At 33.6% G+C, this 57671-nt stretch carries 52 protein-coding genes (2 of these 52 cut by a window edge); 22 read left to right on the top strand and 30 right to left on the bottom strand.

Annotated features, from left to right (window positions below; translation table 11 throughout):
* The 8 genes from QYS48_RS02215 to QYS48_RS02180 form a co-directional block, all read right to left on the bottom strand.
* Positions 1 to 698: the 5' portion of a saccharopine dehydrogenase NADP-binding domain-containing protein gene (locus tag QYS48_RS02215; protein WP_308357347.1), read on the bottom strand. The gene continues 358 nt to the left of window position 1, outside the view; only the first 698 of its 1056 coding nucleotides appear in the window; it begins with the start codon at positions 696 to 698; its stop codon lies beyond the left edge, outside the window.
* A complete protein-coding gene (locus tag QYS48_RS02210) occupies positions 688 to 1224 on the bottom strand; it encodes an NUDIX hydrolase (RefSeq protein ID WP_302103920.1) in 537 nt (178 codons plus the stop codon). The genes QYS48_RS02215 and QYS48_RS02210 overlap by 11 nt, the downstream gene beginning before the upstream one ends.
* A gap of 65 nt (positions 1225 to 1289) precedes the next feature.
* Positions 1290 to 1736 carry a hypothetical protein gene (locus QYS48_RS02205; RefSeq protein WP_302103921.1) on the bottom strand — a complete coding sequence of 149 codons (447 nt, stop codon included), beginning with the start codon at positions 1734 to 1736 and terminating at the stop codon, positions 1290 to 1292.
* A gap of 87 nt (positions 1737 to 1823) precedes the next feature.
* Positions 1824 to 2447 carry an ABC transporter ATP-binding protein gene (locus QYS48_RS02200; protein WP_308357346.1) on the bottom strand — a complete coding sequence of 208 codons (624 nt, stop codon included), beginning with the start codon at positions 2445 to 2447 and terminating at the stop codon, positions 1824 to 1826.
* 40 nt (positions 2448 to 2487) lie between these two features.
* Positions 2488 to 3267: an acyl-ACP--UDP-N-acetylglucosamine O-acyltransferase gene (lpxA, locus tag QYS48_RS02195; RefSeq protein ID WP_302127244.1), complete on the bottom strand. Its 780-nt coding sequence runs from the start codon at positions 3265 to 3267 to the stop codon at positions 2488 to 2490.
* Between the two features lie 32 nt (positions 3268 to 3299).
* Positions 3300 to 4694, bottom strand: coding sequence for a bifunctional UDP-3-O-[3-hydroxymyristoyl] N-acetylglucosamine deacetylase/3-hydroxyacyl-ACP dehydratase (locus tag QYS48_RS02190; RefSeq protein WP_308357345.1), 1395 nt, complete (start codon positions 4692 to 4694; stop codon positions 3300 to 3302).
* Positions 4695 to 5744 carry a UDP-3-O-(3-hydroxymyristoyl)glucosamine N-acyltransferase gene (gene lpxD, locus QYS48_RS02185; RefSeq protein WP_308357344.1) on the bottom strand — a complete coding sequence of 350 codons (1050 nt, stop codon included), beginning with the start codon at positions 5742 to 5744 and terminating at the stop codon, positions 4695 to 4697.
* Positions 5745 to 5769: 25 nt separating this feature from the next.
* Entirely contained in the window at positions 5770 to 6990 is a 1221-nt protein-coding gene (locus QYS48_RS02180) for an HD domain-containing protein (RefSeq protein WP_308357343.1), read from the bottom strand.
* A 32-nt stretch (positions 6991 to 7022) separates the two neighbouring features.
* On the opposite strand from QYS48_RS02180, the gene QYS48_RS02175 reads away from it, so the two are divergent.
* The 6 genes from QYS48_RS02175 to QYS48_RS02150 all read left to right on the top strand — a co-directional run bounded on the left by QYS48_RS02175 (position 7023) and on the right by QYS48_RS02150 (position 13462).
* Positions 7023 to 8585: a bifunctional response regulator/alkaline phosphatase family protein gene (locus QYS48_RS02175; protein WP_308357342.1), complete on the top strand. Its 1563-nt coding sequence runs from the start codon at positions 7023 to 7025 to the stop codon at positions 8583 to 8585.
* Positions 8575 to 9024, top strand: a complete 450-nt coding sequence (gene tsaE / locus QYS48_RS02170) for a tRNA (adenosine(37)-N6)-threonylcarbamoyltransferase complex ATPase subunit type 1 TsaE (RefSeq protein ID WP_308357341.1) — start codon at positions 8575 to 8577, stop codon at positions 9022 to 9024. The genes QYS48_RS02175 and tsaE overlap by 11 nt, the downstream gene beginning before the upstream one ends.
* Positions 9017 to 10246 (top strand): alanine dehydrogenase, encoded by a 1230-nt coding sequence (locus QYS48_RS02165; RefSeq protein WP_308357340.1) that lies wholly within the window; start codon positions 9017 to 9019, stop codon positions 10244 to 10246. Before tsaE ends, QYS48_RS02165 begins: the two co-directional genes overlap by 8 nt.
* 354 nt (positions 10247 to 10600) lie before the next feature.
* A complete protein-coding gene (gene proC, locus QYS48_RS02160; protein WP_302103925.1) occupies positions 10601 to 11407 on the top strand; it encodes a pyrroline-5-carboxylate reductase in 807 nt (268 codons plus the stop codon).
* A 12-nt stretch (positions 11408 to 11419) separates the two neighbouring features.
* A complete protein-coding gene (proB, locus tag QYS48_RS02155) occupies positions 11420 to 12211 on the top strand; it encodes a glutamate 5-kinase (protein WP_302103926.1) in 792 nt (263 codons plus the stop codon).
* A 51-nt stretch (positions 12212 to 12262) separates the two neighbouring features.
* Complete coding sequence (locus QYS48_RS02150) at positions 12263 to 13462, top strand: glutamate-5-semialdehyde dehydrogenase (protein ID WP_302103927.1); 1200 nt, start codon at positions 12263 to 12265, stop codon at positions 13460 to 13462.
* Positions 13463 to 13515: 53 nt separating this feature from the next.
* On the opposite strand, the gene QYS48_RS02145 is transcribed toward QYS48_RS02150, so the two are convergent.
* Genes QYS48_RS02145 through QYS48_RS02135 form a run of 3 tightly spaced genes read right to left on the bottom strand, consistent with a single transcriptional unit; the run spans position 13516 to position 15543 of the window.
* Complete coding sequence (locus tag QYS48_RS02145; RefSeq protein ID WP_308357339.1) at positions 13516 to 14220, bottom strand: hypothetical protein; 705 nt, start codon at positions 14218 to 14220, stop codon at positions 13516 to 13518.
* On the bottom strand, positions 14213 to 14983 hold the full coding sequence (locus tag QYS48_RS02140) for a hypothetical protein (RefSeq protein WP_308357338.1): 771 nt from the start codon (positions 14981 to 14983) through the stop codon (positions 14213 to 14215). The genes QYS48_RS02145 and QYS48_RS02140 overlap by 8 nt, the downstream gene beginning before the upstream one ends.
* A gap of 17 nt (positions 14984 to 15000) precedes the next feature.
* Positions 15001 to 15543, bottom strand: a complete 543-nt coding sequence (locus QYS48_RS02135) for a hypothetical protein (RefSeq protein ID WP_302127236.1) — start codon at positions 15541 to 15543, stop codon at positions 15001 to 15003.
* A 175-nt stretch (positions 15544 to 15718) separates the two neighbouring features.
* Here QYS48_RS02135 and QYS48_RS02130 point away from each other — a divergent pair, with 175 nt between their 5' ends.
* Entirely contained in the window at positions 15719 to 17701 is a 1983-nt protein-coding gene (locus QYS48_RS02130; protein WP_308357337.1) for a tetratricopeptide repeat protein, read from the top strand.
* A gap of 53 nt (positions 17702 to 17754) precedes the next feature.
* On the opposite strand, the gene QYS48_RS02125 is transcribed toward QYS48_RS02130, so the two are convergent.
* From QYS48_RS02125 to QYS48_RS02115, 3 genes are all read right to left on the bottom strand, one after another.
* The gene (locus QYS48_RS02125; protein ID WP_308357336.1) at positions 17755 to 22533 is read right to left on the bottom strand and encodes a BspA family leucine-rich repeat surface protein; all 4779 of its coding nucleotides are present in this window, start codon (positions 22531 to 22533) and stop codon (positions 17755 to 17757) included.
* A gap of 125 nt (positions 22534 to 22658) precedes the next feature.
* Positions 22659 to 23732: an agmatinase family protein gene (locus QYS48_RS02120; protein ID WP_308357335.1), complete on the bottom strand. Its 1074-nt coding sequence runs from the start codon at positions 23730 to 23732 to the stop codon at positions 22659 to 22661.
* Positions 23733 to 23737: 5 nt separating this feature from the next.
* Positions 23738 to 24277 (bottom strand): histidine phosphatase family protein, encoded by a 540-nt coding sequence (locus QYS48_RS02115; protein WP_308357334.1) that lies wholly within the window; start codon positions 24275 to 24277, stop codon positions 23738 to 23740.
* A 94-nt stretch (positions 24278 to 24371) separates the two neighbouring features.
* Between QYS48_RS02115 and topA the strand changes: the two genes are divergently transcribed.
* From topA to QYS48_RS02090, 5 genes are all read left to right on the top strand, one after another.
* Positions 24372 to 26729 carry a type I DNA topoisomerase gene (gene topA, locus QYS48_RS02110; RefSeq protein ID WP_308357333.1) on the top strand — a complete coding sequence of 786 codons (2358 nt, stop codon included), beginning with the start codon at positions 24372 to 24374 and terminating at the stop codon, positions 26727 to 26729.
* 114 nt (positions 26730 to 26843) lie between these two features.
* Entirely contained in the window at positions 26844 to 27692 is an 849-nt protein-coding gene (locus QYS48_RS02105; protein WP_308357332.1) for a DMT family transporter, read from the top strand.
* Positions 27693 to 27856: 164 nt separating this feature from the next.
* Positions 27857 to 29383, top strand: coding sequence for a PAS domain-containing sensor histidine kinase (locus QYS48_RS02100; protein WP_308357331.1), 1527 nt, complete (start codon positions 27857 to 27859; stop codon positions 29381 to 29383).
* Positions 29384 to 29389: 6 nt separating this feature from the next.
* Complete coding sequence (panB, locus tag QYS48_RS02095) at positions 29390 to 30208, top strand: 3-methyl-2-oxobutanoate hydroxymethyltransferase (protein ID WP_308357330.1); 819 nt, start codon at positions 29390 to 29392, stop codon at positions 30206 to 30208.
* A 295-nt stretch (positions 30209 to 30503) separates the two neighbouring features.
* The gene (locus QYS48_RS02090) at positions 30504 to 32738 is read left to right on the top strand and encodes an NADP-dependent isocitrate dehydrogenase (protein WP_308358420.1); all 2235 of its coding nucleotides are present in this window, start codon (positions 30504 to 30506) and stop codon (positions 32736 to 32738) included.
* Positions 32739 to 32818: 80 nt separating this feature from the next.
* Here the strand turns inward: QYS48_RS02090 and QYS48_RS02085 are convergent, their stop codons facing one another.
* The 6 genes from QYS48_RS02085 to QYS48_RS02060 form a co-directional block, all read right to left on the bottom strand.
* Complete coding sequence (locus QYS48_RS02085; protein ID WP_308357329.1) at positions 32819 to 33790, bottom strand: hypothetical protein; 972 nt, start codon at positions 33788 to 33790, stop codon at positions 32819 to 32821.
* Between the two features lies 1 nt (position 33791).
* Positions 33792 to 34835, bottom strand: coding sequence for a cytochrome c peroxidase (locus tag QYS48_RS02080; RefSeq protein ID WP_308357328.1), 1044 nt, complete (start codon positions 34833 to 34835; stop codon positions 33792 to 33794).
* A 160-nt stretch (positions 34836 to 34995) separates the two neighbouring features.
* Positions 34996 to 35751, bottom strand: coding sequence for an MbnP family protein (locus tag QYS48_RS02075; RefSeq protein ID WP_302103957.1), 756 nt, complete (start codon positions 35749 to 35751; stop codon positions 34996 to 34998).
* Positions 35752 to 35775: 24 nt separating this feature from the next.
* Entirely contained in the window at positions 35776 to 36519 is a 744-nt protein-coding gene (locus QYS48_RS02070) for an MbnP family protein (RefSeq protein ID WP_302103958.1), read from the bottom strand.
* Between the two features lie 43 nt (positions 36520 to 36562).
* Entirely contained in the window at positions 36563 to 37666 is a 1104-nt protein-coding gene (locus tag QYS48_RS02065) for a cytochrome c peroxidase (protein WP_308357327.1), read from the bottom strand.
* A gap of 43 nt (positions 37667 to 37709) precedes the next feature.
* A complete protein-coding gene (locus tag QYS48_RS02060) occupies positions 37710 to 38129 on the bottom strand; it encodes a hypothetical protein (protein WP_308357326.1) in 420 nt (139 codons plus the stop codon).
* Between the two features lie 190 nt (positions 38130 to 38319).
* Between QYS48_RS02060 and QYS48_RS02055 the strand changes: the two genes are divergently transcribed.
* Genes QYS48_RS02055 through QYS48_RS02035 form a run of 5 tightly spaced genes read left to right on the top strand, consistent with a single transcriptional unit; the run spans position 38320 to position 45464 of the window.
* On the top strand, positions 38320 to 40083 hold the full coding sequence (locus QYS48_RS02055) for a DUF1800 family protein (RefSeq protein ID WP_308357325.1): 1764 nt from the start codon (positions 38320 to 38322) through the stop codon (positions 40081 to 40083).
* 3 nt (positions 40084 to 40086) lie between these two features.
* The gene (locus QYS48_RS02050; protein WP_308357324.1) at positions 40087 to 41787 is read left to right on the top strand and encodes a DUF1501 domain-containing protein; all 1701 of its coding nucleotides are present in this window, start codon (positions 40087 to 40089) and stop codon (positions 41785 to 41787) included.
* 3 nt (positions 41788 to 41790) lie between these two features.
* Complete coding sequence (locus tag QYS48_RS02045) at positions 41791 to 42663, top strand: outer membrane beta-barrel protein (protein WP_302127210.1); 873 nt, start codon at positions 41791 to 41793, stop codon at positions 42661 to 42663.
* The gene (locus tag QYS48_RS02040; protein ID WP_308357323.1) at positions 42660 to 43844 is read left to right on the top strand and encodes a hypothetical protein; all 1185 of its coding nucleotides are present in this window, start codon (positions 42660 to 42662) and stop codon (positions 43842 to 43844) included. Before QYS48_RS02045 ends, QYS48_RS02040 begins: the two co-directional genes overlap by 4 nt.
* Positions 43845 to 43889: 45 nt before the next feature.
* Positions 43890 to 45464 (top strand): DNA mismatch repair protein MutS, encoded by a 1575-nt coding sequence (locus QYS48_RS02035; protein WP_308357322.1) that lies wholly within the window; start codon positions 43890 to 43892, stop codon positions 45462 to 45464.
* A 7-nt stretch (positions 45465 to 45471) separates the two neighbouring features.
* On the opposite strand, the gene QYS48_RS02030 is transcribed toward QYS48_RS02035, so the two are convergent.
* The 5 genes from QYS48_RS02030 to QYS48_RS02010 all read right to left on the bottom strand — a co-directional run bounded on the left by QYS48_RS02030 (position 45472) and on the right by QYS48_RS02010 (position 50253).
* Positions 45472 to 46185 carry an RluA family pseudouridine synthase gene (locus QYS48_RS02030; RefSeq protein ID WP_308357321.1) on the bottom strand — a complete coding sequence of 238 codons (714 nt, stop codon included), beginning with the start codon at positions 46183 to 46185 and terminating at the stop codon, positions 45472 to 45474.
* A 14-nt stretch (positions 46186 to 46199) separates the two neighbouring features.
* Positions 46200 to 47285, bottom strand: coding sequence for a cell wall metabolism sensor histidine kinase WalK (locus QYS48_RS02025; protein ID WP_302127207.1), 1086 nt, complete (start codon positions 47283 to 47285; stop codon positions 46200 to 46202).
* Between the two features lie 3 nt (positions 47286 to 47288).
* Positions 47289 to 47978 (bottom strand): response regulator transcription factor, encoded by a 690-nt coding sequence (locus QYS48_RS02020; protein ID WP_308357320.1) that lies wholly within the window; start codon positions 47976 to 47978, stop codon positions 47289 to 47291.
* Between the two features lie 112 nt (positions 47979 to 48090).
* Positions 48091 to 49125 (bottom strand): aminopeptidase, encoded by a 1035-nt coding sequence (locus QYS48_RS02015; protein ID WP_308357319.1) that lies wholly within the window; start codon positions 49123 to 49125, stop codon positions 48091 to 48093.
* A complete protein-coding gene (locus QYS48_RS02010; RefSeq protein WP_308357318.1) occupies positions 49126 to 50253 on the bottom strand; it encodes a hypothetical protein in 1128 nt (375 codons plus the stop codon).
* 102 nt (positions 50254 to 50355) lie between these two features.
* On the opposite strand from QYS48_RS02010, the gene recA reads away from it, so the two are divergent.
* The 3 genes from recA to QYS48_RS01995 all read left to right on the top strand — a co-directional run bounded on the left by recA (position 50356) and on the right by QYS48_RS01995 (position 52595).
* On the top strand, positions 50356 to 51390 hold the full coding sequence (gene recA, locus QYS48_RS02005; protein ID WP_308357317.1) for a recombinase RecA: 1035 nt from the start codon (positions 50356 to 50358) through the stop codon (positions 51388 to 51390).
* A 130-nt stretch (positions 51391 to 51520) separates the two neighbouring features.
* Entirely contained in the window at positions 51521 to 52135 is a 615-nt protein-coding gene (locus tag QYS48_RS02000) for a DUF3267 domain-containing protein (RefSeq protein WP_308357316.1), read from the top strand.
* Between the two features lie 61 nt (positions 52136 to 52196).
* Positions 52197 to 52595: a hypothetical protein gene (locus QYS48_RS01995; protein WP_308357315.1), complete on the top strand. Its 399-nt coding sequence runs from the start codon at positions 52197 to 52199 to the stop codon at positions 52593 to 52595.
* Between the two features lies 1 nt (position 52596).
* Here QYS48_RS01995 and QYS48_RS01990 read toward each other — a convergent pair whose 3' ends face one another.
* The 3 genes from QYS48_RS01990 to QYS48_RS01980 are packed head-to-tail and all read right to left on the bottom strand — an operon-like array spanning position 52597 to position 54252.
* Positions 52597 to 53055 (bottom strand): cytochrome c, encoded by a 459-nt coding sequence (locus tag QYS48_RS01990; protein WP_302103979.1) that lies wholly within the window; start codon positions 53053 to 53055, stop codon positions 52597 to 52599.
* A complete protein-coding gene (locus QYS48_RS01985) occupies positions 53045 to 53701 on the bottom strand; it encodes an SCO family protein (protein WP_308357314.1) in 657 nt (218 codons plus the stop codon). The genes QYS48_RS01990 and QYS48_RS01985 overlap by 11 nt, the downstream gene beginning before the upstream one ends.
* An 11-nt stretch (positions 53702 to 53712) precedes the next feature.
* Positions 53713 to 54252: a CopD family protein gene (locus QYS48_RS01980; protein ID WP_308358419.1), complete on the bottom strand. Its 540-nt coding sequence runs from the start codon at positions 54250 to 54252 to the stop codon at positions 53713 to 53715.
* Positions 54253 to 54390: 138 nt separating this feature from the next.
* Between QYS48_RS01980 and QYS48_RS01975 the strand changes: the two genes are divergently transcribed.
* Complete coding sequence (locus QYS48_RS01975) at positions 54391 to 55071, top strand: Crp/Fnr family transcriptional regulator (protein ID WP_308357313.1); 681 nt, start codon at positions 54391 to 54393, stop codon at positions 55069 to 55071.
* 49 nt (positions 55072 to 55120) lie between these two features.
* Here QYS48_RS01975 and QYS48_RS01970 read toward each other — a convergent pair whose 3' ends face one another.
* Both QYS48_RS01970 and QYS48_RS01965 read right to left on the bottom strand, forming a co-directional pair.
* On the bottom strand, positions 55121 to 56047 hold the full coding sequence (locus QYS48_RS01970) for a hypothetical protein (RefSeq protein ID WP_308357312.1): 927 nt from the start codon (positions 56045 to 56047) through the stop codon (positions 55121 to 55123).
* 10 nt (positions 56048 to 56057) lie between these two features.
* On the bottom strand, positions 56058 to 57332 hold the full coding sequence (locus QYS48_RS01965; protein ID WP_308357311.1) for a CHASE2 domain-containing protein: 1275 nt from the start codon (positions 57330 to 57332) through the stop codon (positions 56058 to 56060).
* Positions 57333 to 57468: 136 nt separating this feature from the next.
* Between QYS48_RS01965 and meaB the strand changes: the two genes are divergently transcribed.
* Positions 57469 to 57671, top strand: the beginning of a protein-coding gene (gene meaB, locus QYS48_RS01960; protein ID WP_308357310.1) for a methylmalonyl Co-A mutase-associated GTPase MeaB. 787 nt of this gene lie beyond the right edge of the window; 203 of the gene's 990 nt are visible here — the first part of the coding sequence; it begins with the start codon at positions 57469 to 57471; its stop codon lies off the right edge, out of view.

Genomic DNA, 57671 nt, shown 5'->3' with positions numbered 1-57671 from the left:
GCTCCACTAAAAACTTTTATGTTAGGTATGCTAGTTTGGGTGTAGGCTGTCATCAAATCTCCCCATGGAATAGTCATACAGCTTTGTTTTTTATGAGCGAATTCTATTTCTTTAACTTCATACGCTAAGGGGACATTTTTTAATTCTCCATTCTCTCTGATAAAACCTCCTTTAGAAACATTTTTAGCCATGGTGACTGCTGTTCCTCTAGACATTCCCGTTTTTGATCCTACAAATGCTAGTTCCAACTTATTTCCATCAGGTAGCTTATTTTTTAAATACCCAGCAAGACAATCTGTAGGTACTACATCGAATCCAATACCAGGAATTAATACAATACCAGCTTTTTTTGCTTCCTCACTATATTTTATCACATCCTCAAATACCCATATTTCACCTGTTATATCAAGATAATTTGTTTTACTCTTTATGCAGGCTTCCACCATAGGTTTTGCAGTTTCAGAAAATGGCCCAGCACAATGTATTACAGTATCAAAATCCTTCAATAAATCCTCAAGCTTATCACTTTCATTCAGATTAAGGATATGTCTTTTAAAGCCTGTTTCTTGGCTTAATTGAGTAATTGCCACATCATTTCTTCCTGCTATGTCAACCTTTATGTTTTGCTTTACAGCTTCTTTAGTTATTAGTCTGCCAGTATAACCATTTGCGCCATAAATCAATATTTTATATTCCATTAATAATATCTTTTGTTTTTGATACCATTCTTAAAATCGAAGGTTCATTTGTTAAATCTTTAATTCTATCTAATTCAACCCATTGAAAGTCATTACTCTCTGAATTTATAGAAGTTTCTTCTATTTCATGGCAAAAATAAGCAAACCTTACGTCATAATGCTCATGTTGTGGTATTCCTTTTCTTTCCGGTATAGTATGAATATCAATATCAAATATAGATTCCGATATTTGCTGCAAATTATTGTGCCCTGTTTCTTCTGAAGCTTCCTTTCTTGCAACCTTTTCTAAATTTTCATCACCATCGGCATGCCCACCGGCTTGTAGCCATTTATTTAGTTTTTTATGATGAAGTAATAATACTTGCTGTGAAATTGGATTTATAATCCATGCTGAAGCAGTAAAATGTCGGTCTAAATTATCCCTTAAAAATGCTTTGGAACCCTTGCTTTGATAAAGCTTTTGCATTTTTAATTTATATTTTTTTTCAACTTCTGTTTTTGGCAGGTATTGATTTAATAATTCCATTTTTTAAAAATCAGACAAAAAAAAAGCCATCTATTAAGATGGCTCACAATTTAGTTTAATAATATTTATTGTAATACAAGTGTTAATGTGATACTTGTTTCGTTGTCAGTAGCTTTCGGAAAAGGACCGGAGTAGCTTAAAGTAAGATCACCAGTTTCTTTATTTACATTTCCTATTGATAATTCTCCTCCAGGAGTTAAAGTTATAACATCAAGATTGTCGTTTAAATCAAAACTTCCGCTACTATCCAAAATCTCTGCATGATTTAAATTAGAATCTGTGAAAGTAGCTAATCCAGTAACTGAATATGTTTTATTGTCAGCATTAAAATTAATAGTTACGCCTGTTATATCAGTGTCTAAAACATTTGCACCAACAATAGCCCAAGTACCGCTAATTTCTTCTAGTTTTTCTTCTTCTGGAGTAGGTTCATTTCCCTTCTTTTTACAAGAACTGAAAACGACCATGAATGAGATTGCTATTAGTGCAATAAGTTTAATGTTACTTTTCATATTTAATTAGTTAATAGTGTTGTATTTTAAAGTTTAAAAGTCCGAATTATTGTTTATAATTCAATAAAATTTTTAAATTTTATTTTATCAATTTAAATAACTACCAATATTAATGATTTTTTTTGCAAAATCATTGTATTCATCCAGTTCATTGGAGGCAATTAAAAGCATTCTTTTTTGTTTTGTCCTCTTTATCAAATCTTTATACCAAGCAATTCCTTTAATATCTAAATGGGAAGTAGGTTCATCTAGCAAAAGTATTTCTGATGAATAACAACAACTCAGGATTAGTTTTAATCTTTGCTGCATTCCTGATGAAAACTCCTGTACATTCTTGTTTATACTTTTACTTAGATTAGCTCTCTCTATTTCTTCATCTAGATTTATACCTACTAAAAGTTTTTTAAATTTTGAATGAAATTCAAGATGTTCCTTTAAAGTAAATTCCTCAATTAGTTCTAGATATGGAGCAGTTATTCCTAGAATTTGATGAATATTATCCTTATCTATTTTTTTTTTATTCTCAAAAATGCTTACTGTACCTTTACTTGCAGGAATTACTCCTGCAATAATTTTCATGAACGTTGATTTACCACTTCCATTTTCACCAGTGATAGCATAAACATTATCTGATTCGAATGTATAACTAAAGTTTTCGAATAGTTTATTTTTAGGATATTTTTTTGAAAGGCCTTCAATAACTAATTGCATACAATCGATTTAGGCTTTAAACCTCACTTTAAGGAGATGATTAATTCCCATATCCCTTCATAATACCCCTTTCAGATTTTCTTACAAAGGCTGTAATATTGTCTCTTTCTTCACTACTTCTAATCAGCGTTTCTATATTTTCTAGTGCCTCAGCATTATTTTTACCACTTAAATATAAGCTTCTGTAAATTTCCTGAATATCGTTAATTCTTTCATTGCTAAAACCTCTTCTTCTTAGACCAACTGAATTTATTCCGCAATACGTAAGAGGTTCTCTTGCTGCTTTAACGTAAGGAGGGACATCTTTTCTTACTAATGAACCACCCGATATCATGACATGACTACCAATTTTAACAAATTGATGAATTGCAGTTGCTCCGCCTATGATGGCCCAATCATCAATTGTAACATGACCGCCAACCTGAACGGAATTCACCAAAATACAATTATTTCCTATAACGCAATCATGCGCTATATGGACATATGCCATAATTAAAGATTTAGAACCTATTTTAGTTACGAGTCTATCTTTTGTACCTCTACTGATGTTTACATATTCTCTAATAACCGTTTCATCACCAATTTCAGTAGTGGTTTTTTCACCTTCAAATTTTAAATCCTGAGGTATTGCTGAAATTGTAGCGCCAGAATATATTTTACAGTTTTTTCCAATTCTTGCTCCTTCATTAATGGTTACATTTGGGCCAATCCAAGTACCATCGCCTATTTCAACATCTTTATCAATAAAGGTAAATGGCTCAATTATAACATTTTTACCAATTTTAGCTTCTGGGTGGATGTAATTAAGTGATTTATTCATGTAATATTTTTATTTGTCAATTCGCAAATTGACTATTCTTCTTCTTTTTTAACAATTCTGGCAGTAAGTGTTGCCTCGCTAACAACGCTATTACCTACATACGCATATCCTTGCATTTTGGCTATACCCCTTTTGATAGGAGCTAGTAATTCACATTTTAGGATTATTGTATCTCCAGGTCGAACCATCTTCCTGAATTTGCAATTATCGATTCCTAGAAAATATGTCCAATAATCTGCAGGTTCATCCACACTACTTAATACCAGTATTCCACCTGTTTGAGCCATAGCTTCAATCTGTAATACTCCAGGCATTACAGGGTTTCCGGGGAAATGACCTTGAAAAAAGGGTTCATTGATCGTAATGTTTTTAATTCCTATTACCGTTTTATGATCCTGATGTATGATTTTATCAACTAACTGAAATGGATATCTATGTCTTAACATGGAAGAAATCCCTTCAATATCCATTACAGGTTCAGCATTAGGGTCATATTTTGGTGCTGACTTCTCAGATTTTTTAATGTACTTTTTAATTTTCTGAGCAAAAGCAACATTTGTGGAATGACCTGGTCTGGCAGCTAGAATTTGACCTTTAATTGGTCTTCCTACTAAAGCAAGATCTCCTACAACATCCAAAAGTTTGTGACGAGCAGGTTCATTTTTAAATCGAAGTTCTATATTATCTAATATTCCCTCTTCTTTGACTTCAATGTCAGGTTTGTTAAATATTTCTGCTAATTCTTTTAATTCCTTTTCTGAAACCAGCTTATCTACCACAACAATGGCATTATTTAAATCACCACCTTTTATTAAGTTATTATTATGTAGCTGTTGTAATTCATGTAAAAAGACAAAAGTTCTACAGGTTGAGATTTCGTTCTTGAAATCAGCAATATTATTTAATGAAGCATGTTGACTTCCTAAAACCTTCGAATTATAGTCAATCATAACCGTCACTCGGTAGTCATCAACCGGCAATAGCGCCATTTCTACATTCTTCTCATCATCTTGTAGGAATAGGCTTTCAGGTATTTCGAAGAAATTTCTCAAAGCATTTTGCTCTTCTAAGCCCACTGATTCAAGTGCTTCATAAAATAATTTAGCACTACCGTCCATAATTGGAGTTTCAGGTCCGTCTACTTCAATTAATACATTGTCAATCTGAAGACCTACTAAAGCTGATAAGACATGTTCCACTGTGGAGACTCTAGCATCACCTTTTGCTATTGTAGTTCCTCTTGAAGTATCAACAACTAAGTCAGCGTCTGCTTCAATAATGGGTTTACCCTCAAGATCTATTCTTTGGAATTTTATTCCGCTATCAATTTCATCGGGTTTAAATGTTAGAGTTACTTTATGGCCTGTATGAAGACCTACTCCGGAAACACTAATGGCCTTTTTTATTGTATGCTGCTTATTGTACATTTAGATTCCTTTTTCAGTGTGCAAATTTAAAACTATTTTTTCCAATTGCTGAACTTGCTGATGTAATTCTGGCAGTTTTCTAAATAGGGCGTTAGATTTTAAATACTGCTTATGCTCTATGCCATGCATTCCAGTGATAATAGTATTTGGTTTTTTAATAGTTTTGGATACTCCAGATTTTGCACTTATTGTGGTGTAGTCTGATATTTCTATATGGCCTACTATTCCTACTTGTCCTGCAAGAACACAATTCTTTCCCACCTTAGTTGAACCCGAAACACCAGCTTGTGAAGCAATAACTGTATTTTCTCCTATCTCCACATTATGTGCGATTTGCACCTGATTATCAATTTTAGCCCCTTTTTTAATAATGGTTGAACCTAAAGTGGCACAATCAATGGTTGAGTTAGCTCCAATACTTACATTATCTTCAATAATCACATTTCCTAATTGTGGTATTGTTTTATAAGTACCGTCCTCCTGTGGAGCAAATCCAAAGCCATCACTCCCAATAACAGTGCCTGCTTGGATATTACAGTTCTGACCTATTTTACAATCAGCATATATTTTTACTCCTTGGAAAATAATGGTATTATCTCCGATTTCTACATTGTCACCAATATGCGCTTGAGGATAAATCTTTACATTATTACCGATTTTTACATTATTTCCAATATAGGAGAATGCTCCTCTGTAAATGTTGTCACCAGTTTCACTTTTTTCACCAATAAAACTAGGTTCTTCTATGCCAGTTTTCGCATAAGCCATAATTTTACTGTATTCTTCCAGTAATTTAGTGAAAGCTGAATAAGGATCCTTTACTCTTATTAATGCTGGTTTAATATCTTTTTTAGCTGAAAAATCTTCTTTTACAATGATTGCTGCAGCTTCTGACTTGTATATGTGATTTTCATATTTTTCGTTAGATAAAAAGCTGATTGTTTTAGCTTTTCCATCTTCTATTTTACCTAGATTATCTACTAATCTTTCACCATCTCCTTCAACACTCCCACCAATCATTCCGGCTATTTGGTTTACACTAAATTCCATTTATTGCATATAAAGTTGTAATAATTTACAAAGATACGGTTTTAGGCAGGCATAGATAATATTTTTTAACTATTTTACTCATAGCTTTAATATTTGGTAAATCCGCTGCTTGGGCAATATCAAGTAATTCCCCTTTCTTATTTAGAATTTTTATGCTTTTTCCACCTAATACATAGGCTGCATTGGTTACCTCTCCGTGCGATATAAAGAATGCAGCTTCTTTATTTAAGAGGCTAAATTTTTGAGATATTTTGCTTTTAATACTACTTATTTCAGCTTTTTTCAAAGGTTCATTATCTAATTTAATTTTAAAAAGATCTCTTTGAAGAAGTCTTGAACTAAGGTTTTTTAACACTTTATCTTTATTATTTTCCCATATTTTAATGGCATGCCAAATATCAGAATCATCCAACATTGAAAATTTATGAACGATTTCAGGGTTATCTTGAAATTCTTCCAGTGAGAAATCATTTTCCAAGAAATATCTTAAAGCTGGAGAAATACTATCTAAACTGTGCACTTCTTTAGCTCTACTAATTAAATGCACCAGCATTCTTTCGGCACTCAAAGCAGTTTTATGAAGATAGACTTGCCAATACATTAATCTTCGAGCATTTAAGAAGTTTTCTATGCTATAAATCGCTTTTTCTTCCACTACAATTTCGTCCTCTATTACGTTTAAATGACTTATAATACGCTCAACGCTAATATTGCCTTCCGATACACCAGTGTAAAATGAATCTCTATTTAAATAATCAAGTCTGTCAACATCAAGCTGACTTGAGATCAATTGATGGAAGAACTTTCTTTTGTAAGTATTTTTAAACATTGCAATGGCGGTGTCGAGCTGACCAGAAAATTGTTTATTTAGAATTTTCATGAATTGCAATGATATATTTTCATGGGTTATTCCTTTAATTAAACTATATTCCAATGCGTGCGAAAATGGTCCATGGCCAATATCGTGTAATAAAATAGCGATTTGAGCGGACTCATATTCAAGATCATTTATGCTTACTCCTTTTTCTTTCAGCTGATCTAAAGCTAATCCCATTAAATGAGTTGCCCCCAAAGCATGATGAAAACGAGTATGGGTAGCTCCTGGATAAACAAGTTCACTCAAACCTAACTGTCTTATCCTGCGTAAGCGTTGAAAATATGTATGGTTAAATATTTTAAAAAGTAATTCACTTTTTATAGTAATGAAACCGTAAATAGGATCGTTAACCTTTTTTAACTTTTTCAAATCAATTAATTTTAAAGGCTCAAATATATAATATGCAAAACTATCAAATCTTATGGGCAGATGACGAAATCGATCTGCTAAAACCCCACATTATTTTTTTAGAAAACAAAGGTTATCAAATTACTCCAGTAAATAATGGTTCTGAGGCAGTAGATTTATGTAAAGAGCAAAAATTTGACATCGTTTTTCTTGATGAGAATATGCCTGGGATGACAGGTTTGGAGACTTTAAGTTTAATTAAAAGTAATAGTCCTAATCTTCCAGTGGTGATGATTACCAAAAGTGAAGAAGAATATATAATGGAGGAAGCGATCGGTTCTAAAATTGCTGATTATCTCATTAAACCCCTTAATCCGAATCAAATTTTGCTTTCAGTCAAAAAAATATTGGATAATCAGCGCCTGGTAGCTGAAAAAACTAATCAAAGTTACCAACAGGATTTTAGAAACATCAGTATGGCTTTTGGCGATGATATGGATCATGCTGAATGGGCAGAGATGTATAAAAAATTAGTTTTTTGGGATTTAGAGATTGATCAAACTGATGACCACAGTATGTCTGAAGTATTGTCAATGCAACATGTGGAGGCTAATACTAACTTCGCAAAATTCATTGATGATAATTATGAATATTGGTTAAATGAAGGGCAAGATGAAGCCCCTTTATTAAGCCATCAGTTAATGGAGCAAAAGGTTTTTCCGCAACTTGGAGAAGAACCAGTTTTTTTTATTGTAATTGATAATTTAAGGTTTGATCAATGGAAGCTAATTGAACCTGAAATTTCAAAATATTTCAATATTAATGAAGAAGATAACTACTATTCCATTTTACCTACCACAACAGCCTATGCAAGAAATTCAATTTTTTCAGGATTACTGCCGGATGAGATGGCTAAGAAGCATCCAGATTTATGGGTAAATGAAGATGATGATGAAGGTAAAAATAATTTTGAAGATAAATTTTTAGAAAGACAGCTAAAACAAAAGAATCAAGATGTAAAGTTTACTTATAATAAAATAGTAAACGTTAACCAGGGGAAGCAAGTATTAGATCAGGTATCTAATATGATGGACCAAGAATTAAATGTATTAGTCTACAATTTTGTGGATATGCTTTCACATGCTCGTACAGACATGAAAATGATTCGTGAATTAGCCCCAGATGAATCAGCTTATCGATCATTGACAAAAAGCTGGTTTATGCACTCTCCTTTATTAGATTTACTAAAAAGAGTATCCTCAAAAAAGGCAAAAGTAATTATCACAACAGATCATGGTACAATACGGGTTAAAAAGCCATTTAAAATTGTTGGAGATAGAAATGTTAATAGTAATCTAAGATACAAGCAAGGTAAGAACTTAGGCTACAAAGCTAATAATGATGTGTTAGAAGCCACCAAACCAGAAAGATTTCATTTACCTAAAATAAATGTGAGTACTTCTTATGTATTCACTAAAGGAGAAAGCTTTTTTGCTTACCCCAATAACTATAATTATTACGTAAATTATTTTAAAGATACCTTTCAGCATGGAGGAGTTTCAATGGAAGAAATGATTATTCCCATTATTTCATTAACTTCGAAAGATGGAAAGTGATATTTCAGAAAATATTTCTTATTCGGACGTAAGTTTAGATCAGCTCCCTTCATTAATACCTGAAATCTATGATTTTGGCAAAGATGAAAACATCTGGCTTTTTAAAGCTCAAATGGGAGGAGGTAAAACCACTTTTATAAGTAATTTATGTACTTTTTTAGAAGTGGAAGATCATGTAAGTAGTCCAACTTTTGGATTGGTGAATGAATATTACTCTGATAAAGTTGAAGAAATATATCATTTTGATTTTTATAGAATTAAAAATGAGCAAGAAGCGTTTGAAATAGGAGTAGAGGAATATTTTTATTCTGATAAACTATGTTTAATTGAATGGCCCGAAATGATTCCATCATTTATTCCAGATCAATTTTTACTGATAGAAATAGAGCTTTCTGATGATCGAAATAAAAGGAATTTTAAAATAAGTAAGCATGGCTAAGGAGATTTCTAGAACGGGCTTTGATGTTTTGGCAAGAAAAGGAGCTTTATATCCACAAGAAGAACTATTAGCTGTTAAAAAAGGGAAAAATTCCATGCAAATCGGAATTCCAAATGAAATTTCTTTACAAGAAAAACGTGTGCCATTAACCCCAGGTGCAGTTGCTTTGCTTTCAAATAATGGTCATGAAATAATTGTTGAAAGTGGAATGGGACTAAGTAGTAATTTCACTGACAATGAGTATAGTGATGCCGGTGCAAAGATAGTGTATTCCGCTAAGGAAGCTTTCGAGGCACAATTAGTTGTAAAAATTGAGCCCCCTACGCAAGAGGAAATTGAATTATTTAAGCCGGGTAGTTTTTTGATTTCTGCACTTCAATTGGGACAATTGAATAAAGAATACTTTCTTTCCTTAAATAATAAGAGAATTAATGCTATTGGTATTGAATTGATTGAGGATAAAGTGGGAGGGATGCCAGTAGTGAGAGCAATGAGTGAAGTTGCAGGTATTTCTGCTATCCAAATAGCTACTGAGTTGCTAAGTAATCTAAATGATGGAAAAGGAATTATATTAGGAGGAATTACTGGAGTTAGGCCGACCAAGGTGGTTATTTTAGGTGCAGGAACAGTTGGCGAATATGCTGCAAGAGCTGCATTAGGATTGGGAGCTAATATCGAAATTTATGATAATCATCTTTATAAATTAAGAAGGATTAAACACGCTTTAGGTCAACCAGTTCATACCAGTACATTGGACACTGTGATGTTAAGTGAATCGTTAACAGAGGCAGATGTTTTGATTTGTGCAATTAGGGCTGAAAAGGGACGTAATAGATGCATAGTTACGGAAGAGATGGTGATGAACATGCGTAAAAATGCCGTAATTATTGATGTTAGTATTGACCAGGGGGGCTGTGTAGAAACTTCAGAGGTAACATCTCATGATAACCCAACCTTTAAAAAGTTTGATGTAATCCATTATTGCGTACCAAATATAGCATCAAGGGTGTCAAGAACTGCAAGTAATGCTGTAAGTAACATTTTAACCCCTATGTTGTTGCAAGCCGGTGATGTAGGAGGGATAGAAGAAATGATTTTCACGCATTCTTGGTTTATGAAAGGAGTTTATACCTATAAAGGAAGCCTCACCAATATGCATCTAGCCAAAAAATTTGATTTGAAATATAAGGAATTAAGTTTATTGATGGCTGCCAGATTTTAAGCTGATTCTATTATTTCAACTATCACTTTGCCATTTTTTAGTGCGTTTGCTGATTCAAATTAAGAACACATTACTCAATAATTTTTAATTAAAACCTGTGAGACAGACAGGTTTTCTGCAATAATGACAGGATTGCGCCTATATGGCGGTAAGTATTTAAACGTTTAATATTTTTTCAAAATAATTGAAAATTCTTTAAACAATTCACCTAACTATCTGGTTTACAGTAGTATATTTTTCCAATAAATTTATTTAAAACTTGTTTTGACATCATTTTCAGTGATTGATGCATAATGCTTGCATGTGACACACTGTAATTGAGTCATTTTTTATTTAAACAATATAAATATACATATGAAAGTACTTGTAATAGGAGCAGGTAACATGGGTTTAGCATATGCTAAAGCCTTAGTGAAATCAGAATTTCTTTCTAATCATAATTTAATGATTTCAGATACCAGCCCTGAGAAGACAGAAGAATTAAAGAAAATTAGTCGTTTTGATGTTTATACTAATCTGTCAGATTGTTTACCAAAAGCAGACATAATCTTCATTGCAGTTAAGCCATACCATGCTGAAGAATTATTTTCTGAATTGAAGCCAATGATGTCACCAGATCAAATTGTGATTTCAATTATGGCGGGTGTTACAATTCAGAGTATGAAAGATGGATTAGGAATAACTAAAGTGGTAAGAGCTATGCCTAACTTACCAGCTCAAGTTGGTAAAGGGTTAACTTCATTCACAGCTTCCGATGAAGTATCAAGGTTAGAGCTTTCAACTGTAGAAAACTTATTGGATACTACAGGTAGATCAGTAAGATTAGATACAGAAAATGACGTAGATGCATCTACTGGAATTTCTGGTAGTGGACCTGCCTATGTTTTCTATTTTATGCAATCTATGATGGAAGCTGCTCAGAAAATGGGATTCTCGGATCACGATTCAAAAGTATTAGTTGGTCAAACCTTTGAAGGAGCTGTAGAATTATTTAATAAATCTGACTTAAGTCCTAAAGAGTGGATGAAGAGAGTAGCATCCAAAGGAGGAACAACACGAGCAGCACTTGATTCAATGGAGGATAATAACATTAATAGTCTTATTGAAGAAGCGGCTCATGCAGCCTTTAATAGAGCAGTTGAATTAGGAAAAGAATCATAAACCCTGTCAATTGTGAAAAAACATTCAAAAAGAGTAGTAGTAAAAATAGGTACTAATGTGATGACCAATAAGGATAATCGCATTGTAGTACCGATCCTAAAAAGAATTGTAGATCAAGTTGCACGTCTTTATGAAGAAGATGTAATGTGCGTACTTATTTCTTCAGGTTCTGTGATTGCAGGTAAAGAAGTATTGGATGATAATGAGATTGATAATCTAGATAATCCTGAACAGAGAAGACAAGTATATTCGGCTGTAGGTCAACCAAGAATGATGCGTCATTATTACAGTATTTTCCATGATTATGGAATGCGCTGTGCGCAAGTATTGGCTACTAAAAGGGATTTTGATTTTGGTAGACACAGAGATAACATGATCAATTGTTACGAAGGTTTATTAAGTCAAGGAATTGTTCCTATTGCCAATGAGGATGATGCAGTTTCACTTTCCATGTCAATGTTTTCCGATAATGATGAATTGGCGAGCTTAGTGGCTGAGTTGGTGAAAGCAGATACTTTGATTTTATTGACGGATACAGATGGTATCTATGATGGACACCCAGATCACGATGATTCTAGCTTGATTAGAACGGTAACCACTGATCAAAAAGTTGAGCAATTTGTTCAAGAATCGGACAAAGGTGAAGGAGAAGGCCGAGGAGGAATGGAATCAAAAATTAATGTTGCTAAAGGTGCAGCATCGAAGGATATCACAACTTATATCGCAAATGGTAAGAGAGAAGATGTGATTATTGATATAGTTCACGGGAAAGATGTAGGAACTAGAATTTACAAAGAAGACTAAAGAATACATCTTTCGAGAGAATATTTTTTAACTAAAAATTTATATGCTTTTATGAAGCTTTTAAATACTGAAATAAAAAATGCAGTTTTACAATCAATGATAGATAATCTTGATAAAGAAAGAGAGACCATCATTGCTGCAAATAAGAAAGATTTAGACGCATTTAACAGAGATGATCAAGCTCTTTATGATCGTTTAGTTGTTGATTCAGCGAAAGTTGATGATATGATTAGAGCGGTTAAAGAGGTTAAAGACCAAGATGACCCAGTTGGAAATGTAATAAGTGAAGATACCTTAGAGAATGGATTGAGTATCACTAATAAAACAGCTCCATTCGGTACGATTATGATTATTTATGAATCGCGTCCGGATGTAACCATTGAGGCAGCTGTTTTAGCATTTAAAGCGAATAATAAAATATTATTGAAGGGTGGTAAAGAAGCTCACAATAGTAATGAGGAGTTGGTGAAATGCTGGCATAAATCATTGAAAGAAAATGGTTTAGAGGAAGATTGGATCCAATACTTAAAAATGGATAGACCAACTACTCAGGAATTCTTGAGAAATCCAGACCAGCCTCTTGACTTAATTGTTCCAAGAGGAGGTGAGCGATTGATTGATTTCGTGAAAGAACATGCGAAATGTGCAGTTTTAGTAAGTGGTAGAGGTAATAATTTTGCTTATGTAGCGCCAGATGCTGATATGGAAAAAGTGATTCCTGTTATCGTTAATGCTAAAACTGATAAAATATCAGGTTGTAACGCTTTAGATAAAATTTTAGTAGATGAAAATCATCCTAAGTTTGAAGAAACTCTGAAAACTATTGAAAAAGAACTTACTGATAAGGGAGTTCATATAGTAGCGAGTGATAAAGTGATTAATAGCTTAGAAACAAATGATAAAATCGACAGTGAAGATGTTTGGTATGAAGAATTCTTAGCTATGAAGGCTGCCATGACATCAGTGAATGGCTTAGACGATGCTATTGATTTTATCAATAAATATTCTGGAGGCCACTCCAATACTATATTGACTGAAACGAAAGAAGATGCTGAGAAATTTATGGAACAAGTAGATAGTGCTGCTGTATATCATAATGCTTCAACGCGTTTTACTGATGGTGGTCAAATGGGAGTGGGGGCTGAGTTAGCGATTAGTACTGACAAGCTTCACCACAGAGGTCCTTTAGGCTTAAAGCAATTAGTAACTAATAAATATTACGTTTTAGGTAGCGGACAAATCAGGAAATAATTTTATAAATCATACATAAAAAGGCTTATCATTATATGATAAGCCTTTTTTGTTTAATTCCAGATGTTATAAGCGACTTGGACGCCAAGTCTAAAGTTATATCGAAGCCCATTTTGATCTCCCATTTGTTGACCATCTGAGGTAAACATTTTATCGGGTATATCTGCTAAACCTGTATAGTCTTTAATATAATTAAACCCCAAGCCACCAAATATCTTAATATAAAAAGGATCGAAAGAGTATAATTTTCCAATCTTAAAATTTATGCCTGGAATTATTCTTTCAATTCTAGAATCAAAAAATCTATAATATTCACAATCTCCGAACTCATCATTGCAACTATAACCTGCTACTCTATCGGATTTAAAACTTGCCCAATAAAATTGAGATTCAATATCAAGGAATGTAAATGAGTTTTGTGGATAATTGATCTCATTTTCTAATATAAAACGATAGTAAAAATAAAGTTTAGCACCGTATACTTCCGAATATTGATTATTGGTATTTAGTTGATTAAAGCCTTGCACATCATAAATATATCCTAATTCAACCCCATAAGCATTTTCTTTATTAAAAGTTTGCATCATACCAAAATCTAGAGAATTATAATTTTCGAAGGCAGAACTCAATGAAAGATAAGTTAGAAATAGTGGTTCATAATCATTCTCCTTATTTGGAACAGAGTTGTTTAGGGTGTTTTGACTTAAACTGGAAAACGAAGTAGCTATAAAAGTAAAAACTAGTAAAAATTTATTCATTACCCTCAATGCTTAAGATTTGACTCAGTTCTTTTAATTCATAAGGATCATTATAATCATATTGATAAATTCCGTTTTTACCCGTGATGATAAGCTCCTTTCTAGCGTAATTTGTAATCACATCATAGCTAGGAATACTATCATAATGTGATATTAATTGAGGATTTGCTCTGTCTTTTATATTAAAAACTTTAAAACCATAATCTCCTTCACAAACAAATAATACAGTATCACTAACTGAGAGCCCATGAGGGTTTTTCATTTCAATAGTATTCAATAACCTTGGGTCTCTAAGGTTAGAAACGTCTACTACCTCCATACGGTCAACCCCAGTTTGGCATGTAGTTCCGCTTCTTAGTGTAACATATGCGATACTGTTGGATACTACTACAGGATCGCATGAGAATGAATGTTCAAAATCTGATAGGAATTGAGGGACTGGTCCATTATCTAATGAGTAAATCTTCATACCCCATTGAGTTCCTAAAAACAAATAATTTTCATAGGGGAATATAGTCTCTACTCCTGAGCCAACTTCAAGCGTATTCAGTAATTCAGGATTATCTGGATTCGCAATATCTAATGTTTTAAGTGTGTTTTCATCTACAATGTAAAGGTATCCTTTCAAGAAAGTGAAGCGGGTCATTGATCCACCTTTCCCTTCACCTGAAGCATCAAACTCTGCATCGCTCACGCATGAAGAAAGGCTAATGAAAATTATAAAAGTATATATAAAAAAGGAGCGTAATTTTAAGCTTTTCATATTCTGATAGTTTTGGGTTAACGGTAACATTTAGGTGATTGAAGAGTGGTCAATTCCCAACCAATTACTAATCCTTTTTCAGGATCTGGGCATTCAAAATAAAAACCTTCTTGCTGAGGATATTGAGAACCGAAGGGAAAAACATCCTTTACGCGAGATGCTATTTTTACATTCTCTGGATTATTAATGTCTATGGCTAAAAGATCTGATGCTTGATCTGCATACAAAATATTATCTCTGACAGCTACATCATTACTACCTGTTATTTGAATAAACCCAATGTTTTGAGGATTTTCAGGATTACGATTATCAAAAACATGAATTCCTTTTAGTCGATCGACCAATAATAAATAGTCATTGATAACATAAATTTTACCAGGATCTTCAATTTCTCTAGGAGGCAAGGTTTTAACTTCTTTTTCGCCTTCTGTAGCGTAAATAGGTCTATAGCCTTCTACTTCTTCTACGTCAAAATTAGGGACGTTTTCCCAATTATTGCAGGCCAATATGCTTAGGCCAAAAGCTGAAATGGTTAATAGTTTGAGTATTTTATATTTCATACTGAATCAATTTAGTGGTTCCTTTTTATTGACACATTTGTATGTAATTTGGTTGTAATAAATTGTTAGTTAATACATTCATAACATTAAGGGTTCTCTTAGACTGTTCAAATATACTGCAGACTAATATTAAAATTTCAAATTTTTATAGCATCTTAGCAAGAGAGAGTTCAATATGCGCATTACTACAACCGTTTTATTCTTCGTTTTTCTGCTAACTTCTTTCACTTTCAATTCTTTTTCACAAGGTGAAAATGGTTCAGCTGACAGTATAGAGGTTATTAGACTCAATAATCTTTTTAAACTTCAATACAGAAGTGAACCAGCAAGAAGTTTTGAGTATGCTAATACTGCTTTGGAGATATCCCAGAGGATTAATTTTCTGTCGGGTGAAGCTACTGCTTATAATAATTTAGGAGTTTACTACAAACAAAAAGGAGATTACGATAAGGCTTTAAAAAATTATAGACTAGCATTTAACCTATACGAGTCCTTAAATCAGAAGGAGGGAGTAGCCAAATCTTTAAGTAATATAGGAAATATTTATTCCATAAATGATGATTATGAACAAGCTTTAAAATATTACACTCAGGCTAGAGATATTTTTTCTGAATTAAATGATCAGGGGAAATTGCTCATGATTTTAAATAATATAGGCAGCATTTATCTTGATAATGGTCAAGAAATGGAAGCGATTCATTACTATCAACAAGTATTAAATATATACAATAAGAATCCTCATCAATCTTCTTTATTTGATCCTTTTAGCAACATTGGAAAAGTCTATTTTGACCGACAGGAATATGATAGTGCTTTATTTTATTTTAATAAATCATTAAAAAAAGAAGAGGCGGATGATAATAAGTTTGGTATAGCAAGCGCTTTGGTAAAAATCGCCAGACTTCATAACGCTAGAGGTAGCTATTTAGCTGCAGAAGGTGCAGGCTTAGATGCATTAGATCTTGCCGATGAAATTAATGCAAAACCCATTCTATTAGATGCTTACAGTACCTTAGCGGAGGTCTATTTACATTTAGATGATTTGGAGAATTCATATGTATATATGAATCAATATCACATTATGAGCGATAGCCTTTTCAATGAAAGTTCTAGAAGAGCCATCGCAGAATTAGAAAAAGCCATTGAATTAGAGCAAAAAGAAAAAGAAATAGCACTGCTGAAAAAAGAGTCTGAGATAAAGGACTTACAATATAAGAACAGCCAGCTTTTTAACTATAGCACTGTGGCCCTTTCCTTACTTTTACTTGCATTAGCCATCATTTCATATTTGAAATTTAAGCAAAATAGGAAAGCTAAATCTTTATTAGAATATCAGAATAAACAGATTTTAGAAAGTAAAAAAGCGATTGAGGTACAAAAAATGAAGCTTGAAAGTTGGAATCAAAATATTACAGATTCCATAGAATATGCTAAAAATCTTCAGGAAGGAATTATGAATAAAAATAATTTCAAAGAGAATATACCTTCTTCATTTGTTTTTTATCAACCTAAGGATATTGTAAGTGGTGATTTCTATTGGTATGCAAGACAATCCAATTACGATATTCTAGCTTTAATTGACTGCACAGGACATGGAGTGGCTGGAGCATTTATGACCGTAATTGCCAATGCAACCATGAATCAAATTGTGATTGATGAAAAAGAAACAGATACTCATAAAATATTACAGAAGCTTGACGAGAAGGTTCGAGAAATTCTCAAGCAGAAAGAAGTAACGACTATGAATTACAGCATGGATGTTTCTTTATGTAAAATAGATTATGATAAAAATATTCTCACATTTTCAGGAGCAAAAAGACCTCTTTATGTTGTAGAGAATAATGAACTAAAGGAGTTTAAGGGAAATAGTTTTACAATTGGAGATTACTACAATAGCCCTGACAAGAAGTTTACTTTTCAGGAAATAGACATTACTGATAATCAATGTTTCTATTTAAGTTCTGATGGTTATGCAGATCAATTTGGGATGCAAACGCAAAAGAAATATCTAAGGAAAAGATTCAAAGGGCTTCTTGAAAATATTGCTTCAAAAAGCTTTTCAGAACAAGAAAAAAGCCTTCGTAAAGAAATGAAAAGATGGCAAGGGGAAATGGAGCAAACCGATGATATGTTAGTGATTGGGTTTAGTGCGAAATAAGTTCTAAGAAAAAAAGGGTGATTAGAATATTAATCACCCTCTTTAAATAAAATTTATTTAATCAACATTTTTCCTCCAAATGATCCAGACTTGGATTGAATTTGATAGTTGTAAAGTCCAGAAGGTAAATCATTCCTTTCAAAGGTGATAGATTGTTCTCCAGAACTTAGATTTTTAAAAGTTTCCTCTCTAACTAATTGTCCTTTTAAGTCATACACTCTCAATTTAACAGATTCATTTTTGTTAAGATTGAAAGTTAAATTAGTTTGATCGGTGAAAGGATTTGGAAAAACTGAATATTTAGAATTCGTTATTTGGTCTTCCGTACTCAAAACCCTTTGAGTGGTAAAAGACCATTCAATAGTTTCGTTTTCTTTTCCTGAAGCGCTTATAATACTATTTTCAGGAATTGTTACTTGATAAGTATTAGATCCCAAACCACTATGTACTAAGTTTAAAGTTAAACTATCAATATAAATGTCAGTTAAAGAAATCTCCGTACCATTTATATCTTCCAATGTTATTCCACTTAAATCAATTTCCTCGATTTCCTGATCAAAAGTGATATAAATTTCAGTTGTTTTCTCTACTGAAGTAGCTTCTACTGCTGGCATGGTTTCTTGTATAGCTATACTGCAAGTCTCATCACCGGTGATATTCCACCCGTATTCATTTATTAATTGTTGTCTATATTCTTCAGATGCGCAGTAAAATAAACCTTCTGCACTAAGTGCAATGTCAGATGGTATGTTGCCATTTGTTGCCCAGCCTTCTAAGGTTAAGTCATAGTTTTCAGTGGATAAACCTGAATTATCTAGCATGTTGCTCATGTTCGTGATGCTTGATATATCCCAATTTCCTAAATTGGCATCAAATGCAGTAGCTCCAGAAAACATAAGAGTCATCTCTTGAACATTTGCTGTTTGCCAGTTGCTAATATCTGCATTGAATGATTCAGCACCTTCGAACATAGAAATCATATACAAGGCGCTAGTGGTTGACCATCCGCTTATATCTTGATTAAAAGAGGAAGCATTACGGAACATTTTACTGAAGCTTCTAATGTTTGAAGTATTCCATGCGGTGATATCACCGTTAAATTGATCAGCTCCATCAAACATATGAAAAGCTAATTCAACCGATGAAACATCCCAGTTATTGAGACTTTGATTGAAAGCGTAGGCATATCGAAACATGTAATTCATGTTGGTGATAGTGGAAACATCCCAATTGTCAATATCACCATTGAATTGGTTAGTGTTTTCGAACATACGACTCATGTTGGTTACCCCGCTAAGATCGGGAGCATCCGTAGCACTATAAAGTAGATTGTCACAGTTAAAGAAAGCGTTTTCAAAACTTGACCAGCTGATATCGCCCCACTGCTCGATGTCAGTTATCTTTTGTACATCGCCTTGATTATTGAAATTGATTCGGTTAAAATCTCCATTTATCTTCACTCTATAAGTACCAGCAGAAGGAAAGGTAATGGTATGAGTATCTGTACCGGTTTCGCTACCGTTATTATTGGCTTCATTGCCTACTTCTTCCCATTCAATTAAATAATCAGTACCTGTGCCGGGTATAGTGATCTGGTTGTCGTTACTGCTTCCAGGATTATCCGTTTGCCAAACGGTAATAAAAGGTAGGTTTGTGCTACACTCGTTAGTGCCATCCTGAATAGTCCATCCGTAAGTATTAATCAAGTCATTTCTGCTTGCTGCAGAATTACAATAGTTTAAGTTAGCAGCTCCTAATGTGATTCCTTGCGGTGTTTCTTGATTTTCCGCCCATCCGGTAATTGTGGCATCATAGTTTGCAGTAGATAAACCTGAATTATCTAGCATGTTGCTCATGTTCGTGATGCTTGATATATCCCAATTTCCTAAATTGGCATCAAATGCAGTAGCTCCAGAAAACATAAGAGTCATCTCTTGAACATTTGCTGTTTGCCAGTTGCTAATATCTGCATTGAATGATTCAGCACCTTCGAACATAGAAATCATATACAAGGCGCTAGTGGTTGACCATCCGCTTATATCTTGATTAAAAGAGGAAGCATTACGGAACATTTTACTGAAGCTTCTAATGTTTGAAGTATTCCATGCGGTGATATCACCGTTAAATTGATCAGCTCCATCAAACATATGAAAAGCTAATTCAACCGATGAAACATCCCAGTTATTGAGACTTTGATTGAAAGCGTAGGCATATCGAAACATGTAATTCATGTTGGTGATAGTGGAAACATCCCAATTGTCAATATCACCATTGAATTGGTTAGTGTTTTCGAACATACGACTCATGTTGGTTACCCCGCTAAGATCGGGAGCATCCGTAGCACTATAAAGTAGATTGTCACAGTTAAAGAAAGCGTTTTCAAAACTTGACCAGCTGATATCGCCCCACTGCTCGATGTCAGTTATCTTTTGTACATCGCCTTGATTATTGAAATTGATTCGGTTAAAATCTCCATTTATCTTCACTCTATAAGTACCAGCAGAAGGAAAGGTAATGGTATGAGTATCTGTACCGGTTTCGCTACCGTTATTATTGGCTTCATTGCCTACTTCTTCCCATTCAATTAAATAATCAGTACCTGTGCCGGGTATAGTGATCTGGTTGTCGTTACTGCTTCCAGGATTATCCGTTTGCCAAACGGTAATAAAAGGTAGGTTTGTGCTACACTCGTTAGTGCCATCCTGAATAGTCCATCCGTAAGTATTAATCAAGTCATTTCTGCTTGCTGCAGAATTACAATAGTTTAAGTTAGCAGCTCCTAATGTGATTCCTTGCGGTGTTTCTTGATTTTCCGCCCATCCGGTAATTATGGCATCATAGTTTGCAGTAGATAAACCTGAATTATCTAGCATGTTGCTCATGTTCGTGATGCTTGATATATCCCAATTTCCTAAATTGGCATCAAATGCAGTAGCTCCAGAAAACATAAGAGTCATCTCTTGAACATTTGCTGTTTGCCAGTTGCTAATATCTGCATTGAATGATTCAGCACCTTCGAACATAGAAATCATATACAAGGCGCTAGTGGTTGACCATCCGCTTATATCTTGATTAAAAGAGGAAGCATTACGGAACATTTTACTGAAGCTTCTAATGTTTGAAGTATTCCATGCGGTGATATCACCGTTAAATTGATCAGCTCCATCAAACATATGAAAAGCTAATTCAACCGATGAAACATCCCAGTTATTGAGACTTTGATTGAAAGCGTAGGCATATCGAAACATGTAATTCATGTTGGTGATAGTGGAAACATCCCAATTGTCAATATCACCATTGAATTGGTTAGTGTTTTCGAACATACGACTCATGTTGGTTACCCCGCTAAGATCGGGAGCATCCGTAGCACTATAAAGTAGATTGTCACAGTTAAAGAAAGCGTTTTCAAAACTTGACCAGCTGATATCGCCCCACTGCTCGATGTCAGTTATCTTTTGTACATCGCCTTGATTATTGAAATTGATTCGGTTAAAATCTCCATTTATCTTCACTCTATAAGTACCAGCAGAAGGAAAGGTAATGGTATGAGTATCTGTACCGGTTTCGCTACCGTTATTATTGGCTTCATTGCCTACTTCTTCCCATTCAATTAAATAATCAGTACCTGTGCCGGGTATAGTGATCTGGTTGTCGTTACTGCTTCCAGGATTATCCGTTTGCCAAACGGTAATAAAAGGTAGGTTTGTGCTACACTCGTTAGTGCCATCCTGAATAGTCCATCCGTAAGTATTAATCAAGTCATTTCTGCTTGCTGCAGAATTACAATAGTTTAAGTTAGCAGCTCCTAATGTGATTCCTTGCGGTGTTTCTTGATTTTCCGCCCATCCGGTAATTATGGCATCATAGTTTGCAGTAGATAAACCTGAATTATCTAGCATGTTGCTCATGTTCGTGATGCTTGATATATCCCAATTTCCTAAATTGGCATCAAATGCAGTAGCTCCAGAAAACATAAGAGTCATCTCTTGAACATTTGCTGTTTGCCAGTTGCTAATATCTGCATTGAATGATTCAGCACCTTCGAACATAGAAATCATATACAAGGCGCTAGTGGTTGACCATCCGCTTATATCTTGATTAAAAGAGGAAGCATTACGGAACATTTTACTGAAGCTTCTAATGTTTGAAGTATTCCATGCGGTGATATCACCGTTAAATTGATCAGCTCCATCAAACATATGAAAAGCTAATTCAACCGATGAAACATCCCAGTTATTGAGACTTTGATTGAAAGCGTAGGCATATCGAAACATGTAATTCATGTTGGTGATAGTGGAAACATCCCAATTGTCAATATCACCATTGAATTGGTTAGTGTTTTCGAACATACGACTCATGTTGGTTACCCCGCTAAGATCGGGAGCATCCGTAGCACTATAAAGTAGATTGTCACAGTTAAAGAAAGCGTTTTCAAAACTTGACCAGCTGATATCGCCCCACTGCTCGATGTCAGTTATCTTTTGTACATCGCCTTGATTATTGAAATTGATTCGGTTAAAATCTCCATTTATCTTCACTCTATAAGTACCAGCAGAAGGAAAGGTAATGGTATGAGTATCTGTACCGGTTTCGCTACCGTTATTATTGGCTTCATTGCCTACTTCTTCCCATTCAATTAAATAATCAGTACCTGTGCCGGGTATAGTGATCTGGTTGTCGTTACTGCTTCCAGGATTATCCGTTTGCCAAACGGTAATAAATGGTCGGTCTTGAGCAATAAGGAAACTACTTTGAAAGATTAATAGGGTTACTAAAGACAAGAGTATTTTGCTAACTTTTGAAAAGTTGATCAGGGGAGTTAAAATGTACATAAAAGGGGATTAAAAATAATTAGATAAAAGTTTAATGTATATAGAAAGTGCTAAACTACTATTATTTTTTAAATAAAAATAATAGTAGTTTATTTTGGGAAGTAATGTATTTGAAATTGGGAGCCTTAAAGACTCTCATCCCATTCTAATCTCCCTTGAGACACGCCCATTAAGTTGCATAGGCGATACAAAATTCTGGCTCCTACATTTCCGTTCCAGTCTGTATTTTCACCTGGAGCAACTTCATTTAAGTCAAAACCGATAATTTTTTTACCGTTTTTTACCAGTTTAGTTAATAAGTATATCACCTCAGAGTAACTTAATCCTCCTGGGACTGGCGTTCCAGTATTGGGACATAATTCTGGTCTAAGGCCATCAATATCGAATGATATATATACCTTATCAGGTAGCTCTTTTATAATTCTATCGCAGATGATAGTCCATGATTCTCCTTCAAACATTCCTACTTTAATGTCTTCATCATAGAAAATACTTACTCTGTCTCCCTGACTTTCTGCAAACTTTACTTCTTCCTCACAAAAATCTCTAATTCCTACTTGAACGAGTTTTTCAATCTGTGGGACTTCCTGCAACATATTATATGAAATAGAAGCATGTGAATAAGTGAAATTTTCATAAGCTTTTCTGAAATCCATATGCGCATCTAATTGAAGTACACCAAAAGATTCATTTTGAGAAGCGAGAGCATGAACTGCTCCTAAAGGGGTACTATGGTCACCACCTACTAAGCCCAATAATTTTCCCTTATTGAGAATTTCAAGTGATTCTTTTTTTACCCACTCTACCATTTCTGTACAAGCCGTATTGATTGCCTTTGATAAATCGGATCCTTCTTTACTATCTTCTTTTCCTTCTTCTAATAAACTTATGTATTGCTCAGCTTTAGTTCTATTCTCTTCGCTTTTTGAAAATAAATCTTCATGAATAGGAAGCATATGAATCCCCATTTTCCAAGCATCAATTATATCTTTTTGATACAGATCGACCTGAACAGATGCATTTTTTATATGCTCTGGTCCTTTAGCGGTTCCTGCTTCATAGGATACCGTCACTTCCCAAGGAACTGGCAATAAGATTAAATCTGCAGTATCTTTATCGAATGGTAGTGCAAAAATATGGTCAATATTACCCAATCCATTTGGGTCAAAGTTTTTAATAATTTGATTTTTTTTACTCATATATATTATTGAATGTCGTCTGGACTGATGTATTCTATAAAGTCACAATTTTTTTCTGAAACTTCAGACCAAGATGAAAACGGAATTTGGATATGCACCATTCCTGCAGCTTGTACATAACCTACTTCAGAACCCGTTATATATTCCGAAATGTAGGTGATTGCGGGGTTGTGGCAAATTATAATCGCAGATCTCATTTCAGCAGGAATCTCAGAAATTACTCTCAACATTATTCGGGCTGATGCTTCATAAATGTCTTCAGATGCTTCAATATGATCTTTTTTCACTCCTAGCTGTTCGTTGATTCGGTACATAGTTTCAGTGGTTCTTTGCGCTATACTATGCAGCATAATGTCTGGATGGAACTCTTTCTGTTTTAAATACATGCCCACTTTGGAAGCATCTTGCAAACCCTTTGCGGTTAATTGGCGTTCCACATCTTTCAGGCCTGAAGTTGCTTCTTCTGCTTCGCCATGGCGTATTAAATATAGATCTTTAACCATTTGATTGAATAGCTGTTTGTAAGTAAAATTAGGATTATTCATTAAACTATCTCAATAAACGAGTAAAAACCTAAATTCTTTTTTTCTAAAAAAAAATATTGATATTTGAATTTTAAAATAAAATTAACCTAAAGATATGTCGAAAAATTTAGTGATAGTGGAGTCACCCGCCAAAGCCAAAACGATTGAAGGTTACTTAGGAAAAGATTATAAAGTACTTTCCAGTTATGGCCACGTAAGGGATTTACCGAAGGGGAATAATGCCATCGACATAGAAAATGGTTTTACACCTACTTATGAAATCTCTAAGGATAAAAAGGAGGTAATTAAAGCTTTAACAAAAGAAGCGAAATTAGCAGAAATGATCTATCTCGCGACTGATGATGACCGTGAAGGAGAAGCCATTTCATGGCATTTAAAAGAAGCTTTAAAGTTAGATGATGCAAGAACCAAAAGAATCGTATTTAGAGAAATCACTAAATCTGCGATTCAAAATGCCATAAAGTCGCCAAAGGGAATTGATGTTGATTTAGTAAATGCTCAGCAAGCGAGAAGAATTTTAGATAGGCTAGTAGGTTTTGAGCTTTCACCTATTTTATGGAAAAAGATTAAAACAGGATTGTCGGCTGGTAGAGTACAATCTGTAGCGGTAAGAATAGTGGTAGAAAGAGAGCGTGAGATTGAAAAGTTTAAGCCAGAGTCATTTTATAAAGTACAAGCCTTTTTTAATGTAGAAGGAAAAGAACTAAAAGCAGAGCTTCCGGGTAGATTTAAAACTGAGGAAGAAGCAATGTCTTTCTTGGAAAATTGCTTAGAGGCAGAATTCTCAATTGGTAAATTAGAGAAAAAGCCAGGTAAAAAATCTCCTGCGCCACCCTTTACTACTTCTACATTACAGCAAGAAGCATCTCGAAAACTAGGGTTTTCTGTTTCTCAAACCATGACATTGGCTCAGCGCCTTTATGAAGCAGGTAAAATATCCTATATGAGAACTGACTCATTAAATCTTTCTGATGAGGCGAAACAAGGAGCGGCTAAAGAAATTAAATCTGAGTTTGGAGATGAGTATTCGCACACCAGAACTTTCAAAACAAAATCTGCTGGAGCACAAGAAGCTCACGAAGCCATAAGACCAACAAATTTTGCGAATAAGGAAGCTAGTTCGGATTATAATGAGCAACGATTATATGATCTAATATGGAAGAGAGCGATTGCTTCTCAAATGTCAGATGCTCAAATTGAAAAGACTAACGTCAGCATTGATATTTCCAATACGGATCAAACTTTAAGCGCAAGTGGTGAAGTAGTGAAGTTTGAAGGATTTTTGAAAGTTTATATCGAATCTACTGATGATGAGGAAGAAGGAGAGAATAATGTAACCAAAGGTATGTTACCGCCTTTGCAAGTAGGTCAGGAATTGGATTTGAAGAGAATGCAATCAAGAGAAGGATTCACTCGTCCACCAGCAAGATATAATGAAGCTGCCCTAGTTAAAAAACTTGAAGAAATGGGTATTGGAAGACCTTCTACTTATGCGCCAACTATTTCTACTATCCAAAAAAGAGGCTATGTAAATAAAGAATATAGAGATGGGAAGGAAAGAAAGTATGTAGAAATGGTACTCGAAAATGCTAAGGTTGAAAGAACTGAAAAAACCGAAATCACAGGTACTGAAAAGAATAAATTATTCCCAAGTAATTTGGCCATGGTGGTAAATGATTTCTTAGTAGATCATTTTCCTAATGTTACGGATTACAACTTTACTGCTAAAGTAGAGCAGGAATTTGATGAGATTGCCAAAGGAGAAAAGATCTGGAATAATATGATCAATAAATTCTATGGTGAATTCCATGAAAAAGTTGATGAAGCGGAAAGTATTGAAAGAAAAGATATAAATACTGGGAGAGAATTAGGTATTGACCCGAAAACAGGAAAAAAAGTTATTGTTCGTTTAGGGAAATTTGGTCCGCTGGTTCAACTAGGTGAAACGCCTGATGCAGAGGACGAAAATGCTGAAAAACCTCAATTTGCAAGTTTAAGAAAAGGGCAATTTATTGAAAGCATTACTCTGGAAGATGCCTTGGAATTATTTAAACTTCCTAGAGATTTAGGTGAATATGAAGATAAAAAGATGGTGGCGGCCATTGGTAGATTTGGTCCTTATGTTCGCCACGATGGTAAATTTGTTAGTATCCCAAAAGGTGAAGACCCATTGGATATTACTGCAGATAGAGCTATTGAGTTAATTGAAGCTAAACGAAAAGCGGACCGTGAGAAATTTATAAAGGGATTCGAGGAAGATGAAAATGTTCAGGTTCTGAACGGTAGATGGGGTCCTTACATCAAGTTTGGCAAGAAAAATGTTAAAATTCCAAAAGATAAAGAGCCTACGGAATTGACTTATCAGGATTGTGTGGAATTAGCTGAAAAAACACCAGATAAAAAGGGTGGAAAAAAAGCTGCTGCCAAGAAAAAGTCTACTAAGAAAAAATAGAATTAAAGCCCTTTTAAAAGGGCTTTTTCTTTTCAATTAAGTTTGACAATTGAACTTTATAGCTGTTGATTTACGAATTAATTGTCTTGATTAATTATACTTCAATTTTAATCTATGAATAAAGGAATTCTTTACATGATAATAGCGGGTTTTTTGTTCGCAAGCATGAATGTGTTTGTGAAAATGCTTCCTAATATTCCGGCTGTTGAGATCGTATTTTTTCGATCATTGATCTCATTCATCATGAGTTTTGCCTATTTGAAATACGTTGGGGTTCCAGTTTTAGGAAACAATAAAAAGCTATTAATAGCAAGAGGAGCCGTAGGGGCAGTAGCCTTAACCATGTATTTTTACACACTGCAAAATATTCCTCTGGCAAGTGCAGTAACCATGCAATTTTTATCCCCCATTTTCACCTCAATTTTAGGTGTTTTTATTGTTCGGGAGAAGGTTCATCCAAAACAATGGATCTTTTATGTAATGGCTTTTGCCGGCTTAATCATCATACAAGGTTTTGATCCAAGAATATCCATTCAAATGTTTATAATCGGGATTAGTTCTTCAATATTTGCCGGCTTGGCCTATAATATTATTCGTAAAATCAATAAAACAGAACATCCGCTAGTTATTGTTTTTTATTTCCCTTTGGTAACCACCCCTTTAACCGGCTTGTATTCTGCTTTTAATTGGGTGATGCCAGTAGGTTCTGAATGGTTGATTTTACTGGCTATTGGCGTTTTAACACAGTTTGCTCAATATTTCATGACTATGTCTTATCAATCCGAAGATTTATCAAAAGTGGCTAGCTTGAAATATCTTACTATAATTTATGCCATTGGCTTTGGATATGTATTTTTTGATGAAACCTACAATTGGATTGTGTTTTCTGGGATAGGACTAATATTAACTGGCGTAATTCTCAATGTATGGTTCAAAAATAAATTATCAAAAGTGAACCGTTAAATCCATTTTTTATTCTTCGAAGGATATAGGCATGTCATCGAATTGATAGGAATTCAATTGGGGCTTCCAGTGGTTTTTTACAACTTAAGCTAGTTTTTATAATGAGCTTCAATAAAGATTGTTTTATATTTAAGATTTAATATTCATGTGTCCATGAATTTTGAATGAGCATCAGTAAAGAAAATATCTCAATGGGAAAGGAGAACACCCATTTACAAGTAGAGTTGGAGGCTGTTAAAAAGAAGCTAGCTCAATACCAATTTGCCGCTGCCGGTGCAAATGAAGGTTTGTGGGATAGGGATTTAATATCTGGCGAGGTATTTATTTCTCCACCCTGGCTTACAATGCTTGGTTATGATCCTAAAGAGATTAAAGAATACTTTTCTTTATGGGAAGAATTAATGCATCCGGAAGATCACCAAATAACCGTGAAAGCTCTAGATGATTTTATTGCAGGAATAAAAGATGATTACAATGTTCAATTTCGATTAAGACATAAAAATGGTCATTATATTTGGGTGCAATCTACTGCTAAGCTTACAGTAGATGAAAATAATATACCTATCCGAGTTTCAGGTTCACATCGTGATATAACGGAAAAAAAGAGAAGTGAAGAAATCATAAAGTTAAGTGAGGAGAAGTATAAAAACTTTTTCAAAAATTCACTTATCGGAATCATGAGGGTTCGAAAAGATGATTTAGAGGTTATGGAAATTAACCAAAAGGGCATGAGTATTTTGGCACTTCCACATTTAACCCGACATTTGAAATTAACCGATTTGTTTGTTGATAAAGCAGAGAGAGATCGATTTATGGAATTATTGTCAGAAAAAGAATCTCTCGAAGAATATGAAGCTAAATTTCAAAGATGGGATGAATCAGAAACTTGGGTTTCTATTTCTGCTTCTGAAATTGAAATTAATAAGCAGAATTTTTATGATGTTGTTTTTAGAGACATCAGTGAATTCAAAGAGAATTTGTTAGAACTGCAACGCTTAAATTTTGAATTAGATAATTTTGTTTATCATGCTTCTCATGATATTCGCTCTCCGTTGCGATCCTTGATGGGATTGATAGAAATATTAAAAACTGAATCGCGTCCTGCCGAAATTCGAAAAATTATAGAGATGGTCACGGGTAGTATTAATCGACTTGATAAATTTGTGGTTGATTTATTAGCAATGTCTCGTGATCACAGAATGGAAGAACCAGAGGCAGTTCCTATCAATTTTATGGTGGAAGTAAACAATAGCATTACTAATTTTCATCATGTATATACTACCAAAAATCTTGAAATAAGAACCAAAATTATTCAGTGGTATCCTTTCCATTCGGATCTTACTAAAATTCGTATTATTCTTAATAATTTAATTTCTAATTCAATTAAATATCGAAAGAATTTAGATGAAGGTTTTTCATTTATTAATATTGAAATAGAAACATCAGATAAGGAAGCAAAGTTAATAATTGAGGATAATGGAGAAGGAATTCCTCATGATAAACTAGGGAAAATTTTCGATATGTTCTACCGTGCTTCTGAAAATAGTGAGGGAAGTGGTTTAGGAATGTATATCGTTAAAAATGTGATTCAAAAACTTGATGCTGAAATTAAAGTAGATTCAGAAGAAGGAGAGGGGACAAAATTCGAAATCGTAATTCCAAACAGATACAACATAGAAAACTTTAAATAAAATTGCATGTCAGTTCATAAAAACTCAATCAAAAAAATCACTACTCATCAATTGCATGAAATGAAAAATAGAGGTGAAAAAATCTCTATGTTAACGGCTTATGATTTTTCAATGGCTAAGCTTGTAGATGCTGCGGGTGTTGATGTGATTCTGGTTGGTGATTCAGCATCAAATGTAATGGCCGGGCATGAAACTACACTTCCTATTACTCTAGATCAGATGATTTATCATGCAGCTGCAGTAGTAAGAGCGGTTGAAAGAGCATTGGTAGTTGTCGATATTCCTTTCGGATCATATCAAGGCAATTCTTCTGAAGCTTTAAGGTCCTCTATCAGGATTATGAAAGAATCAGGTGGACATGCAGTTAAAATGGAAGGTGGGGCTGAGATTCAAGAATCTATCAAAAGAATTTTAAGTGCAGGAATTCCTGTAATGGGGCATTTAGGTTTAACACCTCAATCTATTTATAAATTTGGAACCTATACCGTTCGAGCAAAGGAAGAAGCGGAAGCAGAAAAGCTAATTGAGGATGCCAAAATTTTAGAAGAATGTGGATGCTTTAGCATTGTTTTAGAGAAAATACCTGCTGAACTTGCTAAAAGAGTAGCAAAAGAAGTAAACATTCCAATAATTGGTATTGGTGCGGGACCATATGTGGATGGCCAAGTTTTAGTATTACATGACTTATTGGGAATTACTACTGAATTTAAACCAAGATTTTTAAGACACTACGCTAAATTAGATACTACAATAACAGAGGCTATTGGTAAATATGTAGAAGATGTTAAAAATGTAGACTTTCCTAACCAAGATGAAATGTATTAATAGAAACTGAGTTGATATGTTTTAGATTTAGGGTTAAGGTTCTCGAAACACTCTTTTAAGTGAGAAATATATTACTCCAATAGCTATTAATACGGTTCCTCCTGCAATTACAAATTCCATAAAAATTTTTAGACCATAAACTTTATGTATGTCATAATGTTTAAGTCATCTAAAAGAAAGCGGTATGAAATAATTTCATCTAGTCTTTCTTTTAATTAATTTCGCATTCTAATTTTTGGAACATGGTCTAGAAATGACCGTTACACTTCATAATTATTAAATAATAAAAAAATAAATCATGTCGAAAACCGCAAAGATTTTATATACCAAAACAGATGAAGCACCTGCTTTAGCAACTTATTCTTTTTTACCAATTATAAAAGCATTCACTGATTCAGCAGGAATAGTGGTTGAAACTCGTGATATTTCTTTGGCGGGTCGTATAATTTCTCAGTTCCCTGAAAGACTTAAAGCTGAACAGCAAATCAATGATGATTTAGCTGAACTAGGCGAGATTGCAAAAACACCAGAAGCTAATATTGTAAAGCTTCCAAATATTAGTGCATCAATTCCTCAATTGAAGGCCGCAATTAAAGAATTACAAGCATTAGGTTATAATCTTCCGGATTATCCAGATGAGCCTAAAAATGATGAAGAAAAATCTATAAAGGCAAAATATGATAATGTAAAGGGTAGTGCCGTTAACCCTGTTTTAAGAGAAGGGAACTCTGATAGAAGAGCCCCAAAAGCTGTTAAGGAATATGCTAAGAAGCATCCACACAGCATGGGCAAATGGAGTAAAGATTCAAAAAGCCATGTGGCAAGTATGACTGAAGGTGATTTTTACGGAAGTGAAAAATCACTTACTATCCCTGCTGCTACTGAGGTTAAAATTGATTTGAAAACAAAGTCCGGAAACGTAAAAAACCTTAAAAGTGGTTTGAAGCTGCAAGAAGGTGAAATAATTGATGCAGCAGTTATGAGTGCGGCTTCATTAAATGCATTCTTAAAAGAACAAAAAGAGGAAGCGAAGAAAGCAGGAGTATTGTTTTCTATTCACTTGAAGGCTACTATGATGAAAGTGTCTGATCCAATTATTTTTGGTCATGCAGTTAAAGCTTTCTTTGAACCAGTTTTCAAAAAGCATCAAGAAACATTAGACCAATTAGGTGTTGATGTGAATAATGGTTTTGCTTCTTTATTATCACAAATTGAAGGCTTAGCTGAAGATAAAAGAAAAGAGATAGAAGCTGATATTGAGGCATGCTATAATGATGGTCCAGATTTAGCAATGGTAAATTCTGACAAAGGGATCACGAATCTTCATGTGCCAAGTGATGTCATTATTGATGCTTCTATGCCTGCTATGATCAGAACCTCTGGTCAGATGTGGAATAAGAATAATGAAACTCAGGACACAAAAGCTATCATACCGGATAGAAGTTATGCTGGCGTTTATCAGGAAACTATAGATTTTTGTAAGCAAAATGGAGCTTTAGATCCTGCTACTATGGGAAGCGTTTCCAATGTTGGTTTGATGGCACAGAAAGCTGAAGAATATGGTTCTCATGATAAAACTTTTGAAATTCCAGAGGCTGGTACTGTAGAGGTATCCGATGCAAACGGAAATGTTCTTCTAAGTCATGAGGTTGCTGAAGGTGATATTTGGAGAATGTGTCAGGTAAAAGATGCTCCGATTAAAGACTGGGTGAAACTAGGTGTTAACAGAGCAAAGGATACTGGTAACCCAGCAGTTTTCTGGTTAGATAGTAATCGTGCACACGATTCAGAATTAATAAAGAAAGTGAATGAATACTTAAAAGATCATGATACTAATGGCTTAGAAATCAAAATCATGAGTCCTGTGGAGGCTACTCGTTATTCTTTAGAAAGAATTGTAAAAGGGCAGGATACTATTTCAGTGACTGGAAATGTATTAAGAGATTACTTAACGGATTTATTCCCAATTTTAGAAGTGGGGACGAGTGCGAAAATGTTATCTATTGTTCCATTAATGAATGGTGGCGGTTTATTTGAAACAGGCGCTGGAGGTTCAGCTCCTAAGCACGTTCAGCAATTTATGGAGGAAGGTCACTTAAGATGGGATTCATTGGGTGAGTTTTTAGCGTTGGCAGTTTCATTAGATCATTTAGGTAAAACCTTTGATAATGAGAAAGCTAAAATTTTAGGAGCTGCTTTAGATAATGCAACCTCTAAATTCTTAGAAGAAAACAAGTCACCTTCTAGGAAAGTGAATGAAATTGATAACAGAGGAAGTCACTTCTATTTAGCAATGTACTGGGCTGAAGCTTTAGCCAATCAAAATGAAGATGCTGATCTTAAAAAGATTTTCAGTAAAGTTGCTGAAGTTATGAAAGCAAAAGAAGCTCAAATAAATGAAGAATTATTAGAAGCTCAAGGAAAAGCGGTTGATATGGGAGGCTACTATAAACCCGAAGAAAGCATATTGATCAAGCAAATGAGACCAAGCAATACGCTAAATGAAATATTAGATTCAATAGTTTCATAATAATATCAAGACCCTTTAGTAAAGCAGATAGCGTACTAAAGGGTCTCTTTATTTCTTTGATTAATCAGGCTATTTCATATTTACATAATTTTAACTAAACCTACATTTAACCTTCCTGCATTACCAATTTGAGTATTGTTTCTTTGGTCGTATACTGGTAGTTGAGCTGATAGTTGGAAACTAATCGAGTTATTTATTCTTAACTCCATGCCACTATCGAAAAATACGGTAGTGCCTCCTGTAAAATCTATACTATTCCCCTCATCTATGTTTTTTCCGGCACTTTCCATATAAAAGCCAGCTTGAGGTATAAATTGTTTTTTAGGGTTCCCAAGCACCAAAAATACATCAGATTGAAAATTAAAGCTATTCGCAAATCTGTAGTTATTGTGAGTACTGTTTATTTTATAACTAGATGCAGAAAATAAACCCCATTTACCATTCGTCATGGTATGATTTAATCTCAAGAGCAGATCTAAAGTTCCTGTTCCTGGTTGTATTTCAGGGTCAAATACCTCGCCTGCATTATCTTTTATATTGGTAATCCCGGTAGGTAATTTTAAGCTAAGCCCAGGGATTAGATAGTGAGTGAATTGATCAGTTGTGAATCTAATATTTTTATCTATTCCCACAATAGCATCGCCCAACCCAGATAAGGTCATGGTAGTGTCCGAAACAGGATCTACAGTAGACCATACTTTATTATAATAAACAACCGTGCGTTCGTATGGTAGCAATACATTTAACCTGAAGTTTTTAAAAAGATTTAAATTAGTTCTTAAAGCTAAGGTTGAATATTTTTCAAAATCTTGCTGTTTTTTTTCAAAGAATAGATTAGAGCCATCTAATTCATGCATTTGTGGCGATCTTGAAAACATGCGGTGCTCTTGATTGAGATGACTGTAGCCATTGAAAGACATATAATGATAGAATACACCAATATAATTTTTCTGGTCAACAGTCTTAAACTCAAATATATTGCAAACGTCACATGCCAATAATCTGGTTTTTATACCTACTAAAATTAATAGTAAAATTAACTTTTTATTCATTTCAATATTTGTTTATAAATTCTTTGTCAGTTAACGTGTGCAGAAACTCGATAATATCACTTTGCTCTTGATGACTCAGTTTAATTCCGACTTTCCCGCCTTCTTTTAGAAGCGGTGATAAAGTTTCGGATTTTTGAACTCCCTCTGCATAATGCAATAGCACACTTTCTAAAGTTGGAAATCTGCCATCATGCATGTAAGGCGCTGTTAAAGCTATATTTCGCAAAGTCGGAGTCTTATATTTTCCCAGATCCTCAGGATCTCTAGTGATTCGATATCTTCCTTTAAATACCTCTTCAAAAGAGGTGTCGGTAAAAACGGAATCAAGTCCGTTATTATGATAGCTGTAATCTGTAAAGTGATCTGATTGGTGGCAGCTGCTACAATGCTGAGTGAATAATTGAAGTCCTCTTTTTTCAGCCGATGAAAATATATTTTTATCAGCTCTGGCGTATTGGTCGTATTTTGAATTTGCAGAGATCAGGCTACGCTGAAATTGTGCCAAGGCTCTGGAAATGGAAGCAGAAGAAACCCCTAAATTAGGAAATACCTCCATGAATAAGGGATAGTAATCTGGATCATCAGACAACCAGCCAACAAGGCTATCCAAATCATTATTCATTTCATCTACATGCGTAAGAGGTCCAAAACTTAAAGATTCTAAATTAAGTGCTCCTCCATCCCAAAAAAGACCATCTGCCCAGGCAATATTGGCTAGAGTAGGTGAATTCCTATGCAAGGCCTTCCCTGAAACTCCTAAGTTCGACAGCGCTACACCATCAGTAAAGGCTTTTTCGGGCTTATGGCAGCTTGCACAGGAGACTTTTCCATTGGATGAAAATCGCTGATCGAAAAAGATTTTTTCTCCAAGCAGCACTCCTTTTTCTGTTATTAAATTGCGCTCATTTTGTGGTAGAAAATCACCTAGATTCTCCGGAACCTCTATTGCATATTCTGGTACAAATTCCGTATCATCACAAGCGCTCACTATCATTCCCAAGAGAAATAAAGCTATAGAAATATATTGCTTATGTAATTTTGGCATATCGCATAATTGATAAAAGATTTTAATAGGCGCACAAATACTCTCTTAAGTATTACAAAATCAGCTATTAAAGTTGAATATTTTAAGATTGATTATTTGTGCGCCAATTTGCTAGAAGAAAGAATCACATTTAAAATCTTTTCTTCTGTTTTGCTGCTAGTTACATGCTTTGATTACCCATTATTTTAACCGACTTACTAACATTATCTGCTATTTTATTAGCTTGCTCTGGGTTTTTAAAAGTCATATTAACTAAGTTATCAGGATTGCCTAAATCAATTCCAGAGAAAAACTCCGCAATGTCATAGCTAATCATGATTTCATTTCCATCTTCCAATAGCATAAAATCGGCTGATAAATTGATATCCTTTATAAGAGCATTAGTCCCAATATGATATTTGAAAGCTTCGCCATCAACAGTTCCTTCTGCCACAATAAATTTGTAGCCTGAATTCCAGCTCCAGTAAGCAAAACCAGGATAATCTTCAGATAAAGCATGATCAGAAGGCCAAGCAGAAGGTTCTATGGTGCTATTCACAAGGGTATCTACCCCAATTTGGAAAGATATATTACCGTATTCTCCACCGGGAACAGTAACGCCTTCATAAATCATTTTATCGGCAGAAACTAATAAAAATAAATCATCCTCTTTCTCTTCAGTGGCATTATCAAGTGCTACTTTTTGTCCGTCTTTTTGCTGTAAGCTTAAGTTTGAAACGTAAAATGATACTGTAGAAAAGACTACTTCGTGATTGTTAATGCTATAAACTTGATCTGTAGAAAATTCCTGATCACCTACGGTAGGATGAAAGTGGAAATTAAAGGATACATCTTCTTGGATGATGTTTTCGTTCATATCGTCATTACAAGAAAACATTAGGATGCTTGCTATTAATAGAATATATAGATTTTTCATTTTATTATATTTTTAATTTTAGAATTAATTTGAAGTGTTAATTGAAAAGAAATTGTTAGCATAATTCTCTGCTATTTTGCTAGCGTTATCTCCGCCCATCGCCACATTTACTTCATTAATGTTGATGTAGTGTGGAGCATCAAATAGAGATAAGACTTCTGCCTTGATTTCTATAGTAGTGGTTGTATTTGCTTTTATTTCGGCCTTAACTTCTTTTTTTATTGTCTTATAATTTTCATTTCCGCCAATGTGATAAACCATTCCTTTTCTGTTACCATCAGATTCGAATATTTCTCCTTCCATCAGCAGGAATTTATAGCCCGTATCCCAGTTCCAAGCCATTTCATTGCTAGGGTCGAGGTCACCTGTATTATCTAAGCTTAGATTTTTTTCAGGATCAATTCCAATGGAAAATTCTATGGAAGAAATTTCTTGTAGCTCTAGATCAGGAATTTCAATAGTCAAATCCTTTCTTGTGCTCGTTTCTTCCAACAAATGATAGCTTTCTGGTTCGGTGAAGATGACTTGCCCCTCTTCATCTAAAAACTTTATATTGGAGATGTAATATTTTAATACCGCAATATTAAAATCCACTTCGTCTCTGTTATACCGAAAGCCTTCAAACTGCAATGGTTCGCCATTTAACAGATTTTCAAATTCAATTTTTAAAGTGCCTTTATCAATTTCTTCATTCTCAGTACAAGAAGTGAAGGTTAGCGCCACAAAAAGTGGCAAGGCATATATAAATTTGTTTTTTATTGTTTTCATATTTTTCTTCAATTGTTAAAAAATTCATATCTAAATCACGCAGTTAGTGAGGGTTAGAGAAATCCGGATTATTTAAGAATGATTCGTCTGTCAACATGTGTAAAAAAGCGATCACGTCTTTCTTTTCTTTTTCAGTTAAGTGTAGCCGAATTTCATCATGAACATTTATAGGCTCGTTGCTACCTTCGATGATTAAAATATCCAAGGTTTCACTTTTTTTAATGCCCGAATTGTAATGATCTAATACTTCTTCCAGAGTTTCAAATCGTCCATCGTGCATATAAGGAGCCGTTACAGCAATATTCCTTAAGGTTGGGGTTTTAAATCGCCCTTTGTCTTGAGGCTTGCCTGTAACTGCCATTAAGCCATCATCCATTGTCTCATCATTATCTAACCCATTGTTATGAAACCCTTGAAATCCATCAATATCGCCTGAAGTAAGCGGTCCCAAGTGGCAATCTCCACAATTAGCACCTCTCAATTGACCTGGAATTGGATGTGTGAAAAAAAGGTTCATCCCGTTTAATTCCGATTGAGTAGGCTCAATTTCGCCTCTCAAGTATTGGTCATATCGAGAATCCGATGATATTAATGCCCTTTGAAACTGTGCAAGTGCGTTCCCGATTCTTTCCACATTGATGTCATAAGAACCAAAAGCTTTTTGAAAATCAGCAGCATACCCTTTCTCTTCCAACTTTTTAACTGCCTGCTCTAAAGGCAAATGCATTTCTATTGGATTTTGAATTGGATCAAGCGACTGATCTTTTAAGCGATCGAATTTTCCCGACCATGTGAAATTTTCTGTCCACAGCAAATTACTTAGCGACATTGCGCTTACTTTTCCTAGCCTTCCTTCAAATCCTTCGCTTTTCGCCTTTCCGTCAGTAAATGCCAATTTTTGTTGGTGACATGTACCGCAAGAAATGCTATTATCCGCTGATAAAGCTTTTTCATAAAATAGCTTTCTTCCTAGTTCAAATCCATTTTTTGTGATGGGGTTGTCACTAGGTATGCGTTCCTTGTAGTCTCCAAAATAAACTGGTGGGTTTATTTGATAACCGTCTTCTACAACTGGAGAGTATTCTTCAGGATTGCACGCTATTAACCAAGGATATAAGGAAAGCAGAAATAAAATTCTACTTTTCATTATAGAGTATCGTCAATTAGTTAAAACTTGTGATTAATAAGAATTAGGCTAATAAACGAGGGGGATGGGTAATTTCAAATTCAAATAAGAATTTGTATATATTCGAGTAATCAGGGTAAAAGTGAGTATTTGGAATATCTGCGTTAAATACTTTAATGCTAAGTGTTTTTGGACTATTATCAAGCTGAATCTGCTCTGTTAAAGTGTTTTTTTCTGAACTCTTTTTTTCAGCTTCTTTTTTCAATTGGTCATTTAAATAACAACTTCCATAACACATCGTCATGGGTTCGTCTTTGTTCACACAAAACAATTCCGCTAATCTGTCTCTATTTACTTCAAAATTAAGTCTGATGACCATGAACATGAAGGTATGGCAGAGAAAAAATAGTAATAGCGTTATGGTGATGACTTTTTGCTTCACGTTTACAAAAGTAGGTGTTATTTTATCTTTAATCAATTGCAACAAAAAATAGTTCGTTAAATCATAACGTTTAAGGTGTAGAATGTAAAAAAAATTAGATTGTTCGTTACAAATGTTACTTAAATCTTACTTCTTTGGATGATTCTTTTTTATCGATAAGGCTTCAAAAATAGTCGATAAAATTATTTTTAAAGTTTTTTTTATATTTTTGATATTGAAGTAAATTAATATTATGCCATTAACTCCACTTACTGAGCCATTAGGAAATCAAAGAGCTTCTCATCTTCTAAGAAGAACTGTATTTGGTGCAACTCCAGATTTAGTTCAGGAATTTTCTCAACTCACACCTCAACAGGCAATCGAAAGACTTTTTATACCAGACCTTCCATTGCCAGAGCCTCCAATAGACCCTGCAACAGGTCAAGAGTGGATGCTAACTGGAACTACAGATGCTAATAGTGAGGGCTTTGAGTTAGAACAATACTTTTTAGGTTGGCAGATGGGGCAGTTTTTAGCACCAAATGTAGAAGAGAATCAGAAATTACCCTATATTTTTAGAGAAAGGCTTGTCTATTTTCTTCATACACATTTTACAACTAAAAGATCAGTTGTAGGAAGCAGTAGAGCCTTATATTTTCAGAATCAGCTTTTTAGAAAATTTGCATTTGATCAATTCTTCACGATAGAAGATTCGCTAGAGCCTTTGAACTTTAAAGATTTAGTATTGAAGGTTTCTTTAGATAATGCCATGTTAAGGTTTCTCGATGGAAGACTAAATGTTAAAGGAAGTCCTAATGAAAATTTTGCTCGTGAACTTTTAGAACTCTACACAATTGGACGTGGTCTTGAGGGAACCGATAAAGGAAGTAGTGAAGTAGGAGATTATGGTACTTTTACAGAGCTGGATGTACAGGAAGGAGCTCGAGTTTTGTCAGGTTTTAATACTGATCAAAATTTTAGTTTCATAGATGAACAAACCTCTTTGCCAACAGCGATAGCTAAAGGAGATGGTTTGACTGCAAGTCTGCATGATAATGCGAGCAAAAAATTAAGTTTTAGGTTTGGCGAGGCTGTAATATCTCCAAATCCTGAGTTACAATTAAATGGTCAAGCTACTTACGAAAGTGCTGTTGATGAAATTAAACAATTTGTTGATGTAATTTTCCAGCAAGAGGAAACAGCAATTCATATCTGCAGAAAATTGTATAGATTTTTTGTGTATCATGAAATTAAAGAGGAAACTCAAAATGGTGTCATAAAAGATATGGCAACTGTCTTTGTAGAAAGTGGTTTTAGTTTACAAGCTGTCCTGACATCACTATTCCAAAGCAGAGAGTTTTATGAAGGAGGTGATGGCTTAACGGATGATAATTTTGGTAGTATTATTAAAAGCCCAATTGATTTAATTATTGGCCATGCAAGAAATTTCGAACTTCAATTACCAGATTATCTTACAGATGCCACTACATTTTACGAATTCACAAATGAGTGGCTCAATACTATGAGAATAATGGGCCTTAATTTTTATGAGCCATTTGAAGTAGCGGGTTATCCAGCCTATCATCAGTTTCCAATTTATCACCGAGGATGGATTACTACCTCTTATTTAACTCAAAGATACGCTTACGTTCAAAGAGTGAGTAGAGCTGATATGATGGAAATGTCTGTTGCTATTTCTACACCAATACAATATGTGGAAAAATATGTAGATAATGCTATCGCTGCGAATGCTAGAGAACTTGTAGTTGAAGTGGCAAATCAGTTTTTAGCCCTAACGGAGAATTTAGGTTTTCAAAATGAAGGAAGTAGTCCGCTTACAGAAGAAAGGTTGAATTATTTTCTCAATGCATTTTTGAAAACTTTTCAGATAGATGAAAACCCTGAAGAAGCATGGACTTTCAGATGGACACAGGGTGTTGATCGCGAAACGGTTGAAAGACAACTTCAAGATTTATTTAATGCTATTTTACAATCACCAGAATATCAATTGATGTAGGTTATGGATAGAAGAAAATTTATAAAAAGATTAGGATTTGCTGCTGGTGGTGCTGTTGCTTTTAATGGTATCCCTATAAAATTATTGTCTTCTCATCAGCCATTAAAAAGTCTATTGCCGAAAAGTGACAACGACAAGGTATTGGTAATACTTCAACTACATGGAGGGAATGATAGTACAAATAGTTTTATTCCGATTGATAATTATGATCTTTATTACAGTAGGAGAGCCAATATTGCCATTCCATATAAAAGTGGCAATCGGACCTTAATTCCTTTAGATAGTACTTTAAACCCTGCCGATCAAGTCGGTCTTCATCCTGACATGATTGATTTTAAAAGCATGTATGATAGGGGGCAAGCAGCAGTGTATCAGGGGGTTTCTTATCCTAAAAATAATGGGTCTCATTTTAGAGGAAGAGACATTTGGTTCATGGGTGGAGATTATGATGATTATTATTCTTCTGGATGGGTAGGGAGATATCTCAATCATATTTATGCTCCATCTGAGTATCCTGATGATTTCCCAAACGCAGGCATGCCAGACCCATTAGCTTTAGAAATGGGAAATGATACTTCATTATTATTTCATCAGGAAGGGAATATTCCAACATCTATTTCATTAGGAAATAGCCCTGGGCAACTGCTGAATCAAATTGAAAATTTAGAAGGATTTGCAGATGAAGGGATAGATCCAAGAGGTTTGCCACCAGAACATTTAGCAGGCTCTCCTTATAAAAAGGAAATGGATTGGATATTAGGATTAGAAGATAAATCTGAAACTTACATTAAAAGACTAGGAGAGATTTATCAATCTTCTAATGAAACTAAAGTAGATTATCCTGAAATATATCCGTTTAATGCGCCATCAGGCAGCTTACGAAATCCTCTAAGCGGGCAGCTTCAATTAGTAGCTCGTTTATTAGGCGGTGATATAAAAACCAAGGTTTTTCTAGTGAAAATTGGAGGATTTGATACTCATGCAGGACAGGTGGAAGGAAGTAATACTACCATGGGGGTTCATGCTACTAAAATGTATCATATTTCGGCTGCAATGAAAGCATTTCATGAGGATTTAAAAGCTCGTGGTTTACAAGATAGAGTCTTGACTATTAGTATGAGTGAATTCGGTAGAAGAATTCCATCAAACGGAAGTTACGGTACCGATCATGGAAAAGGTGGAGCGGTAATGGTATTTGGAAATCGAGTGAATCCTGGAGTATTTGGTACTAATCCGGATTTAACTCAAAGTAATATAGGATTACAATTTGACTATAGACAGCTCTATGCTAGTATTCTTCATGAATGGTTGGGAGTAGATCAAGCCAGCATAAATAACGATATCTTTTTTAAAGATTTTTTCAACGCATCTGATGAAAATGGGAATCCATTACCTGATGTAGAAATGATTTCTAATAGCATTACAGGAACAAATTCTTGGTTAGGTAAGCATTATAATGTGGCTAATCCATTTCCAAACCCCGCAGCAGATTCAACCAATTTAAAGATTCAATCAAATGAGGCTGGAAAGGTAAGAATTGAAATTATTAGCATAACGGGACAATCAATAGGTGTGATGATGAAGCCTTTAATGCAAGGTAGTAATGATATCAAATTGGACTTAAGTGGATTAAAATCCGGTATTTACCAAATCAGAATTAATGCCAAAAATATAAATGACTCTAAAAAATTAATCAAGAACTGATTTATGTTGAATATTAAATTATTCAGAGTATTTGTAGCTCTGATATTGTTTGCTTTAGCTTTAAATCCTGCTTATAGTCAGTTGAGGAAGCAAAAGCCTAAACCAGGTAATCAAGCGCAAGAATTCTTACAAACACAATGGTGGTTAGGAATTAGAGGAGGGACTAATATTACACAAACTACATTGATTGAAAGCTTTTCAGGGTTAAATCCTATCAATTATAATGAAGATAAGCTAGTAAAAGAATACGAAGATTTTGTTGATCCAGCCTTTCATATTGGGTTGGATGTCACTTTTTATCACAAGGGATTTTCTGTAATGACTTACCCAACTTTTTTTAGAAATAATATCAACTACAATAGTGAGCTCGCTTGGTCAGGAGAAACGGATAGAGATCAGTATGAAACCAGTTATCAGGTAAGACAAAGCATTACTTTTTTAGAGCTTCCAATTGCTGTTAAATATGATATTCTGGGAGAAAAAATTAGACCGTTTGTGATGGCTGGAGCATTTTATGCTTTTGCTTTTGATGCTAATAAAGAAGTTAATGTATTTGAAACCGATTATGCATCCGGTGAAGCCGTAGAATTTGAAAGAGCCAATATCAAATTAAATAATAGGGAAGAAGTATTAAACAATTATGGAGTATTGGGTGGAATAGGTGTGAGTTTTGACTTTTGGAATATTAGGTCAATTATTGATGTTCAGTATCGACATAGTTTTCAGTCAATTGTAAATGATCAAACCCGATTTGATGAGAATACTTTTTCATCATTTGGTGAGGTGCAAGATGACTACAGTCTACAAAATTATAGCGCCTCAGTAAGTTTTGTTTTTCCACTTCGATTTATTGATTCTCAGTTTAAAGCATTATGAAAATTATCAATCTGAAATTAATTTTATTAAGCTTAATTATTTTTTCTGCCTGTTCTGAAGAGGAAGTTTCCCCCCAACAATCTTTCCTGAAGATATATGATGATGCAAATTATAATGCTGCTTACAGTCCGGTAGGTTTACAAAAAAATCTAGATAACTTTTATATATTATCTGAAAGAAGTTTAAGATCTAGCGATTTTTCAGGAATAAATATAGTGACTACTGATTCCATTGGTAATTTTATCAACGAACAGCCGCTAGAAGAAAACCTTGTGGCACCTACTAAATCTTTACAGAAAATTGGGAATACACTTTATTTTTTCTGTATGGATCGAAATACTTTGAGGCCATATTTGGCAAGTATTAGCGAAAATGGCGAATTATCCACTACAGCTTTAAATACGACAGCTTCTTATCCATTAGCGGCTAATACTACTTCAAATAATAATTTGTTATTACTGTCCTATGATCCAGATGGTTTAAATACAATTCTTACTGAAGTCAGTCGCGAAGGACAGATTTTACAACAGGCTGCATATTCTATTGGGCCGGGAAGCGATGTTCAAGACCCTATAGTGGATCATTTTACAAAGAGAAGTGCTCGCTTGCCATTTTTCTGTGGACAAACTGCAGGGAATAGATATTATTTTAATGGCTTTTTCAATTATACACTTTCTTTAGTATTTACTGACTTTAGTGATAATCCAACGGGTGTTTTACAAGGACAAGGAACAGACGCAGGCTTAAAAGCTGCATTTCCAACAACAGGTTCAGACTTTGCCATTGTTGGCTATCAATTTGCGGATCATTTTATGAATGCTAAAACTACATTGCCAATTAACGAAATTAACTCATCAGTAAATTTATTTGATAGAAATATACCTGAGATATCGGAAAAGGCAATATGCAGAATTACAGCCTATTCTTCTAGCACTACCGATTACACTGTAATAGCTTCTGAAACAGAAGGGAGACAAGTAGTACTTTATTTTTATAATATTAATTCAGGGCAACTAGAAGCTACTTATTACCTAGGGACTTTAAATCCATTTACATTATCAGATATTATAGCATTGGATGATGGTGGGATTGCCATTACTGGAACCACTTTTTTAGCTGGAAGATTTGAAAGAATTTATCTGCAAAGAATTAATAAGCAGCAGGTTTTGGATATTTTATAAATCTGGAATTGTATTTTAGCAAATTATACAATCATAAATTACAAATTGAGGTCTTCTAATAAACAACAGTTCTTATTCGGTAAAATAAAGGAGGTACCATTTTATTTTCATTGGATTTCAGAGTTCTTTCATAAGTCTAACATCAAAGAATCAAATAAATTAAGTGACCAAACTTGCGATGATTTAGATTTTGAAGAGCTTTTTATGTTCTTAGATAGAACGAATTCTAGTGTTGGGCAACAATATTTTTATTATCAACTCAGAACAATTTCTAAGGACGCAACTATAAAATCTGAGGACGAGGTCATTATTGATGAGATCGCTAATAATCTTGATTTTAGAAAAACCGTGGAGGATAAGCTTCGATCCTTAAATAGCACTGAAGCATATTACATCTCTAAACTCTTTCAAGAAAAGTCATTTGAAGTACCTAGGTGGTATAAGTTACTTCCGATTTTAACATTAATGACATTATTTTCCTTAATAGGGCTCCTTATATTTCCTGATTTAATTTATATTATTCCATTTCTGCTAATAGCTAATATGTGGATTCACTACAGGAATAAGAATAATTTAGATTATTATATTTCTGCTTTACCAGAATTAGTGAAACTTTATAAGGTAAGTCATTTTTTCACTAAAAAGTATCCCAATTATTTCGCTAAACAAGATATTTCCAAATCACTGCATGAGATTAAGAAAATGAAAAAACATTTCTATTTATTCCAGATGGAAAATAGATTGCAGGGAGACGTTACTACTATCTTATGGGGATTATTAGAACTGTTTAAAATTTCACTACTACTAGAGCCTATCCTTTTTAGAAAACTTATTAGTAAACTCAATACTAATAAGCTTGATATAAAGAACCTGCATTCTTTTATTGGTAAATTAGACATGCTTTATTCGGTTAGTTCATTAAGATCAGGTTTAAATACTTACAGTAAACCTGATTTTCACAATCAAGAGTTTAATCTCATAGCTAAAGGAATTTATCATCCGTTAATTCCAGATTGTATTAAAAATGATATCAATACATCTGGTAAATCTGTTTTGTTAACAGGGTCGAATATGTCGGGTAAAACAACTTTTATCAGAACAATTGGGATAAACCTAATCACTGCTTTGAATTTAAATACATGTTTTGCTGATTCAATTCAACTACCTTTTATGAATTTATTATCAGCCATTAGAATTAGTGATGATTTAATGAATGATAAAAGTTATTATTTTGAGGAGGTTGCTACAATCAAAAATATTATTGAAAACTCCCATAATGAAAGCTATAGTTTAATTTTATTAGATGAGATATTTAAGGGTACTAATACTGTTGAAAGAATATCTGCAGGAAAAGCTGTTTTATCTTATCTAAGTAAAAAGAATAATTTAATATTTGTATCGACTCATGATATTGAATTAGCAGATCTTTTAAAGAATGAGTTTAATTTATTCCATTTTAATGAGTCAATAGAAAACGATAAAGTTTCTTTTGACTATAAATTAAAGCAAGGAAAGGTTAAAACCAGAAATGCTATCAATATTTTGAAACTTTCAGATTATCCTGACGAAATAATTAAAGATGCGTTTAGCACTGTAAAGAGCATGGAAAGTAAGTTTTAATAAAAGCTTAACTATTCTTTCTCAATTGCTTTATAGCCACTTCAAAATCTTTAGGATATGGAGCTTCTGCATTTATCTTTTTTCCATGCAAATCAGTTAAAATTAGGCTTTTAGCATGCAAGGCAAATCTTTTAATAATTGATTGTTCTTCAGTTTCTTTAGCGGCATGGTAATTTCTTTTTATTGCAGATAAAAACAATGGGTTACCTCCATAGGTTTCATCAGCCGTAATGGAAGCCTTTAGAGAAGCTAAATGAACTCTTATTTGGTGCATTCTACCTGTTTCTGGTTTGCAAGCTACTAGGCTATGTTTTTTATAACTCTCAATAGTATTGAAAATGGTTTTCGCATTTTTACCTTGCCTGTGTGATATTTTCACATAGCCTGAAGCAGTAGTATGCAGCGGTAAATCAATTATTTCATCTTTAAATTGATGCAAACCATCAACAATTGCATGATAGGTTTTATCTACTTGTCGGTGCTCAAATTGTATTGATGCATTTCTATAAGCTTCAGCATTTTTAGCTATTAATAAAACCCCTGATGTTTCTTTATCTAATCTGTGGCAAATCTGATAATCATCATTGTAATCTTTAACTAAGGATAAAATAGTTACTGTGTCATTTCTGTCAGCTAAAGTTGAAATGAATGGCGGTTTATTAATAAATATATAATCATCGGACTCATCAATGATGAGAGGCTTTATAGATTTGTAATACATTTTGAGAAATAAATTTAATCGGTTTCCGATTCTTCTTCAGCAATAGGAACGTAAGGCTCTGGAGCTTTTTTAACAGGAAGTTTAAAACTAAACAGAGAGCCCTTGCCCAATGTACTAGTAACAGATACAGATGAGCCATGAGCTTCAATTATGTGCTTAACAATTGCCAAGCCTAAACCTGTACCACCTCTTTCTTTTGATCTACTTTTATCAATTCTGTAAAAGCGTTCAAAGATCCTCTTGATATGTTCAGGTGAAATTCCTGCTCCATGATCCTGAATCGCAACCGTTACATCTTTATCACTGATTTCAAAACCGACCACAATTTCGGTATTTTCATCCGAATATTTGATCGCATTGGAGATCAAATTTACGATTACCTGATAAATACGTTGATAATCGGCTATGACGTGAATAGGGGATTGATAATCCTTGTCAAATTGAAGAATAATATTTTTCTTATCTACTTTCCCTTCAAATTGATCAAATACATCTTGAACTAAAGCATAGATATCAATTTCTTCAAAATGCATTTTTATTTCACCGGCTTCGATATGAGAAAGTGTTAGCAAATCATTCACCAACATTTCAAGACCATCTAAACTTTTGGCTGCTTTTTTTAAAAATTTACCTCTCACTTTTTTATCACTAACGGCTCCATCTAAAAGTGTATAAACAAAGCCCTGTGCCGCAAAAATTGGTGTTTTAAGTTCGTGTGAAACATCTGCTAAAAATTCTCTTCTGTAGGTAGCCATTCGTTTTAGCTCATCAATTTCTTGTTGTTTATTAGCTGCATAGCTAAAGATTTCCTGATTAATTTTACGAAGTGGATTTAATGACTTTTGATCATTCATGTCATTCACGAAAGAGTAATTTTTTTCTCCTAGTTTATTGAAAACCTCATAAAGCTTGTTAATCTCTTTAAAGAAAAGAAATTCTAATACTATACTAATTAGTAAATAAGCTGAGGAGGAGGATAATATGAAAGTAAGTATTAATGCTATATTACTTACTCCTTCCAATAAACTTAGAAAAGCAGTAGTTACAATGGCAATTGATATTGCCAACAAAATTGAAACACCTCTAGAATTAAAAAGCATATTTTAATCCATATCAAATTTATAGCCCACACCTTTTACAGTTGAAATGTAGCCTTCACCTACTTTTTCCCTTACTTTACGAACGTGTACGTCCACTGTTCTCGCTAAAACATATACGTCTGAACCCCAAATATTTTGCAATAAATCATCTCTATTAAATACTTTATTAGGATTTTGAGCAAGGAAGTAAAGTAATTCAAACTCTTTTTTAGGCAGGGAAACTTGTTTGCCATCAACTGTTACGGTATAACTTGTGCGGTCAATGGACAATCCTCCTATGTTGATTTTATTGCTATCTTTTTGCTTTTTAACATCTCTTCTGAAATAAGCGTTAATTCTACTCATTAGAGCCCTTGGCTTGATGGGTTTTGTAATATAATCATCAGCGCCATTTTCAAAGGCCGCTACTTCCGAATACTCTTCTGAACGAGCCGTTAAAAAAATGATAAAAGCATTTGCAGCTTCTGGGATTTCTCTTAATTGCCTACAAGTTTCAACACCATCCTGATTAGGCATCATAATATCTAATAGTATAAGCTGTGGTTGAAATTTCTTTGCTTTTTCAATTGCAGACTTACCATCAGTTGCAGTTTTTACTTCATAGCCTTCTTTTGTAAGGTTATAATCTAGTAATTCTAAGATGTCTGATTCATCGTCAACGACAAGCACTCTATGGTTTTGCTTGTTTCCCATGGTTATTTAAGATTTTGTTTTAGGCTAAATTCGCTAAAAATATCTATAAATTAAGCGATAAATGTGGTAATAACAATTTCTTAATATCTAATTAAACTTTAAGATACATTTGTTATAAAGAATTAAAATTATTCTGATAATAATTCAACATTTTAAGAATGTCGCCATTAAAACTTTCTTCTAATTGCTTTTTCAATGTATAGTAATTTCCACTATACCTTTTATATGACAGTAAAAAAGCATTGTTCACATCCAATTCAGTTTGTACATAATTTTTGTATTCCACATTTTTAAAAGGCTGTTCAGATAGTTCTTTTTTGAATTTTTCAATAAATTGATATTTGAGATTCTCTTTTTGTACAATGCTATATCCTTCAATTTTTCTGTAAAAGTTTTCGAATCTATTTAAGTAATTATTTATGAATCGATTGAAAAGATGTCTGTCTTCTAGTTGATCTAGGTAATTTTTGTATTCTTCACTGTGAGTTAAGTTCGCTTCTTTAAAATATAGCTTGGTAAATTCCTGACCGAAAAAAGAGGCTAAGTTTTCATTAAAATCAATGCTATCTCTTATAAAAACCTCATCATGCGTAAGTTCATGTAAAATCAATTCAATCAATCTGCCATCAGTATTATTCAAAACATTACTTAACAATGGGTCATTTAACCATCCTAATGTTGACCAGGCTCCTGCAGTTCTTAATCGAGTATCATAGCCTTTGTGCCTTAAATCCTTCTCTAATTTTTCAGCTTCTTCTTTTATGAAAAAGCCTTTATAAGCAACTTTTCCTAAAACAGGGAACTTCCACTCGTAATTTTCTAATTGATAAGGTAATGCTGCAGTAACTACCCACATTAATTCTTTGCCCTTTTGGTCATACATCTTTTCATATTGGCCATTAGCTTCAAAACCCAAACTGTTTTGAGCGAATTCTTTTACTTTTTTTACGAGCTGTATTTTTGATTTTAAAGAATCAGGGTAAGATTTATCAGTTAAATAATTATCAAGGGGTTCAGCGTAATACATGATTGACAGCTGTCCTTTTGCTTGATGATAACCGTAAACCACAAGTTTCCATTTCCAAATCAAGAAAATGGATATAATGATGAAAGTTATTAGAATAATTTTTCTGAAAACTGATTTCAATTATTTGTTCGTTATGGGCAAGGTTTTGAAAATATTAAAGTAAACTGCGTGAGAAAATTCAAATATTTGATTCCCGAAATCCCAATAGGGTTCAAAACGAAGTAGCAAAGTAGAAGATTCACCGATTTGAAATTCATTCATAACTCTAAGAATCAATAGTTCCCGTTGATCTTCAAAAAATCTAGAGTTTGGATCAGTGGAATATGATTGGTAAATCCTACCGCCTTTATAGGAATAAAAGTGATCTCCTTTCCAATAACTCAGCATAAAATCACCTACTTTAGTTTCTATTGTACCATTTAGATAATAGCCATATCCTTGAATAAACGGAAGTCTAAATTCTCTACTGTCATCTATATAATGGAGAAAATATCCTTCCAGTTTATGACCCTCAAAAAAATCAAATTTATTTTTCCTTTCGTAAGAAAATCCAAATGCATTGTTGAAACGTGTAACCAACGGTTGCCCTCTGAGTGCATCAATTTGTCCTGCTCTATGATAACCTCTGAATTGATAATGAAAACTTAAAGTGTTGTTATGTTTTTGATAGAAATCATATCTACCTACAACTCCTCCTGATACTTCTTCTTTGAAAGGAGAATCTTGATAAATCATTTTCTCCCAGTTAATCCATGCATCAAAAAATATTTTATCAGTATTATATAAATACTGAAGACCATTTTCAAGAGGATCAACCATTAGCCGTTCAAAATCTTCAAGCGGTTCTAACATTTTATGATGTATTGATCCGTTATAATTCCCGAATATAAGTTGACTATTATTCCAATTGTAAAGAATGCTGATATAGGGTATGGAATAGGTTAAATTATTATTTCCAAAATCTTTCTGTAAAAAAATACCTGCCTGAAGATTTACTTGTTCATGCAATTGGTATCCAATACTAGGTATAAATCGAGTGCCGAATAGCGTATATCCTTTTACAATTTCATTAAAATACTCATTGTTTTTGTTGAAGGCTAGCACTCTTAAATTAAAACTGAAAGGATCATCTAATGTACTGTCAATTTCTATTTTTTGCTCAAATCCAGAATTGTCTAATTGTGCTAATAAAGGATTAATACAAATAACTATAATAATAAGAGAAACATTAATAAATTTGAATTGCATAAATTTAGTTCTAAAGCGACTAGATAGCATTTGGCAATTGTTTCTTTTCCTGCTAAATTCGATGCAGCAATTTACACATTAGCCCTATACAATTAATAAAAGATGAGCGAAAAAAGCGAAAAATTAAAAGCATTACAATTAACAATTGATAAACTCGATAAAACTTACGGGAAAGGTTCTGTAATGAAGTTGAGTGATGAGAAAGTAGTCGATGTTCCTGCAATCCCAACAGGTTCTTTAGGTTTAGATATAGCCTTAGGTATTGGTGGAATTCCTAGAGGTAGAGTGATTGAGGTATATGGTCCTGAATCATCGGGTAAAACGACCTTAGCTATGCATTGTATTGCTGAAGCTCAGAAGAAGGGAGGAATGGCAGCAATAATTGATGCTGAGCATGCTTTTGATAAATCGTATGCTGAAAAATTAGGGATTGATACTGAGAATTTATTGATTTCCCAACCTGATAGTGGTGAGCAAGCATTAGAAATTGCTGAACATTTGATTCGCTCCGGAGCATTAGATATTGTAGTAGTAGATTCCGTAGCAGCTTTAGTACCTAAAGGTGAGCTTGAAGGCGAGATGGGGGATAGCAAAATGGGACTTCAAGCCAGATTGATGTCTCAGGCTTTAAGAAAATTAACGGGTGCTATTAGTAAAACAGGCTGTGCATGTATTTTTATTAACCAGTTAAGAGAGAAAATTGGGGTTATGTTCGGTAATCCTGAAACTACAACCGGTGGTAATGCATTGAAATTTTATGCTTCTGTAAGATTAGATATTAGAAGAATTGGGAGTATAAAAGAGGGGCCAGATAATATTACAGGAAACAGAGTTAAGGTTAAGGTTGTGAAAAATAAAGTAGCTCCTCCTTTTAAAGTGGTTGAGTTTGATATTATGTATGGTGAGGGAATTTCTAAGGTTGGTGAGATCATTGATTTAGGGGTTGAATTAGATGTGATTAAAAAGGCAGGTTCATGGTTCTCTTATATGGATAATAAGTTAGGGCAAGGTAGAGATGCTGTTAAATCTTTAATTTTAGATAATCCTGAATTGATGGAAGAATTAGAGACAAAAATTAGAGCTAAAATAAACGGTGAAGATTTAGAAGAAGCAGAACCAAAAACAAAAAAGAAATAGAAAAAGAAATAATTTAAAAAATGGAATCAAAAGCAGCTGCATTATGCAGCTGCTTTTTTTTGTAAAGTTCACTAAAGCTTAACATAGATATTGAATATTCTTTTAAAATTTATTTTACATTTATAAGTAAATGAATACAGAGTTAATTAAGAAGAATAGTCAATATAAAAGTATCTTAACCGTTTTGAATGGGAACGATTGGCTTTTGTTTATGGCTACTTTTGTTAGAAGAATTAATCCTGTTACTATAATATTTTGGCTTTATTTAGGCTCTTTATTAGTAGCTTTTCTAATTTCGATTTTTGCCTTCAATTTAATGCTACTAAATTCTAGAATTTGGATAATTGGAATTATCGGAGGCTTACTTCTTTCTCTTTTAGTTACTCCTATATTGCATGAGTTTATACATTCATTTTTTTACAAATTGCTAGGAGCGAAAAAGGTAGTGTTTAAGTGGAGTAAAAGGTTATTAAGGTTTAACATCTATTCATCTGATTTTGTATTAAGCAAGAAAAATTATTATGTAATTAGTTTAGTCGCATTTCTATTATTTTCAGTCACCCCATTTGCATTATCATTTTTCTTTAACAATGTTCTTTTTTTGCTTTTACAGTCTTTATCTATTTTTCACTCTTTTTATGCATTAAAAGATTTAGCGGTTTGTTCTTATTTATATAAACATCACAATAGTTATTTACATATTGGTCAGGATGAGCGTGCCGTTTTTTACAAGAATATAGAATGATTTTACCAACCCTGATTTAATTTTAATCGTTCTCAGAATGAACTTTAAAATTAAATTGAAAATGAAATTAATTCTTGTAAAATTTAGTCTGATCCTATTGAGTGCCTTTTTTATTGTAGCTTGTGGTTCTAAGGAAGCAGATATTGAAAAGTTGAAATCTGAAACCATTGCGATTCATGATGAAGTAATGCCTAAAATGGATGATATCATGAAACTTAAAAAATCACTAAGAAATGAAATGGATAGCACCCAATCTAATGAAGAAATTCAGCGATTAATTATTTCACTGGAGGAGGCTGATAAAGCCATGATGAACTGGATGCGTAATTATGATCCTAGAATGGAGAATATGACAGAAGAAGAAAAGATCGAATATCTAAACGAACAAAAGTTATCAATTTCGGAAGTGAGCAAAAAAATGAATAAAAGTATTTCTGAAGCAGAAGAGTATTTAAAATAATTTAATTAGAACAGTTGGAAAGAACCTTTTCAACTGTTTCTATTTCTACCATACCTTTCTCATTTCCCCAACTGTTGTAAACATAAGTAGATATTTCAGCTATTTCCAGATTTGTAAGTCTATTTAAAGCCGGCATTGCTTGATTATACGTTTTACCATTTACTTTAATTTCTCCTTTTATTCCATTTTTAATTCCGCATATAGTTCTTGGAATATTTTCAAGCATATAATCTGAGTTAGCCAGAGGAGGGAAAAGTTTTCCTAAACCCTCTCCTTTATCTTGGTGGCAGTTACTGCAATGTGTTGTATACAGCTGTTTGCCTTGAATCATATATTTAGCAAATTTCTGCATTTTAGCATCAGAATAATTTGCTGTTGCAGAGTTTTCAAACTCTTCATAACTGCCGCAAGCAGACAATAATATTATAAAGGCAATTGCTAAATAGAATTTATTTCTCATAGGTTTTTAGGAGTAAATCGATATCCGTAATTAATTTATCTACTTCTTCTGATTTTGTGCCATCATAAACACCTCTGATCTTTCTTTCTTTATCAACTAATACAAAAGCACCGCTATGGATGTAACCACCAGCTTCATTTTCATCTTCCATGGCAGTTACCATATATCCTTTTTGACCTAATTCGTAGATATCCTCTTTATTTCCAGTAACGAAATGCCATTTTGGTGCTTCTACGCCTAATTTTTCCGCAAAGTCATGTAATAAGGCTACTGTATCATATTCTGGGTCTATTGAATGTGAGATGATTCCTACTTCAGGGTTATCTTTATAGGCTTCATAAACTCTTAGCATTTCCTTCTTCATAGTTGGGCAAATGGTAGGGCAGGAGGTAAAGAAAAAATCAGCCACATATACTTGGCCTTCAAATGATTCAGGAGTCACCCAATTACTATCTTGGTTTACCAGCTTAAAGTCTGGAATTGTATGATCAACCGTATCAATTACTTTTTGCCCATCTACAATCTTTTCAACATATTCTTTTCTTCCCAAAACAGGGAATTCAGCTTTTTTATTTTTTTGGTTTTCAAATCCACAAGCAAATAGGATAAGGCTTGCTGCTGATAATGCAATAACGGATTTAATCATTTTCATCATTATTAATTCTTTTTTTCTCTTAAAGCTTTATAGATTTTTATGGCAACCATCAATAATACTCCAAACCCAATGAAGCCAATTGTTCCCCATATCCAATTCAATTCGTTTTTTAATACTATTAAGAATACAACGGCAACTAGAAAAAGTGTTGCGACTTCATTCCATATTCTCAGTTGAGTTGAAGAAAATTTCACCACTCCTTTTTGTAACTTTTTATAAATATAATGACATGAAATGTGGTAAAGATATAGCAGAAATACAAAACTTAACTTAATATGCATGAAAGGCTGTTGAAGCCAAAAGGGCTGTAATACTAAAAGGGAAGTGGCTAAAATTAAAGTAATAATTGCTGATGGCCAAGTGATTACAAACCATAATAATCGTGACATTTTACTTAACTGTTCATGTAATATGCTTCTTTCTGGTTCTTTTTTTTGAAGTGCTTCAGTTTGATAGATGAATAGTCGTACAATATAAAATAGACCAGCAAACCAAGTGACTACAAAGATGATATGTAAAGATTTTATATAGAGGTACATTATAAATGTAAGTTAAAATGCCATTTGCTTATAATTGACTATGCTGCAAAAGTAATGAATATGAACATATTTTTGTTTGTAATCGTAAAGTATAAAGTTCTTATTGGTAACAAAAATCACATTTAGTAATTTTCTTTGTTTATGGCTGATTCTAGCGAATTATGGTTTTTTGAAAATGTAGATCTTTTTAATGTTTTATGTCCTCACAAGGTAAAAGGTATGGAAGATGAGCATCCAATGACTCATTTTAAAAAGAATCAGTTTATTTATTTTCCTGAAGATGCATCGAATACTATATATATGATTGCTGATGGGAGGGTAAAAATTGGGTCATATTTAGAAGACGGTAAAGAATCAGTTAAAGCAATTTTAACTAAAGGAGAGATATTTGGAGAATTAGCATTGACAGGAGAAGAAAAAAGACAAGATTATGCGCAAGCACTAGACGCAAGTACCACAGTGTGTCCTATGACTTTAGAGGATATGCAAAATTTGATGGCTAACAATAAACCTTTAAGCTTTAAAATGCTAAAGCTTATTGGGTTAAGATTAAGAAAAACCGAGAGAAGATTAGAGTCATTAGTTTTTAAAGATGCCAGAACTAGAATTATTGAATTTTTAAAAGACGAGGCTGATGAAAAAGGAAAGAAAGTTGGGTTTGAAACCATGATTAAAAGTCATTTGACGCATAAAGATATTGCCGCTTTAACAGGTACATCACGCCAAACTGTTACCACAGTATTAAATGAATTAAGAGATAAGAATATTATTAATTTTGACAGAAGAAAGATCTTAATTCGAGATCTTGAATTATTAGCATAAAAAAAGGAAGCATGAAAATGCTTCCTTTTTAATTAGGAGTTAGTTTTTATCAGTTTGTAAAACCATTTCTGATTAAGAAATCCTCATAGGCTTTTTCAAATATGGGTACATTTGGAGCCATTTGAATAGCTTCTTCATAAGCGGTTAGTGCATCTAATAATAAGTCATTATCTTCATAAAAAGCTGCCATTACTAATTTATCCATAGCAGATTCTCCCTCTATTTCACTTTTTAATTGACTTAATGTAGATTTTATTTCAGCAGTTTCTTCCTCTGGTTTTTCTGTTATAGCATAATCATCAGATTTCAAATCTTCGCCTTTTACTTTAACCTTTACCTTGATAAAGTTTTGTCCTTTAAAAGGTGCTTTAGTCTTATCTAAGAGATATGATGTTTTATCAACTGTTTCAGTTGCAATCGTTTCATCAAATAAGTTAGTGAAAGTTAATTCATATGCTAACTTTTCAACTTCTCCTTCTTGTTTAGGCTCATTCCATCTTAAAATCACTTTATCATTTATAATTTCACTTGAGCTTTGAGCCATTATTTTTATAGAAGCACCACTTGCTAAAGCTCTATCAACCGCTCCAGTAGCCCCTAAACTTTTTCTGTAGTCTCCGCTGCTACCGTCATCGCTCATTTTATTCATTACAAAATCAGCATATTTACTTGCAACACTTGAGTTCTTACTTTTTAGGTTTGCTGCTAAGCCAGATACTGTATGAGAACCTGGCGTTTTTACTTCTAGTGTTTTACCAGAATTATGCATTAAGCCTAAATAGGCTTCCTCAGATAATTTTAATTCATCTCCAGCATTAAGTGATTGACCTGTTTTTAATTTGGTCCATTCTGCACCTTCCACTTTTACTGAGTTGTCTCCTTTATTTGCTAATACTTTAAAAACATAATTCTGTGCGTTAGCAGCATAATTACCTAGCCATAGTGCTACGACTAAAATTTTGATAAAAGATTTCATAATAATTAATTTAATTGATTTCTATCTCGTCCTTATTTCTTTTTCCAACACTAAAAAGTTCCTTACGACCCTCCCTAGTAAACATATTTTTGATTACTCCATTATAAACCTCTAAGGAGTCACCCACTACTGCTACTGTTCCCATGGCAAGTGTCAGCTCTAAATTCCAATTGAATAAATGATAACTATATATCATAACACCAATTATTAATAATAATTCTAATAGCTGTACAACTTTCGTAATGCCATCATACCAGTTTTTCAATGCGTAATATACCCACATAAATAGAAATACATTTAAATAACATAAAATAAATGCAATTATAAATTGGGTAGATTCATCTAATTTATACACATAATCTTCATCTAAGATCATTGAAATAATATTTGCATGAATAACTGCCCCATACATATCGGGCTCACCTCTACCTGCATATTTTTGATTTAATGGTGTGTAATACTTATCCTCAATATTATATCGATCTCCAAACTGCTCCCCTAAAAAACCAAAGATTACTATTTTATCTTCAATCATTTCAGGTACAAAATTTTCATCTAAAACGTCATACCAATCTAAAGCAAAGAAAGTAGTTGCAAAATTTGACAAAGATCCTAAAGAGTTGCCTTTATAGTTTATGGTTTCTATTTCATTATTTCTTGCTAACAACTTTTCAACCTTTTCAGGTGCATAATAATAAGCCATTCGAACAGCAATTGACATTTGCGTAGTATCCTGAATAGGAAGTAATGGATTAAATGATCTACAGGTTTTAACGTCTTCTTGCTGAACACCTTCGCTTGTGATTAAATTTGCGAAGGCAAAATCTGCATTAAACCGGAAGGCAGGGGCAGAGATCCTCAATGAATCAAAACTTGCAGTTTCTTCATTGAAATTCAACATTTTTGAAGCCATTACTAAGTTTTCTACTTCTGTTAAAACTCTGGCTAATGCTGTATCTTGATCGGGTCCTTTTGGATAAGGGAAGAAAGTATCCAAACCTACTACTTTGGGCTTGTATTTATTAATGATTTCAATTTGTTTGGCGATGGCTGGTCTAGGTAATCTTCCAATGTTAACTAATACAATATCATCTTCAGCTGGAGGGGCTTCTCGTAAATTTGAATAGACAACATCCGTGAATTCAACATCATCTAGTGCTTCTCCTACTACATCAATCGCTTCAAAAATGGCTAGAAATGACGATAATCCTCTAATTACTACAAAAATAAAAATAGTAGCTAAAAGAGAATCAATCCAGCGATTTTGTAAAATGTTACGATTCATCTAGTATTGAAATAATTAAACTTTTTACAAGAATAGTAAAATTATAATAATTTATTGAATTTAACAATTATATACAAAATTATTGTTATTTGGACATTTTGCATATTAACTTTTAGCTTTTAAACTTATTGATGTCTTGAAAAGAAGAAAGCGACTTTCATTAGAAGAATATAAATCAGGGATTTTATCAGGTGATCGTGTTGGGTTAAGCAGGGCTATAACCTTAGTTGAGAGCACTTTAGATAGTGATAATGAATTAGCGGCTCAGTTAATAGATGAAATATATGAGCATACTGGTAATTCTTTCAGAGTAGGGATAACTGGAGTCCCTGGAGTAGG

The sequence above is a fragment of the Marivirga arenosa genome, assembly GCF_030503895.2.
In the GTDB taxonomy this organism is placed as follows: domain Bacteria; phylum Bacteroidota; class Bacteroidia; order Cytophagales; family Cyclobacteriaceae; genus Marivirga; species Marivirga arenosa.
This window is presented reverse-complemented; position numbering and strand designations above follow the sequence as displayed.

What these genes read in the sequence shown, in the direction of transcription:
- QYS48_RS02190 (WP_308357345.1), bottom strand. Translation starts at nt 4,694, where the DNA reads ATGTACAATAAGCAGCATACAATAAAAAAGGCCATTAGTGTTTCCGGA.
- QYS48_RS02070 (WP_302103958.1), bottom strand. Translation starts at nt 36,519, where the DNA reads ATGAAAACAATAAAAAACAAATTTATATATGCCTTGCCACTTTTTGTG.
- proC (WP_302103925.1), top strand. Translation starts at nt 10,601, where the DNA reads ATGAAAGTACTTGTAATAGGAGCAGGTAACATGGGTTTAGCATATGCT.
- QYS48_RS02100 (WP_308357331.1), top strand. Translation starts at nt 27,857, where the DNA reads ATGAGCATCAGTAAAGAAAATATCTCAATGGGAAAGGAGAACACCCAT.
- QYS48_RS02115 (WP_308357334.1), bottom strand. Translation starts at nt 24,277, where the DNA reads ATGAATAATCCTAATTTTACTTACAAACAGCTATTCAATCAAATGGTT.
- QYS48_RS01970 (WP_308357312.1), bottom strand. Translation starts at nt 56,047, where the DNA reads ATGAAATCTTTTATCAAAATTTTAGTCGTAGCACTATGGCTAGGTAAT.
- QYS48_RS02045 (WP_302127210.1), top strand. Translation starts at nt 41,791, where the DNA reads ATGTTGAATATTAAATTATTCAGAGTATTTGTAGCTCTGATATTGTTT.
- lpxA (WP_302127244.1), bottom strand. Translation starts at nt 3,267, where the DNA reads ATGAATAAATCACTTAATTACATCCACCCAGAAGCTAAAATTGGTAAA.
- QYS48_RS02010 (WP_308357318.1), bottom strand. Translation starts at nt 50,253, where the DNA reads ATGCAATTCAAATTTATTAATGTTTCTCTTATTATTATAGTTATTTGT.
- QYS48_RS02000 (WP_308357316.1), top strand. Translation starts at nt 51,521, where the DNA reads ATGAATACAGAGTTAATTAAGAAGAATAGTCAATATAAAAGTATCTTA.
- QYS48_RS02120 (WP_308357335.1), bottom strand. Translation starts at nt 23,732, where the DNA reads ATGAGTAAAAAAAATCAAATTATTAAAAACTTTGACCCAAATGGATTG.
- QYS48_RS02165 (WP_308357340.1), top strand. Translation starts at nt 9,017, where the DNA reads ATGGCTAAGGAGATTTCTAGAACGGGCTTTGATGTTTTGGCAAGAAAA.
- QYS48_RS02130 (WP_308357337.1), top strand. Translation starts at nt 15,719, where the DNA reads ATGCGCATTACTACAACCGTTTTATTCTTCGTTTTTCTGCTAACTTCT.
- lpxD (WP_308357344.1), bottom strand. Translation starts at nt 5,744, where the DNA reads ATGGAATTTAGTGTAAACCAAATAGCCGGAATGATTGGTGGGAGTGTT.
- QYS48_RS02065 (WP_308357327.1), bottom strand. Translation starts at nt 37,666, where the DNA reads ATGAAAAGTAGAATTTTATTTCTGCTTTCCTTATATCCTTGGTTAATA.
- panB (WP_308357330.1), top strand. Translation starts at nt 29,390, where the DNA reads ATGTCAGTTCATAAAAACTCAATCAAAAAAATCACTACTCATCAATTG.
- QYS48_RS02080 (WP_308357328.1), bottom strand. Translation starts at nt 34,835, where the DNA reads ATGCCAAAATTACATAAGCAATATATTTCTATAGCTTTATTTCTCTTG.
- QYS48_RS02040 (WP_308357323.1), top strand. Translation starts at nt 42,660, where the DNA reads ATGAAAATTATCAATCTGAAATTAATTTTATTAAGCTTAATTATTTTT.
- QYS48_RS02030 (WP_308357321.1), bottom strand. Translation starts at nt 46,185, where the DNA reads ATGTATTACAAATCTATAAAGCCTCTCATCATTGATGAGTCCGATGAT.
- QYS48_RS02075 (WP_302103957.1), bottom strand. Translation starts at nt 35,751, where the DNA reads ATGAAAAATCTATATATTCTATTAATAGCAAGCATCCTAATGTTTTCT.
- recA (WP_308357317.1), top strand. Translation starts at nt 50,356, where the DNA reads ATGAGCGAAAAAAGCGAAAAATTAAAAGCATTACAATTAACAATTGAT.
- QYS48_RS02200 (WP_308357346.1), bottom strand. Translation starts at nt 2,447, where the DNA reads ATGCAATTAGTTATTGAAGGCCTTTCAAAAAAATATCCTAAAAATAAA.
- QYS48_RS01995 (WP_308357315.1), top strand. Translation starts at nt 52,197, where the DNA reads ATGAAATTAATTCTTGTAAAATTTAGTCTGATCCTATTGAGTGCCTTT.
- QYS48_RS02210 (WP_302103920.1), bottom strand. Translation starts at nt 1,224, where the DNA reads ATGGAATTATTAAATCAATACCTGCCAAAAACAGAAGTTGAAAAAAAA.
- QYS48_RS02050 (WP_308357324.1), top strand. Translation starts at nt 40,087, where the DNA reads ATGGATAGAAGAAAATTTATAAAAAGATTAGGATTTGCTGCTGGTGGT.
- QYS48_RS01985 (WP_308357314.1), bottom strand. Translation starts at nt 53,701, where the DNA reads ATGATTAAATCCGTTATTGCATTATCAGCAGCAAGCCTTATCCTATTT.
- QYS48_RS02105 (WP_308357332.1), top strand. Translation starts at nt 26,844, where the DNA reads ATGAATAAAGGAATTCTTTACATGATAATAGCGGGTTTTTTGTTCGCA.
- QYS48_RS02055 (WP_308357325.1), top strand. Translation starts at nt 38,320, where the DNA reads ATGCCATTAACTCCACTTACTGAGCCATTAGGAAATCAAAGAGCTTCT.
- QYS48_RS02020 (WP_308357320.1), bottom strand. Translation starts at nt 47,978, where the DNA reads ATGGGAAACAAGCAAAACCATAGAGTGCTTGTCGTTGACGATGAATCA.
- QYS48_RS02140 (WP_308357338.1), bottom strand. Translation starts at nt 14,983, where the DNA reads ATGAAAAGCTTAAAATTACGCTCCTTTTTTATATATACTTTTATAATT.
- topA (WP_308357333.1), top strand. Translation starts at nt 24,372, where the DNA reads ATGTCGAAAAATTTAGTGATAGTGGAGTCACCCGCCAAAGCCAAAACG.
- QYS48_RS02085 (WP_308357329.1), bottom strand. Translation starts at nt 33,790, where the DNA reads ATGAATAAAAAGTTAATTTTACTATTAATTTTAGTAGGTATAAAAACC.
- QYS48_RS02135 (WP_302127236.1), bottom strand. Translation starts at nt 15,543, where the DNA reads ATGAAATATAAAATACTCAAACTATTAACCATTTCAGCTTTTGGCCTA.
- tsaE (WP_308357341.1), top strand. Translation starts at nt 8,575, where the DNA reads ATGGAAAGTGATATTTCAGAAAATATTTCTTATTCGGACGTAAGTTTA.
- QYS48_RS01990 (WP_302103979.1), bottom strand. Translation starts at nt 53,055, where the DNA reads ATGAGAAATAAATTCTATTTAGCAATTGCCTTTATAATATTATTGTCT.
- QYS48_RS02205 (WP_302103921.1), bottom strand. Translation starts at nt 1,736, where the DNA reads ATGAAAAGTAACATTAAACTTATTGCACTAATAGCAATCTCATTCATG.
- QYS48_RS01965 (WP_308357311.1), bottom strand. Translation starts at nt 57,332, where the DNA reads ATGAATCGTAACATTTTACAAAATCGCTGGATTGATTCTCTTTTAGCT.
- QYS48_RS01975 (WP_308357313.1), top strand. Translation starts at nt 54,391, where the DNA reads ATGGCTGATTCTAGCGAATTATGGTTTTTTGAAAATGTAGATCTTTTT.
- QYS48_RS02150 (WP_302103927.1), top strand. Translation starts at nt 12,263, where the DNA reads ATGAAGCTTTTAAATACTGAAATAAAAAATGCAGTTTTACAATCAATG.
- QYS48_RS02025 (WP_302127207.1), bottom strand. Translation starts at nt 47,285, where the DNA reads ATGCTTTTTAATTCTAGAGGTGTTTCAATTTTGTTGGCAATATCAATT.
- QYS48_RS02145 (WP_308357339.1), bottom strand. Translation starts at nt 14,220, where the DNA reads ATGAATAAATTTTTACTAGTTTTTACTTTTATAGCTACTTCGTTTTCC.
- QYS48_RS02175 (WP_308357342.1), top strand. Translation starts at nt 7,023, where the DNA reads ATGCAAAACTATCAAATCTTATGGGCAGATGACGAAATCGATCTGCTA.
- QYS48_RS02125 (WP_308357336.1), bottom strand. Translation starts at nt 22,533, where the DNA reads ATGTACATTTTAACTCCCCTGATCAACTTTTCAAAAGTTAGCAAAATA.